This is a genomic window from Pseudomonas zeae, from assembly GCF_014268485.2.
GTDB classification, from domain to species: domain Bacteria; phylum Pseudomonadota; class Gammaproteobacteria; order Pseudomonadales; family Pseudomonadaceae; genus Aquipseudomonas; species Aquipseudomonas neuropathica.
On record NZ_CP077090.1, the window covers coordinates 1,036,242 to 1,093,729 of the forward strand.

The 57,488-nt window shown below is 60.1% G+C and carries 48 protein-coding genes (2 of these 48 cut by a window edge); 23 read left to right on the forward strand and 25 right to left on the reverse strand.

Annotated elements, in window-relative coordinates; translation table 11 throughout:
* Window positions 1-320, reverse strand: partial view of a 50S ribosomal protein L11 methyltransferase gene (gene prmA, locus HU754_RS04490; RefSeq protein ID WP_093430245.1) — the start only. It extends 559 nt beyond the left edge of the window; the window shows 320 of its 879 coding nt (coding positions 1-320); its start codon is at window positions 318-320; the stop codon falls past the left edge of the window.
* A 192-nt stretch (window positions 321-512) separates the two neighbouring features.
* On the opposite strand from prmA, the gene HU754_RS04495 reads away from it, so the two are divergent.
* Complete coding sequence (locus HU754_RS04495) at window positions 513-4,472, forward strand: ferritin family protein (protein ID WP_186620942.1); 3,960 nt, start codon at window positions 513-515, stop codon at window positions 4,470-4,472.
* Between the two features lie 66 nt (window positions 4,473-4,538).
* On the opposite strand, the gene accC is transcribed toward HU754_RS04495, so the two are convergent.
* From accC to gcbA, 5 genes are all read right to left on the reverse strand, one after another.
* Window positions 4,539-5,894: an acetyl-CoA carboxylase biotin carboxylase subunit gene (gene accC, locus HU754_RS04500; RefSeq protein WP_093430247.1), complete on the reverse strand. Its 1,356-nt coding sequence runs from the start codon at window positions 5,892-5,894 to the stop codon at window positions 4,539-4,541.
* Between the two features lie 17 nt (window positions 5,895-5,911).
* Window positions 5,912-6,376 carry an acetyl-CoA carboxylase biotin carboxyl carrier protein gene (gene accB, locus HU754_RS04505; protein WP_093430248.1) on the reverse strand — a complete coding sequence of 155 codons (465 nt, stop codon included), beginning with the start codon at window positions 6,374-6,376 and terminating at the stop codon, window positions 5,912-5,914.
* A gap of 48 nt (window positions 6,377-6,424) precedes the next feature.
* Window positions 6,425-6,877, reverse strand: coding sequence for a type II 3-dehydroquinate dehydratase (aroQ, locus tag HU754_RS04510; protein ID WP_093430249.1), 453 nt, complete (start codon window positions 6,875-6,877; stop codon window positions 6,425-6,427).
* Between the two features lie 241 nt (window positions 6,878-7,118).
* The gene (locus HU754_RS04515; protein ID WP_186620940.1) at window positions 7,119-9,065 is read right to left on the reverse strand and encodes a methyl-accepting chemotaxis protein; all 1,947 of its coding nucleotides are present in this window, start codon (window positions 9,063-9,065) and stop codon (window positions 7,119-7,121) included.
* Window positions 9,066-9,116: 51 nt separating this feature from the next.
* Window positions 9,117-10,787 carry a diguanylate cyclase GcbA gene (gene gcbA / locus HU754_RS04520; RefSeq protein ID WP_093430251.1) on the reverse strand — a complete coding sequence of 557 codons (1,671 nt, stop codon included), beginning with the start codon at window positions 10,785-10,787 and terminating at the stop codon, window positions 9,117-9,119.
* A gap of 425 nt (window positions 10,788-11,212) precedes the next feature.
* Between gcbA and HU754_RS04525 the strand changes: the two genes are divergently transcribed.
* From HU754_RS04525 to HU754_RS04555, 7 genes are all read left to right on the forward strand, one after another.
* Entirely contained in the window at window positions 11,213-12,280 is a 1,068-nt protein-coding gene (locus HU754_RS04525) for a DUF2333 family protein (protein WP_016984927.1), read from the forward strand.
* Between the two features lie 3 nt (window positions 12,281-12,283).
* Window positions 12,284-12,841 (forward strand): NUDIX hydrolase, encoded by a 558-nt coding sequence (locus HU754_RS04530; protein WP_186620938.1) that lies wholly within the window; start codon window positions 12,284-12,286, stop codon window positions 12,839-12,841.
* A gap of 284 nt (window positions 12,842-13,125) precedes the next feature.
* Window positions 13,126-13,497: a translation initiation factor Sui1 gene (locus tag HU754_RS04535; protein ID WP_007914613.1), complete on the forward strand. Its 372-nt coding sequence runs from the start codon at window positions 13,126-13,128 to the stop codon at window positions 13,495-13,497.
* A 219-nt stretch (window positions 13,498-13,716) separates the two neighbouring features.
* Window positions 13,717-15,630: an arginine decarboxylase gene (speA, locus tag HU754_RS04540; RefSeq protein ID WP_093430253.1), complete on the forward strand. Its 1,914-nt coding sequence runs from the start codon at window positions 13,717-13,719 to the stop codon at window positions 15,628-15,630.
* Between the two features lie 233 nt (window positions 15,631-15,863).
* Complete coding sequence (locus tag HU754_RS04545; RefSeq protein ID WP_186620937.1) at window positions 15,864-17,207, forward strand: type VI secretion system Vgr family protein; 1,344 nt, start codon at window positions 15,864-15,866, stop codon at window positions 17,205-17,207.
* Window positions 17,204-17,998 (forward strand): DUF4123 domain-containing protein, encoded by a 795-nt coding sequence (locus tag HU754_RS04550; RefSeq protein WP_093430255.1) that lies wholly within the window; start codon window positions 17,204-17,206, stop codon window positions 17,996-17,998. The genes HU754_RS04545 and HU754_RS04550 overlap by 4 nt, the downstream gene beginning before the upstream one ends.
* 17 nt (window positions 17,999-18,015) lie before the next feature.
* Window positions 18,016-18,879 (forward strand): alpha/beta hydrolase, encoded by an 864-nt coding sequence (locus HU754_RS04555; protein WP_186620935.1) that lies wholly within the window; start codon window positions 18,016-18,018, stop codon window positions 18,877-18,879.
* On the opposite strand, the gene HU754_RS04560 is transcribed toward HU754_RS04555, so the two are convergent.
* Window positions 18,873-20,222, reverse strand: coding sequence for an MATE family efflux transporter (locus HU754_RS04560; protein ID WP_186620933.1), 1,350 nt, complete (start codon window positions 20,220-20,222; stop codon window positions 18,873-18,875). The genes HU754_RS04555 and HU754_RS04560 overlap by 7 nt on opposite strands.
* Before the next feature lie 272 nt (window positions 20,223-20,494).
* Window positions 20,495-20,788 (reverse strand): hypothetical protein, encoded by a 294-nt coding sequence (locus HU754_RS04565; protein ID WP_007914623.1) that lies wholly within the window; start codon window positions 20,786-20,788, stop codon window positions 20,495-20,497.
* A 242-nt stretch (window positions 20,789-21,030) separates the two neighbouring features.
* Here HU754_RS04565 and HU754_RS04570 point away from each other — a divergent pair, with 242 nt between their 5' ends.
* The 5 genes from HU754_RS04570 to HU754_RS04590 all read left to right on the forward strand — a co-directional run bounded on the left by HU754_RS04570 (window position 21,031) and on the right by HU754_RS04590 (window position 25,544).
* Window positions 21,031-21,333: a MazG-like family protein gene (locus tag HU754_RS04570; RefSeq protein WP_007914625.1), complete on the forward strand. Its 303-nt coding sequence runs from the start codon at window positions 21,031-21,033 to the stop codon at window positions 21,331-21,333.
* A complete protein-coding gene (locus tag HU754_RS04575) occupies window positions 21,333-22,082 on the forward strand; it encodes a methyltransferase (RefSeq protein ID WP_099757894.1) in 750 nt (249 codons plus the stop codon). Before HU754_RS04570 ends, HU754_RS04575 begins: the two co-directional genes overlap by 1 nt.
* A gap of 12 nt (window positions 22,083-22,094) precedes the next feature.
* Window positions 22,095-22,709: a DUF4136 domain-containing protein gene (locus tag HU754_RS04580; protein WP_095047366.1), complete on the forward strand. Its 615-nt coding sequence runs from the start codon at window positions 22,095-22,097 to the stop codon at window positions 22,707-22,709.
* A gap of 54 nt (window positions 22,710-22,763) precedes the next feature.
* Window positions 22,764-23,321 (forward strand): DUF4136 domain-containing protein, encoded by a 558-nt coding sequence (locus tag HU754_RS04585; protein WP_093430260.1) that lies wholly within the window; start codon window positions 22,764-22,766, stop codon window positions 23,319-23,321.
* Window positions 23,322-23,555: 234 nt separating this feature from the next.
* Window positions 23,556-25,544, forward strand: coding sequence for a pilus assembly protein TadG-related protein (locus tag HU754_RS04590; RefSeq protein ID WP_186620931.1), 1,989 nt, complete (start codon window positions 23,556-23,558; stop codon window positions 25,542-25,544).
* On the opposite strand, the gene HU754_RS04595 is transcribed toward HU754_RS04590, so the two are convergent.
* A complete protein-coding gene (locus HU754_RS04595) occupies window positions 25,541-28,294 on the reverse strand; it encodes a PAS domain-containing sensor histidine kinase (RefSeq protein ID WP_186620929.1) in 2,754 nt (917 codons plus the stop codon). The two genes, HU754_RS04590 and HU754_RS04595, sit on opposite strands and share 4 nt — an antisense overlap.
* Complete coding sequence (locus HU754_RS04600; protein WP_093430263.1) at window positions 28,291-28,734, reverse strand: TadE/TadG family type IV pilus assembly protein; 444 nt, start codon at window positions 28,732-28,734, stop codon at window positions 28,291-28,293. Before HU754_RS04600 ends, HU754_RS04595 begins: the two co-directional genes overlap by 4 nt.
* Window positions 28,735-28,809: 75 nt before the next feature.
* On the opposite strand from HU754_RS04600, the gene HU754_RS04605 reads away from it, so the two are divergent.
* The 5 genes from HU754_RS04605 to HU754_RS04625 all read left to right on the forward strand — a co-directional run bounded on the left by HU754_RS04605 (window position 28,810) and on the right by HU754_RS04625 (window position 33,517).
* A complete protein-coding gene (locus HU754_RS04605; RefSeq protein WP_186620921.1) occupies window positions 28,810-29,280 on the forward strand; it encodes a prepilin peptidase in 471 nt (156 codons plus the stop codon).
* A gap of 126 nt (window positions 29,281-29,406) precedes the next feature.
* Window positions 29,407-30,195: a response regulator transcription factor gene (locus HU754_RS04610; protein WP_186620919.1), complete on the forward strand. Its 789-nt coding sequence runs from the start codon at window positions 29,407-29,409 to the stop codon at window positions 30,193-30,195.
* Window positions 30,196-31,084: 889 nt separating this feature from the next.
* Entirely contained in the window at window positions 31,085-31,447 is a 363-nt protein-coding gene (locus HU754_RS04615) for a DUF6124 family protein (protein ID WP_137217628.1), read from the forward strand.
* Window positions 31,448-31,973: 526 nt separating this feature from the next.
* Window positions 31,974-32,336: a DUF6124 family protein gene (locus HU754_RS04620; protein WP_186620917.1), complete on the forward strand. Its 363-nt coding sequence runs from the start codon at window positions 31,974-31,976 to the stop codon at window positions 32,334-32,336.
* A gap of 245 nt (window positions 32,337-32,581) precedes the next feature.
* Window positions 32,582-33,517 carry an IS110 family transposase gene (locus HU754_RS04625; protein WP_186620915.1) on the forward strand — a complete coding sequence of 312 codons (936 nt, stop codon included), beginning with the start codon at window positions 32,582-32,584 and terminating at the stop codon, window positions 33,515-33,517.
* Window positions 33,518-33,621: 104 nt separating this feature from the next.
* Here the strand turns inward: HU754_RS04625 and HU754_RS04630 are convergent, their stop codons facing one another.
* Genes HU754_RS04630 through cpaB form a run of 8 tightly spaced genes read right to left on the reverse strand, consistent with a single transcriptional unit; the run spans window position 33,622 to window position 41,070 of the window.
* A complete protein-coding gene (locus tag HU754_RS04630; RefSeq protein WP_093430268.1) occupies window positions 33,622-33,894 on the reverse strand; it encodes a DUF3613 domain-containing protein in 273 nt (90 codons plus the stop codon).
* Window positions 33,895-33,904: 10 nt separating this feature from the next.
* Window positions 33,905-34,627 carry a tetratricopeptide repeat protein gene (locus HU754_RS04635; RefSeq protein WP_093430269.1) on the reverse strand — a complete coding sequence of 241 codons (723 nt, stop codon included), beginning with the start codon at window positions 34,625-34,627 and terminating at the stop codon, window positions 33,905-33,907.
* A gap of 22 nt (window positions 34,628-34,649) precedes the next feature.
* Window positions 34,650-35,534, reverse strand: a complete 885-nt coding sequence (locus HU754_RS04640; protein ID WP_186620913.1) for a type II secretion system F family protein — start codon at window positions 35,532-35,534, stop codon at window positions 34,650-34,652.
* Between the two features lies 1 nt (window position 35,535).
* A complete protein-coding gene (locus HU754_RS04645) occupies window positions 35,536-36,420 on the reverse strand; it encodes a type II secretion system F family protein (RefSeq protein WP_093430271.1) in 885 nt (294 codons plus the stop codon).
* A gap of 18 nt (window positions 36,421-36,438) precedes the next feature.
* Complete coding sequence (locus tag HU754_RS04650; protein WP_093430272.1) at window positions 36,439-37,707, reverse strand: TadA family conjugal transfer-associated ATPase; 1,269 nt, start codon at window positions 37,705-37,707, stop codon at window positions 36,439-36,441.
* Window positions 37,704-38,894, reverse strand: a complete 1,191-nt coding sequence (locus tag HU754_RS04655; RefSeq protein ID WP_186620911.1) for a CpaE/TadZ family protein — start codon at window positions 38,892-38,894, stop codon at window positions 37,704-37,706. The genes HU754_RS04650 and HU754_RS04655 overlap by 4 nt, the downstream gene beginning before the upstream one ends.
* Window positions 38,891-40,108, reverse strand: coding sequence for a type II and III secretion system protein family protein (locus tag HU754_RS04660; protein ID WP_186620909.1), 1,218 nt, complete (start codon window positions 40,106-40,108; stop codon window positions 38,891-38,893). Before HU754_RS04660 ends, HU754_RS04655 begins: the two co-directional genes overlap by 4 nt.
* 20 nt (window positions 40,109-40,128) lie before the next feature.
* Window positions 40,129-41,070, reverse strand: coding sequence for a Flp pilus assembly protein CpaB (cpaB, locus tag HU754_RS04665; protein ID WP_099757905.1), 942 nt, complete (start codon window positions 41,068-41,070; stop codon window positions 40,129-40,131).
* A 331-nt stretch (window positions 41,071-41,401) separates the two neighbouring features.
* On the opposite strand from cpaB, the gene HU754_RS04670 reads away from it, so the two are divergent.
* The 4 genes from HU754_RS04670 (at window position 41,402) to HU754_RS04685 (ending at window position 45,349) form a co-directional block, all read left to right on the forward strand.
* Window positions 41,402-41,611: a Flp family type IVb pilin gene (locus HU754_RS04670; protein WP_175559555.1), complete on the forward strand. Its 210-nt coding sequence runs from the start codon at window positions 41,402-41,404 to the stop codon at window positions 41,609-41,611.
* An 18-nt stretch (window positions 41,612-41,629) separates the two neighbouring features.
* Window positions 41,630-41,842: a Flp family type IVb pilin gene (locus HU754_RS04675; RefSeq protein WP_186620907.1), complete on the forward strand. Its 213-nt coding sequence runs from the start codon at window positions 41,630-41,632 to the stop codon at window positions 41,840-41,842.
* 72 nt (window positions 41,843-41,914) lie between these two features.
* A complete protein-coding gene (locus HU754_RS04680) occupies window positions 41,915-42,322 on the forward strand; it encodes a response regulator (RefSeq protein ID WP_093430277.1) in 408 nt (135 codons plus the stop codon).
* Between the two features lie 618 nt (window positions 42,323-42,940).
* Window positions 42,941-45,349, forward strand: a complete 2,409-nt coding sequence (locus HU754_RS04685) for an autotransporter family protein (protein WP_186620905.1) — start codon at window positions 42,941-42,943, stop codon at window positions 45,347-45,349.
* A 120-nt stretch (window positions 45,350-45,469) separates the two neighbouring features.
* Here the strand turns inward: HU754_RS04685 and HU754_RS04690 are convergent, their stop codons facing one another.
* The 6 genes from HU754_RS04690 to HU754_RS04715 all read right to left on the reverse strand — a co-directional run bounded on the left by HU754_RS04690 (window position 45,470) and on the right by HU754_RS04715 (window position 55,385).
* Entirely contained in the window at window positions 45,470-45,835 is a 366-nt protein-coding gene (locus HU754_RS04690) for a DUF6124 family protein (RefSeq protein ID WP_186620903.1), read from the reverse strand.
* A 482-nt stretch (window positions 45,836-46,317) separates the two neighbouring features.
* Window positions 46,318-49,188, reverse strand: coding sequence for a hypothetical protein (locus HU754_RS04695; protein WP_186620901.1), 2,871 nt, complete (start codon window positions 49,186-49,188; stop codon window positions 46,318-46,320).
* A gap of 309 nt (window positions 49,189-49,497) precedes the next feature.
* Window positions 49,498-51,168, reverse strand: coding sequence for a ShlB/FhaC/HecB family hemolysin secretion/activation protein (locus tag HU754_RS04700; RefSeq protein ID WP_186620899.1), 1,671 nt, complete (start codon window positions 51,166-51,168; stop codon window positions 49,498-49,500).
* A gap of 133 nt (window positions 51,169-51,301) precedes the next feature.
* Window positions 51,302-52,876, reverse strand: coding sequence for a collagen-like triple helix repeat-containing protein (locus HU754_RS04705; RefSeq protein WP_186620897.1), 1,575 nt, complete (start codon window positions 52,874-52,876; stop codon window positions 51,302-51,304).
* A 299-nt stretch (window positions 52,877-53,175) separates the two neighbouring features.
* Window positions 53,176-54,030 carry a MaoC family dehydratase gene (locus HU754_RS04710; RefSeq protein ID WP_186620895.1) on the reverse strand — a complete coding sequence of 285 codons (855 nt, stop codon included), beginning with the start codon at window positions 54,028-54,030 and terminating at the stop codon, window positions 53,176-53,178.
* Window positions 54,031-54,032: 2 nt separating this feature from the next.
* The gene (locus tag HU754_RS04715; RefSeq protein ID WP_093430281.1) at window positions 54,033-55,385 is read right to left on the reverse strand and encodes a 3-oxoacyl-ACP reductase; all 1,353 of its coding nucleotides are present in this window, start codon (window positions 55,383-55,385) and stop codon (window positions 54,033-54,035) included.
* Between the two features lie 283 nt (window positions 55,386-55,668).
* Between HU754_RS04715 and HU754_RS04720 the strand changes: the two genes are divergently transcribed.
* Window positions 55,669-56,946: an acetyl-CoA C-acetyltransferase gene (locus HU754_RS04720; RefSeq protein WP_186620893.1), complete on the forward strand. Its 1,278-nt coding sequence runs from the start codon at window positions 55,669-55,671 to the stop codon at window positions 56,944-56,946.
* Between the two features lie 250 nt (window positions 56,947-57,196).
* Here the strand turns inward: HU754_RS04720 and HU754_RS29755 are convergent, their stop codons facing one another.
* Window positions 57,197-57,488, reverse strand: partial view of a methyl-accepting chemotaxis protein gene (locus HU754_RS29755; RefSeq protein ID WP_371748302.1) — the final stretch only. It continues 476 nt past the right edge of the window; only the last 292 of its 768 coding nucleotides appear in the window; its start codon lies beyond the right edge, outside the window; its stop codon occupies window positions 57,197-57,199.

Genomic DNA, 57,488 nt, shown 5'->3' on the forward strand with positions numbered 1-57,488 from the left:
AAACGCATCGGCTGGAAACCGTCCATCCAGCTGCGTTCCCAGTCCTGATCTTCGATGACTTCGCTGTGGTGTTCGGGCAGCGGGCTGCCGGTCAGCAGTTCCAGATGGGCCAGTACCGGGGCTGGTTCGGTGCCGCCTTCGAACAGCGCCAGCAAGTGGGTGTGCGACCACAATGGGGTGGTGTTGAGTTCCGGTTCGAAGATCGGCTGGTCTTCGGCGTCCATGAAGGTCACCGACACGGCGCCGACTTCGAGGAATGCGTCCTCGTAGGTTTCGGCTTGTTCGGGGGTGATGGCGAGACGGACTTGCAGCCAAGGCATGGCGGGCACCTTTGAAAATCTGTGGGGCAGCCCGAAGCTGCAAAAGCGCGCAGTTTACGCCAGGTCGCCGGCAAAGTGGACACGCCTCTTGGCTGTTACACATTCGCCGGCGCGATATACATATGTATCCCCGGAGCGCGGTTGCCGGCAAATAGAGTGAAAGCTCATTTCTACGCAAGCGGGCTGGACGATATGGCGAGTGAACAAGGGATTGTAGAAGAAAAACCACCGGAAGCCGCTGCGCCCACAGGGACGGCCCAGGAGATTCTGCTGCGGATCACGCGTTGGCAGGTACTCATCGACAAGCGCCTGAGCAGTCAGCTGACCTTATTGGAGGCCATGGAAGCTTTCGCGTTGACCGAGCTGCGCAATCATTACCCGCACGGCAATATCGATCCGGGTTTTGTGCTGGCTTTGCTCGATTCGATTCTGCAGAAAATCATCGACGGCAAGCCGATGATGTACCTGGCGATTCAGGACGCTCCGTACCGCTGGCCGGGTGCTGCTGACCGGGGATTTCCGCTCGGCCATCGTCAAGCGGTCATCCAGACTGTGGAGAGCGTTTCTGAGCATTTCCTTGATCAATACAAAAACTACCTGCGAACACATTGGGAAACCAAAGGGCAGGAGGCTGCGTTCGATCAGTTGGTTTTGCGCAAATTGCAGCGTTATATCGATGACATCGACGCGCTGTTCCAGACTGACCGGCTCGTGCGACTGACGCCGGATCGATTGCGCAGGCAAATCGAAAAGGTTCAGGAGCGAGGCGCTCGCCGCTATCGGTTGACCGCAATGGCAACGGGTGCGGAAAAGAAGAGGCTCGAAGCGCTGTCATACGCGCAATTGCCGCATTGGCTGCGGGTGCTGAACGAACCGGAGCGTGCCAGGCTGCGCCGTTATCAAGAACAGACGTCGCAGGCCCAGGCAGCGCTCGATGATCTGCTGGAAGGCTACGGCTCGTTGCGCGCCTATGCCCGGCAACAGGCGATTGACTATATCCAGCTCAAACTCGACATGGAGGTGGAACCGGACCGGATCGATGTCCGCCTGAGGTGGCTTTCAGCGGTCGGCGAGCCGACGCAGAACCGCAGTTTGAGCCAGTTGCTCGCGGCGGGGCCGATCGGTACGGATTTCGCTGCCGTTCTGGAAGTCACCAGTGGTTCTTCGCGACGCAATCAGCCGCTGGAGCCGGCATTCATCGCCGACATGCTGGCCGGCCAGGATTATCCGGTCGGGTACCTGCGAGCCCTCGCCGGGCAGTATGAGCGCGAGGACGTACAAAAGGCCTTGATCGACTGGTTTGTCGCGCGACTCAAGCAAAGCGCGTTCGTTGCGCGTTGTGCGGGGCATCTGGCGGTGGACGATCATGATCGTCTCGAATCGATGTGGGCAGGGGAAGCCATGGGCGAATCCTTGCGCGTCGCCGCACTGACTTTACCCAACGGCATGCAGTGTGCCGACTTTCTGGTGTTTTACCGGCAAGAGCCTGCACCAGCGGTGAGCGATCTGCTGCTGTACGCGCCAAACAAGCCAGACGGCCAGGAGTGGGTGCGCCTGCCTTCGCTGGCGGCATTGACCGGAGAGGTCTGGGGCTGGACGCAGAGCGAGTCCGGTCGCGAATATCTTTTGCAGCAGCTTTCTCCCACTGCCCATCGGCGAGCGCGGGAGTATCTTGTCGCCGTGGCTGCCGACCCTGGCCGTTGGGGTATGAGCAGTGATATTCGGCGTGCGCCCCTGCCGTTCGCTCAGTGCGTCGAAGCGGCTGTAAAAATGGGCCTGGCCAAAAACCTGCAGCAGGTCGAAGAGGACAACTTACTGCGCTGGAACTCAACGCTGACCCTGGATGCGCGTCGACGCCTCAGTAGTCTGAATCAGGAGCTGGTTGTTCATCAGCAGGTCTTCAATGAGTTGCTGGGCGGTTTCGAAGTCTTTGTCGACTTTGCCAGACGCACGGTGGCCGCAGAGATCGCGCCTTATATGCGTAGCAAACAGGTGCTGGAACCGGTTGATCCGGCCACCGTGTTGATCGATTACAACGCCGGCATCGCCGATCGCAGGAAACAGTCGGTAGCCAGCCTGCTCGATCTGGCGATCTACGGCTATGACGACAACGCTGGTATCGACAATCCGAAAAAGGGCGTGCGCTCATCCGTTGGCCAGGATCTGAGCGAGGTGCGCAGCGCCGATCTGGCGTTGTATCTGCGCGGGGCCTGGCTGGGTGAGAAGTACGCCAGCGAAATCCGAGGCAAATATCTCGACGCTCGCCATGCGGACTACGAGCCGCGCCGGTTTGCCTGGCGCAATGTGCTGCTGTCGACAATGGATCGTGACTTGCGGGTTGCGCGAAGTCAGGCACGGCTAAGCGACACGGTGTATACAGCGCTCGTCCGCCAGGTCTCGCTGTTGAGTCAATTGCCAACGTCAGGGGGCCATTTGCCGGGCGCCAACAGGGTCACGACTGACGGCGTATTCAGATTTACTGTGCGTGGTCATGTCGTACTCGGGGTTTATGTTTTTACTGCTTTCGATCCCGAGCCGTCTTGGTGGTTGTATACCCCGGATGCTCCTGACGGCCTTGCGGTGCGCCCGTACCATTCACTGTTTGGCGACATCGCCGGCGAGCTGCATGACTACTTGATGGCGCGCACGGCGGTTGCTGCACGCAAAACCGTTTCGCTCTCCTTGCATGCGATAGCGGTAAAAAATCAGCGCGTCGATACGCTGTACGAAGCGCAGCGAGTGAGCGACGCGCGGGTTGAGTTCAACGCTTACATCGAGCGCACGGTTACGGATGTGCACGACATCACGACCAGCCGCGCGGAAATGATCGAAAGACAGGTGGTCAAGGGACTGATGTTCGCCGCCGCGCCGTTCTGCATGGTGTTTCCGCCCTTCGCCTTGCTGCTGGACGTGGTGTTCATTGCCGTCAGTGCCGGTGATGCCGTCGCGGCGCATCTGGAGGGCGATGTCGATGGCGCGCTCGGCCATTGGCTTGAGGCGTCGTGGGGCGCGCTGTTTGCCATGGTTGGCGCCGGCAGTACGGTCAAGTTACTCGGGCGCACGGTCAGAAATCTGAAGCACACGACGCGGCCGGTCTCATTGCTCACCGAACGCTTGAGCACGGTGGCTCCGATTCGCAAGGAAGCGCTGCCGGCGGTTCGCAAGGTGCGTTTTCACGCCAGACAGGCCGTCAGCAACAAGCCGGATAATTTGCAGCAGGTCACTGAAGAAGGTGTCTTTTTTGGCACATGGCGCAGTCCGCCCAGTGCTGCGCAGCCCCAACCGACCTATTACATCCGCAACAGAGGCAAGTACTTCCAGGTCAGGGAAAACCCGCATTTCGGCGGGCTCAGCCTGATCGATGCCCGGCGCCCCGAAGCCATTTATCAGCGCCCCGTACGTCTGACCGCGAGTGGCAAATGGACGCATGACCGGGTCGGGCTGCGCGGCGGCAATGATCAGGTACGTAATCTTGGTCGAGTGAACAATCTGCGCAATGCGTTTCCCGGCCGGGTCGAGCCAGTGCTGAACCGTGGTGCGTTGCAGGGCGAGGCTGTGGTGGCGAAGTTTGTCGCCGGGTCTATGGACAATTATCTGTTTTCGCTGAATGCGCAGACCTGCGTGATTGCCTCGATGTACAACCCGGCGACAAAGGTCGGCGCAGTCATTCATTTCGATCACAACATTCGCTCGCTGATCAACCACACCGTCAAGGATGCGATGACGCGTCTGGGAGGCTCGCCCAAAGATGTTCGGGTCACGCTGGTGGGCGGTGACTGGCTGACCGGCACCGACATCGGTGGACCGGTCAGGAGTGTATTGCGTCAACAGGGGCTGAGGCCGACATGGGATTACTGGTCGTATTCTTCCTGTCTGGGTAATACCTATGCTGTTTCGTTGAATCTGAACAACGGTGTTTCGACGGTGTTCAAGACTTCCGCCAGCCAGGTTGAACGCTTGTATTCGCCGGTTTTGCAGCGGGCCAGATATGCCAGCGATCCGGTGTCGAAACGTGCACAGGTATTCATGGAGCGGTTTCGTCGAAAGCCATTGCACCAAGATGCCTCTGGCGCTGTAGTCGACCAGAACGGGCGCCGGGCAACCCCTGAAATGATTCAGGGGCAGGCTTTTACCTTGGTGTCGATGTACTGATGCGCTGGTTGCAGGCATAAAAAAACCCGATCCACAGGGATCGGGTTTTTCCACGCCAGGTCAGTCTTACGACTGCTTGGCCAGCTTGTGCTCGAGGTAGTGAATGTTCACGCCACCTTTGCAGAAGCCTTCGTCACGAACCAGGTCACGGTGCAGCGGGATGTTGGTCTTGATCCCGTCAACCACGATTTCGTCCAGGGCATTGCGCATGCGGGCCATGGCTTCGTCGCGGGTCGCGCCGTAAGTGATCAGCTTGCCGATCAGCGAGTCGTAGTTCGGTGGAACCGCATAACCGCTGTACAGGTGCGAATCGACGCGAACGCCGTTGCCGCCTGGTGCGTGGAAATGCTTGACCGTGCCCGGGCTCGGCATGAAGGTTTTCGGGTCTTCAGCGTTGATCCGGCATTCCAGCGAGTGGCCACGAATAACCACGTCATCCTGAGTGAACGACAGCTTGTTGCCAGCGGCGATGCTGAGCATCTCCTTGACGATGTCGATACCGGTAACCATTTCCGAAACCGGGTGCTCCACCTGAACACGGGTGTTCATTTCGATGAAGTAGAAGCGACCGTTTTCGTAGAGGAACTCGAAGGTGCCGGCGCCACGGTAACCGATGTCGATGCACGCCTTGACGCAACGAGCCAACACTTCTTCGCGAGCCTTCTCGTCGATGCCCGGTGCCGGCGCTTCTTCGAGAACCTTCTGGTGGCGGCGTTGCAGCGAGCAATCGCGGTCGCCCAGATGGATGGCGTGGCCCTGGCCGTCGGACAGAACCTGCACTTCGACGTGACGCGGATTGGTCAGGAATTTTTCCAGATAGACCATCGGGTTGCCGAACGCCGCGCCTGCTTCGGAGCGGGTCAGTTTCGCCGAGGCGATCAGGTCTTCTTCCTTGTGCACCACGCGCATGCCGCGACCACCACCGCCACCAGCGGCTTTGATGATCACCGGGTAGCCGACTTCACGACCGATGCGCAATGCCGTTTCTTCGTCTTCCGGCAGCGGGCCATCGGAACCTGGAACGGTTGGCACGCCTGCTTCGATCATCGCGTGCTTGGCCGAGACCTTGTCACCCATCAGGCGAATGGTGTCGGCTTTCGGGCCGATGAACGCGAAGCCGGAGTTCTCGACCTGCTCGGCAAAATCGGCGTTTTCCGCGAGGAAACCGTAGCCTGGGTGAATGGCGGTAGCGCCAGTCACTTCAGCGGCAGCGATGATGGCCGGGATGTGCAGGTAGGACTGAGCGGCAGAAGCCGGGCCAATGCAGACGGATTCGTCTGCCAGACCCAGGTGCATCAGCTCTTTGTCGGCCTTGGAGTAAACGGCGACGGTCTTGATGCCCATCTCTTTGCAGGCACGCAGAATCCGCAGGGCGATCTCACCGCGGTTAGCGATCAGAACTTTTTCCAACTTCGCAGTCATCAAAGGCTCTCCGCAGTTCAAACGATGGTGAACAGCGGTTGGTCGTACTCAACCGGCTGGCCGTCTTCGACGAGGATGGACTCGATCACACCGCTGGTTTCAGCTTCGATGTGGTTCATCATCTTCATGGCTTCGACGATGCACAGAGTGTCGCCTTTCTTCACGGTCTGGCCGACTTCAACGAAGGACGGCGAGGTTGGCGAAGATTTGCGATAGAAGGTGCCGACCATCGGCGAACGGGCAACAGTGCCGTTCAGCGCTGGTGCAGCAGCGGCAGCCGGGGCTGCGGCAGCAACCGGAGCAGCGGCGGCGGCAGGTGCGGCAGCCGGAGCGTGCATCGGAGCCGGCGCGTAGTACTGCTGAGCCGGGGTCTTGCTGTGACGGCTGATGCGTACGGACTCTTCGCCTTCCTTGATCTCGAGCTCGTCGATGCCGGACTCTTCCAGCAATTCGATCAGTTTCTTAACTTTACGGATATCCATGAATCATCAACTCCCAAGGGTCGGTCAGGGGCGTTTAACGCTTGTAGTTCAAGCCGTTGCCTGTGTTTCAAGCTGTTCTAGCGCAGCCTCCAGGGCCAGTCGGTAACCGCTGGCGCCAAGGCCGCAGATCACTCCCACCGCTACGTCGGAGAAGTAAGAGTGATGGCGGAAAGGTTCGCGTTTGTGCACGTTGGACAAATGCACTTCGATGAATGGGATGCTCACTCCCAGCAACGCGTCACGTAATGCGACACTTGTGTGCGTAAAAGCTGCTGGATTGATCAGAATGAAATCGACCCCTTCGCCACGGGCGGCGTGGATGCGGTCGATCAATTCGTACTCGGCATTACTTTGCAGATACAGCAGATGATGGCCGGCTTCACGGGCGCGGCGCTCCAGATCCTGATTGATCTGCGCCAGGGTCGTTGAACCGTAAGTGCCGGGTTCGCGGGTGCCGAGCAGGTTCAGGTTGGGGCCGTGCAGCACCAGGAGGGTCGCCATCTGCGTAGTCCTTGTTATGAATGAGCAATCGTCAGAACCCGGCGACTATGCCGCAAAGACTTTGTGACTGTCCAGTTCTATGCAATAGCCAGCACGATGGCCGATGTTTGCGCGAAATATGTGACCAAGTGGTTTGATCCGGTCACTTGTAGTGATTGTGCTGACGCCTTCGCGAGCAGGCTCGCTCCCACAGGGGTACATATTCCAATGTGGGAGCGAGCCTGCTCGCGAAGGCGGTTCATCAGACGCGAAAGGCCTGTACGGCCGTATGCAATTGCCCACCCAACACCAGCAGATTCTCACCCTGCTCACGCCCGCGGCCGATACGCACCAGATTATCCCCACCCAGCTGATGAATCCGCTCACTGTGATCGCGAATCTCGCTGACCGCGCCGCTCTGCTGCGCCGTGACGTCGGCAATGCGGATCGCCGTGTCGGAAATGGTCTGGATCGCGCCGACGATTTTATCCAGCGCGCCATCTGCCGCTTGCGCCTGATTGGCCGTGGCTTCGGCGTGTTCGACCTGCGCGCGCATGCCTTCAACCGATTGACGAGCGGCGGTTTGCAGGCCGGCAATCAGGGTTTGAATCTCGGCAGTTGCGCCGGCTGTACGTTGTGCCAGCGAGCGCACTTCTTCAGCCACCACGGCAAATCCTCGACCCATTTCCCCGGCACGCGCCGCTTCGATCGCCGCGTTAAGCGCCAACAGATTGGTTTGATCGGCAATCGAGCGAATCACCGTCAATACGCCACCAATGGTCGCTGACTCCTCGGCCAGATGCTCGATCATTTGCGCGTTGCCCTGAACCTCACCGACCAGCGCGTGCAGGCCGGTGAGGCTTTGGCCAATCACCGTCTGGCCGTGCTCGACCGCCAATCCGGCGTGACGACTGGCATCCGCTGCCTGCTGTGCATCGCCAGCGACCTGCTGAATCGTCGCCTCCAACTCGCCGAGTGAATCGCGGATCAGCGCGGTGTCACCGGCCTGATGTTCGGCGCCGTTGTGCAAGTCGTTGCTTAGTTCCGCGAGTGTGCGACTGCTGCCTGCGACTTGTTCGGCATTGCCGCGAATTGTCCCGACCAAGTCCACCAGGTAGGCACGCAAGCGATTGAGCGAGGCCTCGATGTCGTGCAGTTCACGGTTGGTTTTGCCCAAATGAATATCGCCGCTGAAATCGCCTTCGGCCCAGTTCGACAGCGCCGGAGCGAGATTGGTCAGCGTGCGGGCCAGCCGCCGCTGCAAGGTGTCGATGAGCAACGCAATCAGCAGAATCAAGCCGATCATCACACCTTGCATCAGCCGCACTTCGCCTTGAATTTGCCCGTGCTGCGCGCGCACGACCGGCTCAAGTCCGGAGATGGCCTGCTGCACGGCGGCGATTTTCTGGTGGGTGGCGGTGCTGAGGTCGGTGCGTTTCTGGATCTGATCCCGTGTGCGTGCAAGCTCCGCCGGATAGCGTCCGAGCAAGCTGTTGAGCTCACGTTTGAGCCCGACACCGGCGTCTTCGGCAACGGCTTTTTCGCTGCTCTCGATGCCCATCAGCGCGGCGAAATCGTCGCTGCCCGATTCATTGTTGGCGACGACGCCGAGCAAGGGCAGGGCATCAATCACTTGAGCTTGCGAGCGGATATTGGTGACTTCGCGCTCAACATCGGCGGCCAGTTCACTGCGCCCGCTGCTGACCAGTTTGTCCCGCGCCAGTGACAGCTTGCCCAAGTGCTGCGAAGCGACGAGCAACGGCGTCAGATAAGCCGCATTGCCGTTGGCGTAAGTGCTGAGCTGATCGAGGCTGGCGCTCAGTTCGCGCTCTGCCTGCAACAGCAAGGCCTGCGGGTCGCCCGCCAGTTTGCCGGCAGCGAGCAGGTCGGTCTTGCTGAATTCATCAAGGCCCGACAGGCTCGGGCGCAGGGTGTCGGCCAGCGCTGGCGGCAATTCGCCGAGTTCTTTCTGCAAATTGTCGATGGCCTGACTGGCACTGCTCAGGCGCAAGGCGTCGCCGCTGGCGAGGTAATCCTCGACGTTGCGTGCCACCTCGTTCTGAAATTGTTGCGACAGACCGAGATAGCGCTCCATCAACAGGTACGGGCGCTCAAGGGCTTTTTGCGACCACCACAGCGTCGCGCCGAGTGCGAGGCACACGGCGACCAACAGCAGGGTATTGAGATTGGTGAGCAACTTCAGGCGCATGACGGCTACCAACGGCAGAAATGGTAAGCGCCTGAATTTATTGCGGTTCTGTTACAGGGTTATGACCGAATCAGTGGAATCCGATGAAAAAGTGGCACTTTGCTTTGAGTCGCGCGCGGTTTGCACGCGATTGCGTCCGGCGCCCTTGGCGCGGTACAGCGCTTCGTCGGCCTGACTGGCCATCATCAGACTGTCGCAGTCGTCGTGCATTTCCACCACGCCGGCGCTGAAGGTGCACCACAAATCCTGCGGCTGCGCCGGGTAGTGGATTTCAGCGAAGCGCTGGCGGATCTCGTCGAGCACTTTGTGCGCGGCCTCTATATCGGTGTCGGGCATGACGATGGCGAATTCTTCGCCGCCGTATCGGCCAATGAAATCGGTCTTGCGCAAACGTTGCTTGAGAAACAGCGCGAGGCTCTTGATCACCCGGTCGCCCATCGGGTGGCCGTGGCTGTCGTTGACCCGTTTGAAATGGTCGATGTCGAGCATCGCAAAGCTCAATGGCTTGTTCTCGCGGCGGGCGCGAAACGAGCAGTCTTCGAGCAATTGCAGAATGTGCGTGTGGTTGTACAGACCGGTGAGGCTGTCGCGGACCATCCGTGCTTTGAGGTTGCGTGCGCGGGCGGCGCGGTTGCGCACGGTGGTGATCAGGTGGCGCGGCTTGATCGGTTTGGTCAGGAAGTCATCGCCGCCCTCGCTCATGGCGTCGAGCTGCTTGTCCAGATCGTCCTCGGCCGACAGGTAAATGATCGGCACGCTGACATAGCGATCGTTGTGGCGAATCACTTTGGCCAGTTCGGTGCCAGTGCAGGCTGGCATGTACATGTCGAGGATGATCAGGTCGGGCTGGAAATCGGCCAGTTCCGCCATCGCCTGAATCGGCTCGATCAAGGTCCGCGTGACGATGCCGGCGCTGTTGAGCAGGCGCTCGGTGTGCAAGGCCTGCGCACGCGAGTCGTCGATGATCAGCACTTTATAAGGTTCGTACTGGGCGACGCAGGTGAGGACTTCTATCTTTTCCAGCAGGCTCGACGCTTCGAGGGTGCCGGTGAGGAACTCCTGGCCGCCGGCGCGCACGGCGGCGAGACGGGTTGGCGTGTCGGTTTCGTGCAGGCTGAAGAACAGCAGCGGCAGCGGTTCTTCCAAACCGACCTGGGCCTCGGCGGCGAGTTTCAGGCCGATGCCGGCACCGCTGAAATCGACGTCCATGACGATCGCCGCGGGCAGGCGCTCGACCATCGAGGAGCGAAACGCCGACACACTGTCCAGCGCCTGCGCGCTCAGACCGAAGAATTCCAGTTGTTTGGCCAGGCGTTCGGCGCGGTCGTGATCTTGCAGCATCACATAGATCGGTTTGCGCAGCGGTGGCAGGAAAGTCTGGTCGAGTTGATCGCCATGGCGCAGGCCGGTGCGTGACAAGCGCTGCATCAAGCGATTGAGGTCGGTGATCAAGCCACTGCTCAGGCGACCGCGATTGGCGTCCACCGCTTCCAGCGATTGGCTGATATGGCGCGCAAGCTGCGTGTGTTCGGGCTGTTCGAAGCGCTCGGCAAAACGCAGCAGGCGCAGGTTGGCCTCGCTCAGTTCGGCGAGATCGACATTGGACCACTCAGTGCGTTGCAGGCGCTGCCATATCTCAAGAATCTGACGTGCCTGATGAATTACCCGCTGGGCAAAGTGGTGCTTGAGACGCTCACGGCTGGGGTCTTCTGGCTCGGTCATATCCTGACTACTAGTTAGGCTGCATGCTGAGATCGACTGGTGGCTCTATGCTAGCACCTCTTTTCCCTTACACGAGTGTCGTACGTCAATAATCTGCAGTGCGTCACCATTCAGTTTCTGACCGGACGGTTTTGTTTTAGACCTGGGTGTCTGACAAGTCCCCGTAGGCCGGGCTCTCCCTGACTAAGCGGGGTGATCAGGATGACGGCGCAGTCGTGCTTTTATCCGTGCAGTGAATGACCTTTGCGATGGTTTTCAATCCGATGGGCTGAAGCGTGGGCATCGGGGATTCCCCTATTCATCGTCGAAGCGTCATTCGCCCACACGAATTGCGGCTTATCTTTACGCGCGGGTGCCCGGCCCCGGCACGTTGTTGTATGGTTGTGGTCGAACCGTTGAACCCAAGTGATTGAAAGGATATCGCCATGCTGGACTGGAAAAACCGCGCGGGCAGCGCGCCTGAACGTGCCGCCGAACCCAAGTCGGCCACCCGCAGCTATGTTGGCGGATTGCTGTTCAGCCGTGCATTGGCCACGCTGATCGGTATCTACCTGCTGGTGACCATTGGCCTTGGCTGGTACTGGAGCCAGGAGCCGGCGCTGTTTCCGGTCGCACAAAACGCGCAAGTGGCGGCCGAGAAAGAAGGCAAGCAGATGGTGATCGGCTACACCACCGTCGAAACCCTGAAGACCGTTGCCGGCACCTTGCTCAACAAGCCGGGCGGCTACATTTCCAACGACCGCTTCCCGCCGGGCCTGTGGATGGACAATACGCCAAGCTGGGAATACGGCGTGCTGGTGCAGGTGCGTGACCTGACCCGTGCCCTGCGTAAAGACTTTGCCCGTTCGCAGTCGCAGTCGGCGGAAGATGCCGATCTGGCCAAGGCCGAGCCGCGTTTCAACTTCGACAACAAGAGCTGGATCCTGCCGTCGAGTGAGTCGGAATATCAGGAGGGCATCAACTCGCTGAGTCGTTATCAGGCACGCCTGTCCGATCCGACCCAGAAAAACGCGCTGTTCTATGCTCGCGCCGACAACCTGAACAACTGGCTGGGCGATGTCGGCACCCGTCTCGGTTCGCTGTCGCAACGCCTGTCGGCCAGCGTAGGCCGAGTCAAACTCAATACCGCGCTGAAAACCGAAGTGCCGGCGATCGGCGAAGTGCCGCAGGTTGACGAAGAAGTCGTCGAGACCCCGTGGATGCAGATCGACAACGTGTTCTACGAAGCCCGCGGTCAGGCCTGGGCGCTGTCGCACCTGCTGCGCGCCATTGAAGTCGATTTCGCCGATGTGCTGGCGAAGAAGAACGCCACCGTCAGCGTGCGCCAGATCATCCGTGAACTGGAAGCCTCGCAGGAGCCGGTCTGGAGTCCTATGATTCTTAACGGCAGCGGCTTCGGCGTGCTGGCCAACCACTCGCTGGTCATGGCCAACTATATTTCCCGGGCCAACGCCGCGGTGATCGATTTGCGTCAACTGCTCAATCAGGGCTGATTCATGAGCCAGAACGCCAAAGAGGCGGCCCATCGCGCCGCCTCGGATGCCGAACAGATCGCCTGGGTCGATGAGCAGGACAACCTGCTCGGCGCGCTCGTGCGCGCCGATTTGCGCGAGCGCGGACTGATTGGCCGTGGCACCTACATCATGTTGTTCAATTCCGCCGGTGAGCTGTGCGTGCACCGGCGCACCTTGAGCAAGGCGATTTATCCCGGCTACTGGGACGTCGCGGCGGGCGGCATGGTCCAGGTAGACGAAACCTACGCCGAGTCAGCGGCCCGTGAACTGGAAGAGGAATTGGGCGTCAGCGGCGTCGAGCTGACGGCTCATGACCATTTCTATTTTGAGGACACCGGCAATCGCCTGTGGTGCTCGGCGTTTTCTGCCGTATGGGACGGCCCGTTGAAACTGCAACCGGAGGAGGTGCTGGAAGCGCGCTTTATTCCGGTCGAGCAGGTGCTGCAGGAAATCCAGCAGAAGCCTTATTGCCCGGACTCTCTGGCCGCATTGAAGCGCTATCTGAAGGCGCAGCAAAGCGACGTCGCAAAGAACACATAAATTGGCGCCGATTGGCACTTAGCAATCGGGATTTTTGCCGTTACACTGCGCGACCTTTTCAAGCTGCACCGCGAGTGCTTTTTGTAGGAGCTGCCGCAGGCTGCGATCTTTTGATTTTTTGTTTTGGCGTCGAAATCAAAAGATCGCAGCCTCGTTTCACTCGACAGCTCCTGCATTTGGCGCTTTATCGGTGCAGTAGCGCTGCCCCTGCCTGAGTGGGGCTTCGCGGTCGATGACCTTGCCCAAGGTCGCGATCAGTCTTTGTCCTCCCGAGAGGATTGCCGGTGGCCAAAAAAGCCGCATCCTTCGCCGCCCTGGGCGGCCTGGTATTTTCCACCGACGCAGGTCGTCATTGCCCGGAATGCAGTAAGCCGGTGGACGCCTGTATCTGCAAACAAACCGTGATCCCGGCTGGCGACGGCATTGCCCGCGTGCGACGCGAGAGCAAGGGCCGTGGCGGCAAAACGGTGACTACTATCACCGGCGTGCCACTGGCCGAAGACGCTCTCAAGGAGCTAGCGACAACGTTGAAGAAACGTTGCGGCACTGGCGGCGCGTTGAAAGACGGAATCATCGAAATCCAGGGCGATCATGTCGAGCTACTCTTGGCTGAGCTGATCAAGCACGGTTTCAAAGCGAAGAAGTCCGGCGGCTAGCAGCCTCTGTGAAAACCACCTGCGGCTTGATCCGGCGCTGAAACACTTCAGATCCGGCGTCGTCTCCATGGTTTTCACAGAGCCTGTTCATGACCGGTTTCTAAACTCCACGCAGTCAGTGCGGTCTACCGCCGCGCTGACAAACCGTCATTTTCATTCTTTAGAATGCGCCAGCCTGAGATCAGGCGACGCACTATGACTTCTTTATAGGGGACTTCGATGTCCGTACGACGCACACGCAAAGACGATGGCAGCCAATGGACAGTTGCGGACAGCCGCAGTGTTTACGGGATTCGCCATTGGGGGGCCGGGTATTTCGCGATCAATGACGCCGGTCGCGTCGAAGTTCGTCCGAACGGTCCGAGCAGCTCGCCTATCGACCTGTTCGAACAAGTCGACCAACTGCGCAAAAGCGGTTTGTCCTTGCCGTTGCTGGTTCGCTTCCCCGACATTCTGCAAGACCGTGTTCGCCAGTTGACCGGCGCCTTCGATTCGAACATCGAGCGCCTGGAATACCAGAGCAAATACACCGCGCTGTACCCGATCAAGGTCAACCAGCAAGAAGCGGTGATCGAGAACATCATCGCCACCCAGGACGTCTCCATCGGTCTGGAAGCCGGCTCCAAGCCTGAGCTGCTGGCCGTGCTGGCGCTGGCGCCGAAGGGCGGCACCATCGTCTGCAACGGTTACAAGGACCGCGAGTTCATCCGTCTGGCGCTGATGGGCCAGAAGCTCGGCCACAACGTCTTCATCGTGATCGAGAAAGAATCCGAAGTCGGTCTGGTGATCGAAGAAGCCGCCTCGCTCAAGGTCAAGCCACAGGTCGGCCTGCGCGTGCGTCTGTCGTCGCTGGCGTCGTCGAAGTGGGCGGATACCGGTGGCGAGAAATCCAAATTCGGTCTGTCGGCAGCACAACTGCTGTCGGTGGTCGAGCGTTTCCGCGCGGCTGGCCTGGATCAGGGCATTCGCCTGCTGCACTTCCACATGGGCTCGCAGATCGCCAACCTGGCTGACTACCAGCACGGCTTCAAGGAAGCGATCCGTTACTACGGCGAGCTGCGCAATCTCGGTCTGCCGGTCGATCACATCGACGTCGGCGGCGGTCTGGGTGTCGACTACGACGGCACGCACTCGCGCAACGCCAGCTCGATCAACTACGACATGGACGATTACGCCGGGGTCGTGGTCGGCATGCTCAAGGAATTCTGCGACGCGCAGAGCCTGCCGCATCCGCACATTTTCTCCGAAAGCGGCCGCTCGCTGACCGCGCACCACGCCATGCTGGTGGTGCAGGTCACCGACGTCGAGAAGCACAACGACGAAATCCCGCTGATCGAAAACAAGGAAAACCTGCCGGAAACCGTGCAGTGGCTGGTTGACCTGCTCGGCCCGACCGACATCGAAATGGTCACCGAAACCTACTGGCGCGCCACCCACTACATGAGCGATGTAGCCGCGCAGTACGCCGACGGCAAACTGACCCTGGCGGAAAAAGCCCTGGCCGAGCAGTGCTACTTCGCTGTGTGCCGTCGCCTGCACAACTCGCTGAAAGCCCGTCAGCGTTCGCACCGCCAAGTGCTCGACGAGCTCAACGACAAGCTGGCCGACAAGTACATCTGCAACTTCTCGGTATTCCAGAGCCTGCCGGACACCTGGGCAATCGATCAGGTCCTGCCGATCATCCCGTTGCACCGTCTCGACGAAGAGCCGCTGCGCCGTGCGGTGCTGCAGGATCTGACCTGCGACTCCGACGGCAAGATCAACCAGTACGTCGACGAGCAGAGCATCGAGACCAGCCTGCCGGTACACGGTTTGAATGAAGGCGAAGATTACCTGCTGGGCGTGTTCCTGGTTGGCGCCTATCAGGAAATCCTCGGCGACATGCACAACCTGTTCGGTGACACCGACTCGGTGAACATCTACCAGAACGCCGATGGCAGCGTGTACCACGCCGGTATCGAGACCCACGACACCATCGAAGACATGCTGCGTTACGTGCACTTGTCGCCGGAAGAACTGATGACTCACTACCGCGACAAGTGCGCCAGTGCCCGCATCAGTGCCAGCGAGCGCACGCAATTTCTCGATGCCTTGCGTCTGGGCCTGACCCGCTCCTCCTACCTGTCTTCCTGAGGCCAGGTGGCGATCTTGCCGGGTTGTCTGAATTTTTCCTGAGCGTGGCGGAAAATTCGGATGATCCGGTGGGATATCTCCCAAAATCTTCGCGAAATCCATGGCATTCCCGGCCAGCAAAGTCATCCGGTCTGCTTTTCGCGTAGGTCATTTCCTAAGTTGTACTTCAGCTCTCTACTCGGCCATGGCTCTCGGCGAGAATCCCCGACCGCCCCTCCTGTAGAGATCCGCCCATGTTCGAACCAGTCAACGAGTCGTCCTTTCGTCTCGATGTAGCGGGCCTGTCCGACCCTTTCGAAGTCCTGGCCTTTACCGGTAGCGAAGCCCTCAGCGAATCCTTTGCGTTCGAGATCGATGTGTTGATCGACGATCCGCACCTGGATCTCGCCGGCCTGCTATACCGTTCGGCGTTCCTCTGTTTCGGGCCGTCGGGGGAGGGAGTGCACGGGCAATTGCAGAGCCTTGTCCAGCATGAACACGCAGAGGGTTCGAGATTGAGCCGGATCCGTCTGGGGCCGAAACTCGGTTGCCTCGCGCTGCGCTTCAGCCAGCGCATCTTCAGTGGCCGTTCGGTGCCGCAGATCATCGAACAAGTGCTCAGGGAGCACGGGATTGTTGGTGCCCAGCGCCGCTTCGATCTGTCCGGCGGCTACCCGGCCCGGACGTTCTGCACGCAGTACCGCGAGTCCGATCTGCAACTGCTCCAGCGCTTGTGCGCGCAGGCGCGGATTCACTATTACTTTGAACACGATCGCGACCGGCATTGCCTGGTGTTCGCCGATGATCCGGCGCAGTTACCCGTGGCCGGTACCGCGCAGTATCCGCGCGCGGACGACGGGCAAGATAGGTCACCCGCGTTGCGGCAATGGCAATTGCAAAGTGCAATTGGGAGCAGTTTATCGGGTGTGCAACGGGCTGAAGGCCAGAGTGAACTGCCAGCGTTGCGCAGCGGTCACTGGCTGCGGTTGGCCGGTCATCCCTTCGCTGAATGCAATCGGCCGTGGTTGCTCACACGCATTGAACATCGCGCCGATCCATCCCGTGAACCTCCCTACGTGAACCGCCTGTTCGGCACGGTGCAAGTGCCGTACACATCGGCTACAGCGCCATCGCGCCTGCGCATGCACAGCCTGCAACGGGCCTGGGTGGTGGCGGTCGATGAACCGCAGCCTGACCGGATGCGTCCGGTGGCGGTGCAATTCGACTGGCTCTATCAGGGCGAAGGGGCCGCCCCGAGTCATTGTTGGCTACCGCTTGCGCCGTCCCTGACGCAGGTGTCCATGGCGGCGCTGAGCGAGGGTGTCGAGGTGGTGGTGAGTTTCTTTGAGGGGGATCCGGATCAGCCGATGATCAGCGGCGTGCTGCAGCCGCCATCCGCTGTTGCCGACACCGATGATGACCTGCCGTTGCCTCTGCCCGACAGCCTGGTGAGTGACGGCTTGCAGCAACTGCTGACTTGCGGTGAACCGTTGCTGCTGTTGTGCCTGATCCCCGGCGGCGGCAGTTTCAACCATTGCGCTCAATCGGTGTGCAGTTGTCGATTGGTCACCGCGCTTGAACAGAGCGGCGCAACATGAATGGCGCGGCGCTTGAGCCCATGGCGCAGTGGCTGTTGCTCGATGGCCCGGATGCACCGCAGGCCTTGCTGACCCTGCACCGGGCTTTTGCCGGTGTGCAGTGTTTCAGCCTGTTCGAAGGCACTGAGTTCGAACCGGTCAGCGAGCACGGCCCGGTGTTGATCGAACTGCGTGACTGCCCGGCATTGGCTGCGTTGTGTCACAGCGACCCGAACACCTGGCGCGGGCTGTTGCTGAGCAGTGAGGTTGCGGCGCAACAACTGCTGAGTCACTTGCAGCGCATGCTCACGGTGTCGTTTGGATTGAACCACCGGGCTTTGCTCAGCTATTACAACCGGCAGACCGCGAGCTATTTTTTCGATGCCTGCGATGCCGCTGAGCTGAGCCGCTGGCTCGGGCCGATTCGTCAGCTGCGCTGGTTCGGTGGCACTTGGGCCGACCGGGCCATTGGCAGTCTGGGCTGGCAGCAGTTGCGCAACCCGGGGCTAGCCGTCGAGCCGCTGAGTATCGAAGAAAGCCTGACCCGGCGCCAGCGCGAACGCCTGCAAACCTGCTTGCTGGAGCAGCATATCTGGCGCTGGTGCCAATCGCTGGGAACCGATTACGCGACGATGGCCTCCCATGTGCATCAAGGCCTGACGCTGGGATTCAGTGACCGCACCGTGCTCGATGGCTGGTTATGGCTACGCTTGCTGCATCCGCGAGCCGTGCTGGTGCCACCGCCGGTGGGTCTGACCCAACAGCAGCGGCTTGACCATGTGCGGCGCCAGTGGCGCAGCGATCAGTCCTGAGGCGAGGTTCGGCGCGTATGGCAGGTTTATTCCGGCAAGGGTTGGGGGTCGTGTTGCTGCTGGTGCTGGGCGGTTGTTCGCCGGTGCAGTTGCTCAATGCGTTGACTCCGGACAGCACATACGCCAAAACCGTGGGCATCGCCTATGGCGACGATCCGCGGCAGAAGCTCGACGTGTATGTGCCGCATCAGCCGATGCCCGGCGCGCCGGTGGTGGTGTTTTTCTATGGCGGCAGCTGGAACAGCGGTTCGCGCGTCGACTACCGCTTTGTCGGCGAAGCGCTGGCGTCCCGAGGGATTGTTGCCGTGGTGGCGGATTACCGTTTGTATCCACAGGTGCGCTATCCGCTGTTCCTGCAAGACGGGGCGCGTGCGGTGGCATGGACCAAAGCGCATATCCACGAGTTTTCCGGCAACCCGCAGCGCTTGTATCTGATGGGCCACAGCTCGGGCGGGTACAACGCGGCGATGCTCGCGCTGGACAGCGAATGGCTCGCGGCGGTGGGCATGTCGCCCAGGGATGTACGAGGCTGGATCGGTCTGGCCGGGCCGTATGATTTTCTGCCGATCAAGAATCCCGAGGTGCGTCCGGTGTTCTTCTGGCCGGATTCACCGCCGCAGTCGCAGCCGATCAACCATGTCAGTCGCGGCGCACCGCCTGCGCTGTTGATTGCGGCAAGCCGGGATGATCTGGTCAACCCGACGCGCAACACCGGTGGCCTTGCGAGCAAGCTGCGCGAGGCCGGTGTGCCGGCGCAGGATTTGTATTACTCGCGGCCCAGCCACATAACCTTGGTAGCGACCCTGTCGCGGCCGTTGCGGCGTCTGGCGCCGGTGCTCGATCAGGTGGTCGGGTTTATCGCCCACACGCCGAGTCAGTGAACGCCGCCACTGAACCAGCCATCGTTGCGCTTGAGCCACCAGGCTTGCGCACCGAGGGTCAGGCTGCGCAACACCATGAACAGCAGAAAAGATATCCACAGCCCGTGATTGCCCAGACCTTGCAGCGCCCAGGCGAACGGCAATAACAGCACCACGGTGATCAGCATGCCGTTGCGCATTTCCCGCGCGCGGGTGGCGCCGATGAACAAACCGTCGAGCAGGTAGCTCCAGACTGCAATCAGCGGCAGCACGGCGAGGTAGGGCAGGTAGACGAACGCGGTGTCGCGCACGCTCTGGATGTCAGTCTGCATCTCGATGAACAAGTGCCCGGCCAGCAGGAACAGCATGGCGAAGCCGAGGCTGGCGATCAGTGACCAGCCGCTTGCCACCACCAGTGAGCGACGCAGGGCCAGACGATCACGGGCGCCGATGGCGTGTCCGCACAAGGCTTCGACGGCGTGGGCCAGACCGTCCAGCGCATGCGCCGTCAGCAGCAAGCCATTGAGCAGCAGCGCGTTGGCGGCCACCGTCGAATCACCCAGTCGCGCGCCTTGTACGGTGATCAGGAAAAACACCGATTGCAGCGCCAGGCTGCGGATAAAGATATCGCGGTTGACCGCCAGCAACGGGCGCCAGCTCTGCCAGATTCTCAGCGCTGCCCAAGCGATGTGCCCGGGGTACGCGCGCAGCGCTTTGCGGGTCAGCAGCAGGCCGAGCAGGGCGCCACTCCATTCGGCGATCACCGAGGCCCGCGCTGAACCGACCACGCCCCAATCCAGGCCGATGACGAACCACAGATTGAGGACGATGTTGATCAGGTTGGTGGTCAGCAGAATCGCCAGCGGCGCCCGGGCGTTCTGTGTGCCGAGGAACCAGCCGACCAGCGCATAACTGGCCAGCGCCGCCGGCAGGCCGAACAGGCGTGTATGGAAAAAGTCCCGGGTGAGTTGAGCCAGCTCCGCCGACGGTTGCATGAAGTGCAACGCAACACCACTCAGCGGCACACCCAAAGTGCCAAGCACCAGTGCCAGTCCCATCGCCAGCAGCAAGCCCTGCAACAGAATCTGCCGCAACGCCGCACCGTCGCTGCGCCCGGCGGCTTGCGCGGCAAACCCGGTGGTGCCCATGCGCAGAAAGCCCATGGCCCAGGCGAGAAATGTGTACAGGCTGGCACCGACCGCCACCGCGCCTAATTGATGGGCGTGGGGCAAGTGGCCGATAACGGTGCTGTCGACCAGCGCCACCAACGGTACGGAAATATTGGACAGAATCATGGGCGCGGCGAGTGCCCAGACCTTGCGGTGCGTCGGGCGGTCGCGCCAGTCGGCGATCAGAGTGGACATGCGGGCTCCTTGGGGGAGCGGGGATTGTAACGATTCATGGAGGATTTGCTGTGTCTGACAGAAACAACCCCCTCACCCCAGCCCTCTCCCAGAGGGAGAGGGGGCCGACCGAGGTGTCTGGCGTCATCCATCGACCTGAGAGAATGTGCCGATTATGGATTCGCTGAAGCTCGCTCAAGTCGGTGTAGCTCTTGAATATCCCCCATTCAGTCCCCTCTCCCTCCGGGAGAGGGCTAGGCGGGCGGCGTTCCGATGAGGGGCTCTTCAAGCGGTTAATGAATAATCCAGCTAAGCAGCCACAACCCCAGCAACAACCAGATGATCCCGGCAATGATCGACGCATTCATGAACGCCCGAATCGCCGACCACAACAGCATCAGCCCGACGATCAGGGCGATGATGCTGATGATCGAGGTGTCCATCCCCAGCGTCTTCGCCAGCCCGTCGACAAAGTTGCCGCCGGCATTGCTCAAAATGTTGAACAAGCCACTGAGGCCATCGACAATAAACCGGATGACCGAACCGAGCGCCTGCCCGAGCCATTCGAAAAAGCTTTCTACCTGCATGTGTGCATCCTGATGAAAGAGCTGAGCCTTGGGCCACAACGCGGGTGGCCGAGTTCCCTGCAACTATAGAGTGTTTGCACCGCCCTTGTAGGAGTGAGCCTGCTCGCGATGACGTCGTGTCAGACAAATCAATGTTGAATGACACGACGTCATCGCGAGCAGGCTCACTCCTACAAAGAGCATCGGCGGCCCTTGCCTTCAGGCGATATCCCCCCGAAGCTATACGCCTTCAGGAGAACCCGATGAACCTTGTTGAACTGACCGAACGCCTGCACGCCATTCGCGACCGTAATGACTGGCGGCAATTTCACAGCCCGAAAAACCTCGCCATGGCGGCCAGTGTCGAGATGTCCGAACTGGTGGAAATCTTCCAGTGGCTGACTGAAGACCAGTCGCGCCAGTTACCCGCCGACAAACTCGCCCACGCCGGGCAGGAAGTCGGCGATATCGTGTTGTACCTGTTGCTGCTGTGCAGCGAGTTGGGCCTGGACATGAATGAAGTGGTGCGCGCCAAGCTTGCCGACAGCGAACGGCGGTTCAGCTGATGAGCGACCGGCATTTCGATCAGTTGGCGACGCGGTTCGCCGAAAAAATCTATGGCGGCGCGAAAGGCGCGATTCGCCTCGCGGTGTTGCAGGCCGACCTAATCGAGGCACTGCCGGATCGTCCGTTGCGCGTTCTCGACATCGGTGGTGGTCTTGGCCACATGTCGCTGTGGCTGGCCGAGCGCGGCCATGACGTAACCTTCACCGAGCCCGCCGCACCGATGCTCGAAGGCGCGCGCCAGCGTTTTGCTGAAGCCGGGCAAACCGCAACATTCATCCAGGCGCCGTGGCAGGAACTGCTCGGCCAACTCACTGAACCGTACGATCTGGTGATTTGCCACGCCGTGCTCGAATGGCTCGCCGAGCCTCACGCGATCCTGCCGGTGCTGCACCAACTCACCAAGCCCGGCGGCTGGTTGTCGCTGGCGTTCTACAACCGCGATGCGCTGATCTACCGCAACCTGCTCAAAGGCCATTTCAAGAAAATGCGCAAGAACAGCATGGCCGGGGAAAAGCAGAGCCTGACCCCGCAACAGCCTCTCGATCCACGGGAATTGGCAACGCAACTCGAAGGCCTGTGGCAGGTCGAAACCCAGAGCGGGATCCGGGTTTTCCACGACTACATGCCGGTGGAATTCCAGGCCCGCGCCGAACTCGCGGATTTGCTTGAGATGGAGCTCGCTCACCGCCGTCACCCAAGCTTCGCCGGGCTTGGGCGCTACTTGCACTGGATCTGCCGGCCGATCTGATCGGAGCGCGACATGAAAGCTCAATCCGGGTTATTGCTGATCTGTCTGGGGTTGGCTGCCTGCCAGGGCAGCAACCCGTACGTGGCGCAGTCGCGGCCCTTGCCGCCGGCGCCGGCGCAAGCCGCCACCACCTTCGACCGTAGCGCTTACCCGGCGCCGCCGCGTGACTACGGACGCTATCGCAGTTGGGCCTGGCTCAACGGGCAGTTGCCGCCGGGTACGGCGTGGGCGGACTCGGCGCAAGTGGCCGAAGCGGTGAGCAATGCCCTCGATCAGCGCGGTTTGCGCCCGTTGCACGACAACCGCCCGGCCGACCTGTTGGTCAGCGCCGATCTGCGGCTGGAAACCCGTTTGCGGCAGGTCCAGGACGACTACGGCTACTACGGCGGCGGATACGGCGGCTACGATCGATATGGTCGCGGTTATGGCATGTACAACACGGTGCCGATCGTGCGCACGTATTCGGAGCAGGTCGTGGTGGTGCAGGTCAATCTGTTCGACGCCGGCAGCGGGCAACCGGTCTGGAGTGCCAGTGCTGAAACCGCGAACAAGGGCAGCGAAATCGATCGCACCGATTCGATCCGCGAAGCTGTGGAAAAGGCCATGTCGGCGTATCCTCCGAGTTAGCTTTCTGCCAACGGGAAGCTGCCGCAGGTTCATGTCTTCAATCGGAGAAAAACCATGTTCCGCCGTCTCGCTCTACTGGCCATGGCCACGCTGCTCAGCGCCTGCGCCGCCAACCAGGTCAACCACGACTTCGATGCCAGCCGCGACTTTGCCGCCTATCGCAGCTGGAGCTGGAAAGACCCCGCCCTGCAATATCGCCCCGATGATCCACGAATCAAAAGCGACCTGACCGAACAGCGCATCCGCCAGGCCGTCGCCGATCAGCTCGACCAGCGCGGTTTGCGTCCTGCGGCGGCGGGGGGCAAGGGTGACCTGAATGTACAGACCTACCTGATCGTCGAGGATCGTCAGCAGCAAGTGACGACCAATTACGGTGGCGGTTGGGGTGGCCCGTGGAACGGCTACTGGGGCGCGCCGATGTACAACGAAACGCGCAACATCACCTACAAGGTCGCGACCATCCAGATCGACCTGCTCGACGGCAAGGACGGCAAACTGGTGTGGCGCGGCAGCGATGAACAGATGCTCGCCAGCAGGCCGAATCCCGAAGATCGCAGCAATGCCATTCGCGAGACTGTCGGGCGGATTCTGGCCAACTATCCACCGCGCTGAATCCGTTAAAAAGTGGGAGCTGTTGAGCTCCCATTTTTTGTTCCACCCTAAATTCTGATGTGGGAGCGAGCCTGCTCGCGAAAGCCGGGTGTCATTCAACTGTTATTTATCCGACACGACGCCTTCGCGAACAGGCTCGCTCCCACAGGGATGTTTCTGTTCGAAATGGTGCGTTGCCATTAGGCGCGTCTACACTCAGTTGCACCAATGGAGCTTGCGGCAAAGGAGTGCGCCATGTCGCCTCGTTCGCGATTCACCAGCCCGGCCCGGCAGCGCGGGGCGATTGGCTTGATGGCGGCGGCCACCCTCAGTCTGGCGGTGGTGATGCTGCTGTTGGTGGTCGACACCGGCCGCTTGTACATGGAGCAACGCAAATTGCAGCGGGTGGTGGACAACGCCGCCCTCGAAGCCGTCAGTCGTGGCGGCAATTGCCTGCCGGGGCTGAGCGCTGCCAGTTACGCCGGACAAAGCGCCGTGCGCAACGGCTACGTTGTCGACGCCAGCAACACCCTCGCCACCACGTGCGGCACCCTGGTGACTGCCGCCAGCGGTTTACGCACGTTCGCCGTGGATGCCACGCAAATGGCTGCGGTCAAAGTCGTCGCCAGTCGCACGGTGATCACCAGTTTTGCCGGCGGCGTACAAGCCTTGTTCAGCGGTACACCGGTCAGTCTCAATACCACGCTGAATGCTTCGGCGGTGGCCGCCAAACCGCAGCCAACGGTCGCCCAGCTGAATATTCGCAGCACGCTGGCGAGCATCGATACAGCCCAGTCGAGCATCCTCAATCCGCTGTTTTCCGGGCTGCTCGGCGGTAACGTCAATCTCACGGCACTGGGCTGGGACGGCCTGCTGAACACTGATATCAACTTGCTGAAATACCTTGATCAGCTGGCGATCAATCTCAACGTCGCGGCGGGCAATTACACGCAATTACTCAACACTCAGGCCACGCTGACGCAACTGATTCAGGCGGCGGCGACGGTGGTGCAACTCAATGGTGCGACCGCCCAGGTGATCACCGCGCTCGGCCAATTGCAGGTGGCGGCGGTCAACGCGGCGCCGGTCAAACTGGGTGACATTCTGCAATTGCAGACCGGTACCACTTCGGCGGGGCTGGACGCCAATCTGCAACTGCTGCAGCTGATTCAGGGCGTGGTGCAACTGGCCAACAGCAAGAGTGCGGTGGCGGCGACGTTGCCGATCAGCGTGCTCGGGCTGGCGAATGTCACGGTGCGGGTGAAAGTGATCGAGCCGCCGCAGTTTTCCGCCATTGGCGATCCGGCGCGGGCCAAGGTCAATCCGACCGGGCCGGACCGGATTTATGTGCGCACGGCGCAGGTGCGCACGATGTTGTCGGTGAGCCTGCCGGTGCTGTCCGGGGTAACGGGGCTGACCAATGCGGTGTTGGGATTGGTCGCGGGACTGACGCCGACGCTCAATGCAGTCCTGAGTCTGAATCTGGTAGCAGTCCTGAGTTCGGTCGCCTGCGCCGGTTGCCAGCAACTTGACCCACTCCTTTTGCCATCCCCCGAAATTGACATCAGCCTGGATGCTGGTGGCGCGAAAAGCTATGTCACCGATTACAGCTGCCCAACCGGGACAACAGGCACGAAAAGCCTGACTGCCCACACCATCACATCCATTGCCGACCTCAAACTCGGCAAGATCGACCCTGCCAACGCCTTTTCCTCGGCCGCCGAACCGACTGTCACGCCATTACCGTTGGTTGATCTGGGAATCGTCACGTGCCACAAAATTCTGGGCATCGGGACTTGCGACCCCTCCACCCATATTCAATACGGCGCTGGCGGCATTGCGATCATGCTCGACACCAGCGTCGCGCAAAACACCCAGGATCTGGTGTTCTCCAGCGCTACGCCGTTCGCCACCCCGGCCAACCTCAAACTGCCGCCGAGCATCTTGCCGGCAGCGCCAACCAGTAACATCGTCGGCAACCTGTCGAACACCCTCGCGGGCATCAACCTGATCGTCTACAAACCCCAGGGCAGCAATCCATTGGGTGCCGTTGTTACCGGCGTTGCCTCGTTGATCAGTGATGTCACCAGCAAACTACTGCCGGTGGTGACCAACCTGGTCAGTCCGTTGCTCGACCCGCTGCTGAACAACCTGCTCAAAGGCCTGGGCATTAACCTGATGGATGTCGACGTCGGTGCCAACATGACCTGCGGCCAGACCGGCAAGGCCTATCTGGTGATCTAGGCGTCCACGGCAACCGGCAACTCGATGCAGAACCGTGCACCCTCCACCGAGTTGCGCACGCTCAACTCGCCGCCCATGTTGTCGATGATGCCGTAGCTCACCGACAGCCCCAGCCCGGTGCCGACGCCGATGGGTTTGGTGGTGAAAAACGGCTCGAAAATCCGCTCCAGCAAACGCGGATCGATGCCGCCCCCGTTGTCCTCGACCCACAGTCGCACATGCTGCTCATCACGTTCAGCGTAGATTGAGATCCACGGTTTGAAGCTTGAGTCCTTCTCGCGTTTGCTCAGTAACGCATCCCGCGCGTTGACCATCAGATTGATCAACACCTGTTCAAGCTGATCGACGTAGCCGCGCACTTGCACCTCGAACCCGGTCTCGCTGATGCGCAAATCCACGCCTTTGCCGCGCATGCCCTCGGCCAGCAGCGACAGCGTGCCTTCAATGGCCGAGGCCGGGTTGAACAGTTGCTGCTCGATCTCCGAACGTCGGCCGAATACGCGCATGTGATCGACGACTTTCGCTGCACGCTGCACCTGCGCATCGATGCGATTGAGCTTGTCGGTCAGGTAATCGACCTGCACATCGCCGTTGCCCAGGCGCTTGAGCACGTTGACGATGGCCATGCGCATCACGTTCAGCGGCTGATTGATTTCATGGGCGAGGCCGGTGGCCATTTCGCCAAGGGTGGCCATTTTCGCGCTTTGTGTGAGTTGCTGCTGCGAGCGGCGCACCTCGGTGTTGTCGCGGCCTACCGCTTGCACTTCGATCAACTGGCCGTGCTCATCGAACACGCCGCGATCGGACCACACCCACCAGGCATGTTCGCGGCCGGGCAGTTGCAGGCTGATTTCCGCGGTGCTCACCGGTTGCTCCACGGTCAGTGCAGCCAGACGCTGGACGAACGCAGTACGTTGTTCCTCGGACATCCAGCTGCCTAGATCGACCCCTGGCAGTTCCTCCGCCGTGCATTCCAGATACTTCGCCAGCGGCCGGTTGCCAAAGGTCAGAATCAGATCCGGGCGATAGCGACAGATCATTGCCGGCGAGTCTTCGACCAGAATCCGATAGCGCTCTTCACTCTTTTTCACCTGTTCGGCTGCCAGGGTCGCCTCGGTGACGTCCAGCCACAAACCGACCGCTTCCACCGGCAGGCCGAGGTCATTGCGCAGCAGACGGGCTTCATCGAGCAACCAGTGATACTCGCCGCGACGGTCGCGCAGTCGATAACGGCTGCGCACCGAACCTTCGCGCAGCAACTGGCGGCTGCGAGCGAAATACACCTCGCGATCCTCGGGATGGATCATCTCGACCAGAGCGCCGTCGCTGCAGTCCTCAAGGTTCCAGCCCAGCAAGGGTTGCAGGCTGGCACTGAAGAACGCCGGGATCAGCGCACCTTCGTGGTAGTGCTGGACGTAAATCACCGCGGGCGAACTGGCGATCAGGTTGTCCAGCCGCGCATGCGCGGCGGCGGCCCGTTGTTGCTGGTTCTGGATGTCGCTGATGTCGAGCATGAAACCGACCAGCCGGCGGTGCTCGCCGCTGCCAATCAGTTGACCCTGTACGCGATACCACGTGGGCGCTTGCGCGGGATTGCCGCCGTGCAGACGCACCGACAGCGTCAGGGCTTCACCGTGTTGTTGCAAAGCGTGCAGACGGCTGCGCAACTCGTCGCGGTCGGCGGGATGGATTTGCGTCAGCCAGTCTTCCAGCGGCAATCCGCCAGGGTTGACATTCAGGGCCGCCGCCAGCGTGGGCGCCAGTTGAATGTTGGCGTCTCCTGCAAGGATCTCCCACCAGCCGGTGCCGAGCAGGGTTTGCAGCGATTCGATGCGTTCCAGTTGCAGGTGATGCTGCTGTTCGCGCAGGCGCCCCAGCAACGGCCCGGCCAGCGCGCCGGCCAGCGTCATCCAGTCGCGCTCGCTCAGGTATGGCGCGACGCTGTCCACGGGATAAAAACCGCAGAGCAGCCAGGCCACCACACCGCGCTCATCGCTGTACGGCACCGCGAAACCTTCGGCACTGCCGAACAGAACCTGCACTCGCGAATGTTCATCCAGGCCCTGATGCGCGCCGACACGTTGCGGCGCGGCACCGTTCAGGCTGTCCAGCGGCGTGCCCAGACGTTGCTGGTCGTGCCACAGGTTCGGCGCATCGTGGGCGCGATGCTGACGATAGATCTGCCAGCCCTGCTGCTCATCATCGAGCAAGGCCAGCGCCAGACAAGGGATGTGCCAGCGCTGGGCGATCATTTGCAATTGTTCGCTGACGATCGCCGGCAACCGCGCCTGGCTGCATGCGCGCAACTGGTCGCTGATCTGCCCGGCGAGCAATTGGCAGGCATCACGCTGGCGCGATTGTTGGCGTTCGAGCAACAAGTCGGCGATATCGATCAACTGCATCAGCCAGCCCTCGCCCAGCGGTTGAACCCAGCCACGCACGTGCACGGTCTGCTCGCCCAGACCGAAGAAGTCGAGATCAAGCAAAAGCCCCTGCCACTCCCTTGGCCGACCTTCGATGGTCAGTGTGCTGTGCGGCAGTAGATAGGCGCTCAGCGGTAAGGGCCGATCGTGAGTCTTGAACTGCGCCAACAGATGCCGCAGCGGCCCGGCCATTTGCAGCACGTCACCGTCGTCGTTCAGGTACAGGTGCAAGCCTGTTGCGGGTGAACCGAGTGGGTCGGGCAACTCATGGGCGGCGGGCGGTGTGCGTTTGAGCAAACGCCCGAAAAGTTTGTCTCCCGACGTCAAAATTGCAGACTCGACTTGGCGGTCAGGTAGGTGGGCAGACTGGGTACCGTGCCGATGCCCGGCAGAACCAGAAACGGCATGACCTGATTGAGCTTGCTGACCGGGTAATTCACTTGCACTGTCAGTAGGCCCGTCGCGCTGTATTCGACACTGGTGTCAACGCCGACCACCAGGTTGAAGATCGGACGGATCCAGGACAATTGCTGGGTCAGCGTGGCATTCGCGGTGTTGATCACCACGGTTGAGTAGTTGGGCGTGTTGGGATCGACCGCGACACTGCGGCGCACGGCTTCGGACGTGGCCTGATTGAACGATTGCATCATCACCAAGGGCAGGCTGTAACTGACCAGGCCGTAAAACACGGCGAAAAAGATGATGAACACCAAGGCGAACTCAATCGCCACCGCACCTTTTTGCGACTTGCGAAAGCCGGTTTTCATGAGTGCGTCTACCCTGACTGTCACTGCGTAGTCTCAGCATAGAATCATTCCGCAAAAATGGACGGTTTTTACCGGATGTACAGTTTTCTCCTCCTGATCTGGCTGGGCCTGTGCGCGGCGCAAGATGCCCGCCAGCGACGCATTGCCAATGGGCTGACGCTCGGTGCGGCGGCGCTGGCGCTGATCTATCTGTTGTGGACCGGCAGCACTTGGCTGGGCGCTGAGGCGGGGCAGGGCGGTTGGGCCTGCCTGATCGCGCTGGCGCTGACCCTGCCGGGTTTCTTCATGGGGCGCATGGGCGCCGGCGATGTGAAATTAATGACAGCCCTCGGCCTTGCGACGGACGGTCTGTTTATTCTTGGCGTATTTATAGGGGCGGGCGTCGCCAGCCTGATCTGGATGCTGCTGGCGCCAAGAGTCTGGCTCCATATGAGTCAAGGGCTTAGAGAACGTCTGCGATATCTGGCCCCCGGCATGTCAAAAAAGCTGCCATTTGCACCGTTCGTGCTGGTCGGTGCAGTGCTCGTTATGCTTTGGATCCACTAGTCGCCAAGCGCCACTAGTTCTATGTACATAGTCGGAAAGTACGTCTACTTTCAAATGAACTGGTTATACAGCCAAAGGCTGGCAGTACAGGAATGGTCAGCTTTGGCCTGGGACATGGAGTAGCACGTGAACAAGCTTACGTCTGCGGTAAAAGTCCTCGTGGTCGACGATCAGCCGTTGATCGTGGAGGAGCTGTGCGAGTTTCTTGAAAGCAACGGTTATCGCTGTGTGCCATGCGAGTCCAGTCTGCAGGCTATCGAGCGTTTCAGTGAGGACGCGGAAATCGGTCTGGTGCTGAGTGATCTGCACATGCCGAACATGGATGGCATTCAACTGATTCAGGCGTTGCAGCGTTTGGCGGGCAAGCGTCGGGTGTTTGAGGCGATCATGCTCACTGGGCGTGCCGACAAGCAGGATGTGATCAAGGCATTGCGTGCCGGGATTGCCGATTATTATCAGAAGCCGATTGATCTGGATGAGTTGCTCGACGGGGTGCGGCGTCAAGAGGCGGCGCTGCAGGAGCGGCAGAAGAATCTGCAATTGGGGCATTTGAATCAGAAGTTGCAGTATCTGTCTGAGTCGATTGATGACCTTTATCAGGATCTGGACAAGGTGCGTCGTAGTCCTTCGGCGGTGGTTCGTGATGTGTTGGGCGGTGAGCCTGTCGAGGCGGAGGCTCAGGAGATGCCGGAGATTTTCAATCAGTTGTCGCCGCGGCAATTGGATGTGGCGCGGTTGGTGGGCAAGGGGCAGACCAATTATCAGATTGCCTGTGAGTTGGGGATTACCGAGAACACGGTGAAGCTTTATGTTTCGCAGGTGTTGCGGTTGACGCATATGCATAATCGGACGCAGTTGGCTTTGGCTCTTTCGCCGAGTGCTTCTGCTGCGCGGCAGCGGGTTACGGCGCATTGACTTGGCGGCCTTTGGGCCGACCAGGTTCTTGGGGTTTTGGGTGAATATCCGTTGCTGCGGGTGTTGCCGCTGACGGTTCCGCTCTTACAGCGGGTCACTTTTGGCAAACGCCCCAAAAGTAACCAAAAGGTCTGCGCCCTGACGTTCGGCCCGCTCGCTGGGGCTCGGGGTTTCTTCGCTCCGGGATCGATCCGGGGGCATCGCTTCCGGTTTGCTTCGCTGCACCTCCTTTCGATGTGTTCGACTTCGTCGAACGGCGCTGCGCGCCTACCCCCGGATCAATCCCTCCACTCAGCCTGCCGACGGGCTCCAAGATCAAAAGCAGGCGAGCTGACACTCGGCCTATTGAGTGGTGAAGAGCGGGTGTTCGGCTTTAGTTTTGTGGTGGATTTGCCCCTCATCGGAACACCGCCCGCCCAGCCCTCTCCCGAGGGTGAGGGAGCTGATCTGGTGATTTTCAGTATCTGAATTCGACTCGGTCTTTCACGTCGGCGTAGCTCCCCCAGCCAACTCGGTCAGTCCCCTCTCCCTCCGGGAGAGGGCTAGGGTGAGGGTTGGCTTTTGGCTGTTTAAATTTGTGGGAGATAACCGGAACCTTCCCACGCGGTTTTCAGGTTGTCCGTCGGACGTGCGCTCTCTAGTCTCTGTCTGTCGCTGAACACTCAGCGATCGGGTGTGAGAACCCGGCAATTTATGGTCATCAAGTCTTTGTGCACGCATAATCGCCGCCAGCTTGTCTGCTGTCTGCAATGTGTCATGGCGGCTGTGTGCGGGCAGACTTCGGTCTGGCCGGGTGTCCATAACCGGTATTCTCACCCCGCATACAGCTGCCACCTTTTGCCCCGTGAGAATGGCAGTGGGTGACGGCAAAGACTTTGGAGTTGTTTCAATGGACAAACTGATCCCCGACCCACCCCACGAACCCATCACCCCACTCGAAGAAGCCATCCGCGCCGACGACCTCGTCAAAAACCGCGAGGCCATCAAACGCGCCCTCGATTTCTACCTCTGCCCCGAACCGGCGAAACCCCACCAACCCACCACGATGTTCCTCATCCACCCGAAAATCGACACCGAAAGCCTGCTCGCCCATGCCTGCGAATCCCTGGCTTCGGCCAATACGCTGGCGGGTAACTTTGCCGATCAGTTGGGTCGGCCGGAGCGCAATACCGCGCTGGCGATTCAGCAGATCATCATGCTGGCCGAGCTGGCGGTAAACCGGGCACTGGATCGGGTGGACCCACAGACCTGACCCGGCAGGCACACCGCGTCATCGTTCTTCGCGAGCAGGCTCGCTCCCACATTTTGAAATGCATTTCAGCTGTGGGAGAGCACAGGGGGGCGGCTTCTGATTTGCGTTGGATTCGCCCCTCATCGGAAACGCCGCCCGCCCAGCCCTCTCCCTATGGGCGGTCCGACGTTTCGGGAGGGCTAGGGTGAGGGTTGGCTTTTGGCTGTTTAAATGTGTGGCAGATAACCGGAACCTTCCCACGCTGTTTTCAGGTTGTCCGTCGGACGTGCGCTCTCTAGTCTCTGGCTGTCGCTGCCAATTCAGCGACCGGGTGTGGAAACCTGAATTTCAAGTAGATGCGTTGCATCGCTACCGCAATCATTGTCGGCGTCTTCTTTCGTCTGCAAACTGTGTCGCGGCGGCTGTGCGCGGGCAGGCTTCGGTCTGGCCGGTTGCCTACTTATCGGTTTTCCACCCTGCGTACAGCTGCCACCTTTTGTCGTGTGGAAACGACAAAGGTTGGCTCCTCAGCCAAGTAGGAGTTGTTATGGACAAACTGATCCCCGACCCACCCACCGAACCCACGACCCCGCTCGAAGAAGCTATCCGCGCCGACGACCTCGTCAAAAACCGCGAGGCCATCAAACGCGCCCTCGATTTCTACCTCTGCCCCGAACCCGCGAAACCCCACCAACCGAGCACGATGTTTCTCATCCATCCGAAAATCGATACCGAAAGCCTGCTCGCCCATGCCTGCGAATCCCTGGCTTCGGCCAATACGCTGGCGGGTAACTTTGCCGATCAGTTGGGTCGGCCGGAGCGCAATACCGCGCTGGCGATTCAGCAGATCATCATGCTGGCCGAGCTGGCGGTAAACCGGGCACTGGATCGGGTGGACCCACAGACCTGACCCGCCAGGCACACCGCGTCATCGTTCTTCGCGAGCAGGCTCGCTTGTATGTTTAGACTTGAAGGGGTGGGCGGGACTACAGACTCGATTCTGACTCTGACCAGTACAGACCGTGGGAGACTTCTCGTCCCGCCCCTTCTACCCAAAGCGCCGATAAGGAATTCATCGGTAAACCGACGATAGAGACAAGCCAGCGCAACGGTAGCCCCCAACAAGCTCTTAAACCCTAGCTCCGAGGATTCGTCATGACAATCCTTACATCGCAGACGGTTGTTGGTATCGATATCGCCAAGGCCGAGGTCGTTGTCTATCGTGCTGACCTGGAAACAATTGAGTCGGTCAAAAATGATCGAGCCTCCCTCAAACGTTGGCTCAAAACTTTGCCCGCGCGAAGCGCTATCGCTGTCGAAGCCACCAACATCTACCACTTGGAGACTGTTGATCTGGCTCATACGATGGGGCATCAGGTCTATGTCGTAGATGCTTATCGAGTTAGCCATTATCGTCGCGGGGTCGGTCAACGGGCCAAAAATGATCCCTGCGATGCACGCGTGCTCGCGCGTTATTTGACGAATGAGCAAAGCAAATTGCGGCTTTGGAACCCGCCACCCAAGGCCTATACCGTACTGAAAAGCTTGCTGCACAGGCGCGCGACGTTAATTCAGAACCATACGGGGCTAATGTTGAGCTGGGCGGATGAACCCTTGCTGAAAAAAGAACGTACCGCCCAGCAAAAGGCCTTCGAGCGATCCGATCAGGTCATTCAGAAACTACTGCGCAAGGTCAGCAAAGAGGCGGGTATCGAAGATAATATTGACCGCTGCAAAGCGATCGAAGGCGTCGGAGAGCTGACTGCAACCGGGTTGGCAACGACCTACATGCGCGGTGACTTTGCCAATAGCGATGCCTTCATCGCGTTTCTGGGTATGGATCTGACGGTAGACGATTCGGGTAAAAAGAATGGCCCGAGATTCCTGACCAAAAAAGGAGATCCGGAGATCCGTCGGTTGACGTACAACGCCGCGATGGCGGCGAGTCGCTCAGCCAAGTGGAAACCATTTTACGAGTCTTACTTGGCCAGAGGCTTCTCGAAAACACAGGCGTTGGTGGCCCTTGCTCGCAAGCTCTGTCGAGTGGCATTCGCCCTGATGAAAAGTCAGGGCGAATACCGATTAGCCTGAGATTTTAGGGTTGCTGGGCAACATAGAATCTCCCACAGGTGGAGTGCATTTCAAAAGGTGGGAGCGAGCCTGCTCGCGAAAGCGCTCGCAAGGTCACCCCATCACTAATTCTTGCTCTCGATCTTCCCTCCCGCATCCGGATCATAAAAATCCGGAATCTCATATTTGTACTTCTTCAGCCAGCGCTGCATTGCCAAATCCCGTTCGGTCGCAGTCGCCGTTTGGGGTTTGGGGGAGGCGGCTTTGTTGCGGCTTTGCAGGACCAGCCAGCCTTCGGTTTCCTGTTGTTGCGCCGAGGCGGGGCCGGCGTCGATGGCGGCGGCGCTGAGGGGCAGGCTGAGCAGGGTCAGGTAGCACAGGCCTTTGAAGGGGTTCATGGCTGTCTCCTTATTTGAGCGATGACGGCAACGGGTCAGCGACGGCGGCCACTTGATTGCTCGTGGCCGGTTTGGCCTTGACCGGGGCTTTGAGTTTTTCTGCGCGTTCCTGGGCTTCGGTGAATTGTTGCGGGGTCAGTTTGGCGCGGCTGACGATTTCGGCGGCCTGTGGCCAATCGTTCTGGTACAGCAGCAGGGTGACCATATTCAGGGTTGCCAGTTGGTTGTTCTGCTTGAGTTCGATGGCGGTGAGGAACTCGAAACGGGCGTCGTTGAGGCGCAGTTGGTTGAGGTAGACCACGCCCAGGTCGTTGCGGATTTTTTCGTCGGTGGGGGCCAGGCGCGCGGCGCGTTGCAGGTGGGCCTGGGCTTGGCCGTTGTCGCCGCGAGCAGCGTAGAGCTGACCGAGGCCGTGTTCGGCTTCGGCGGTCAGGCAGCCGCCGAGCAGGCCGCGGTACAGCGGCTCGGCTTCGCTACGGCCGAGCAGACGATAGACCTTGGCTTTGCGCAGGCGCACTTCGCTGATGTTGTCCGGCAGGCTTTGCAGGTTAGCCAGGCTGGCGTGCAGTTTGCCGTCGTTGGCCAGATCGTCCGCGAGGTTCAGGGCCAGCTCTTGCTCCTGGGTCATCTTGCTGCAATTGCTCGGTGCCAGCAGCGCTGTCCAGGGTGCCTGGCCGTCGGTGGCGCAACCGCCGAGCAGCAACAGACTTGCCATGACTATCAGTACTTTCATCAAACGCTCTCCATGAGCAAGGTCAGTTTGCGAACGCCCGGGCTATCGCGGTGAAACCGGGGCCAGCGAGGACGATCAGCAGTGCCGGAAACAGAAACAGCATCATCACTACAGACATCTTCGCCGACATTTTCGAGATGTACTCCTGCAAGCGCGTCAGGCGCCGGTCATCCAGCAGTTGCTTGAGCGCCAGCAGCGATTTCATCGCGCCGCCGCCCTGTTGAATCAGTTGCTGGAGGATTACGCAGGTGTCGCTGAATTCGTCCACGGCAAGCATCACCGCCGCTTTGTTCAACTCCTGGCCGAGTTCCAGGCCAGAGTCGACACGGGTCAGGATCAGACGCAGTTCGCTGGTCAGTTCCGGCAGCAGTTTTTGCGCTTCGATGCTGAGTACACGCAGGGCTTGTTCCACTGCCATGCCGGATTCGAAGAGGATGCGCAGCAGCGGAATAAACGTCGAAACCTCCACTGAGATGGTTTTCTGCCGCCGTGCTGCGGCGTAGGCCAGCAGGCGTTTGGGCAGCAGGTAACCGCCACCGGTGGCGAGCATTGGCACCAGCCAGCGGTTGTCGGCCTGGGGGAAGAACACTTCTTGCAGAAAGATCGCCAGGCCCAGCGTCAATAACGGCGTACCCACCTGGCATGCCGCATACAGCGCCCGTTCGTTGGCGCGGCGCCAGCCGATGCGGTTGAGCAGGGTCTGGGTTTCGCTGTCGATGCTCACCGAGCGCTGACCGAACTTGCTGCTGCCGAGCGCGCGCAACCAGCTGCCGAAGCGGTTCTCGCGTACCAGTTGTCCTTGCAGGCGCTGATTGATCTGACGCACCCGGCGCCGCTCCATCAGCAGGTGATTGATCACCAGCATCAAGGCGCCGAGCAGCAACATCAGTGCCGCGAGCCAGACCATGTCAGACGCTCCTCAACATGCGCCACAGCGCCAGGCTGCCGACCACTTGCAGCACGGCGGCGCTGATCAACATGTGCTGACCACTGGCGTCGTTCCACATCCCCAGCATGTAGCCGGGGTTGGTCAGCATGAAGTAACTCACCAGCAGCAGCGGCAATGAGCCGAGCACCCACGCGGTCATGCGCGTTTCGCCGGTGAGGGCGCGCAGTTGGCGGGCGCCCTGGTCGCGTTCGCGGATCAGTTTGATCAGATTCTCCAGCAGCTCGCTGGCGTTGCCGCCGTAGCGATGATTGACCTTCAGGCCGAGGGCGAACATGCGCAGTTCATCCTGTTCATACAGCTCGGCAAAATCACTGACCGCATCGGGCAGGTTCACCCCCAATTGCACGTTGCGCTGGACCCGGCCCATGGCTGTTTTCAACGGATCTTCGCTGGCCTCAATGCCGCCCATGACCGCGTCACTCAGGGTGCGCCCGGACTTCAGGCTACGCACGGTGTGATCAAGCAACTGCGGCAGTTGCTCGATCATGCGTTTGATCCGGCGTTGGTAAAGAATGGCGATGTATAGCCGCAACAGCAGTGGCGGTATGACGATCATCAGTAGCAGGCCGATCCAGTCGGCAAGAAAATACCCCAGCGCTATCGCCAGCGCCCACAGACTCAGCCACAGGCCGAAACGCTCGGTCGGGCGGCCCAGTCCGGCACGCAGAAACATCCGCTCCAGTCCGACCCACACAGGTTTTTCCGGCGCCAGTTGCGGTTGTCCGGCGGCGAGACGGTTGAGCACTTTTTCCGTGGCGGTCTTGCGCAGACCCTGCAAAAACAGGCGAATCGACAGCCCCAGCAGCGTCAGGCAGATAACAATGAGAATGATCGCTCCCAGCATGCTCGATGCTCCTTGCCGTCAGCCCAGATGTGTCTCGTGGCGCAGCTTGTCGCCGGCCGGATTGACGGCTTCGCGCAGGAAACCGAAACCGCTGCGGCGGTCGAGGCGGAACAGAGTATTGGTGACGTAAACGTCTTCGCGAATGCCGACCACTTCCACGACCTCGCTGACACAGCGGCGCCCGTCGGGCATGCGCGTCAACTGGATAATCACGTCGAGGGCCGCGCAGATCATCTGGCGCAGGGTGCGTTCGGCGATGGAACGGCCGGTCAGGCCGACCAGTGTTTCCAGGCGTAGCAGGGCATCCTGGGCGTTGTTGGCGTGCACGGTGCTCATCGAACCGTCGTGGCCGGTGTTCATCGCCGTGAGTACGTCGACCACTTCGACACCGCGGATCTCGCCGAGGATGATCCGGTCGGGGCGCATCCGCAGGGCATTGCGGATCAGGTCGCTGGCCTTCACTTCACCGTGGCCTTCGGCATTCGGCGGACGGGTTTCCAGGCGCACCACGTGGGGGTGGCCGAGCTGCAATTCGGCGACGTCTTCGATGGTCACCAGACGTTCGTGCGGGTTGATCAACTGGCTGAGAATATTCAGCAGCGTGGTCTTGCCGGTGCCGGTGCCGCCGCTGATCAGGATGTTGCAGCGCTTGCCGACGGCATCCTGGAAAAACTCGAAGATCGACAGGTCGACGGTTTGCATGGCGATCAGGTCGCTGCTTTTAAGCATGTCCTTGCGGAATTTGCGGATCGACAGGCAGGGGCCGTCGAGGGCAATCGGCGGAATGATCGCATTGACCCGGCTGCCATCGGGCAGGCGTGCGTCGACCATCGGTGAGGACTCGTCGAGGCGCCGTCCGAGCGGTGCAAGGATGCGCTGCATCACGCGTTCGACGTGATGCGCATCGATAAACCGCAGGTCACTCTGGTGCAGCACACCGTCGCGTTCGATGAATACCCGATGCGGGCCGTTGACCAGAATCTCGGTCACCGAATGATCGCGCAGCAACACCTCCAGCGGACCGAAACCGGTGAGTTCGTCGACGATCTCTTCGGCCAGCCGCTCCATCTCGTAGCGGGAAATCGCCAGATGCAAACGGGCGATGTACTCGGCGACCTTGTCGGTGACGAACTGTGCGAGTTGCTGACGAGAACCTTCCAGCAGGTTTTTGCCCGACTCTTCGAGGGCGTCGATGATGTACCGATGCAGGACCAGTTTCAGGCCTTCGTGATCGCTGTTGCCGCCGCTGCTGCGGGGCGCAGCGCCGAAGAGTTTTTCTGCGCTCATGAGGTGCCTCGCAAGCGGTCGAACCAGGTGACTTTGGGCTTGGCCAGACCCTCGGAACGTTTGGCCAGGCGCTCACCGAGGGTGCGCAGGCTCTGGGTAAGCTTTTCGCGCGGGGCCAGTTCGAACAGGCTGACGCCCTGGTTTTTTGCGTTCAGGCGCACTTCTGGAGTGAGGGCCAGCGTGGCGATCACTTCCAGATTGAAGGTCTTGCCGAGGGTTTCCGAATTGGGCGCAACGTTGCTCAGGTAGCGGTCGATCAGCAGCCGCCCGTGGTCGAGCTTCATGCCTTTTTCCCGCCACAGATTGAGCACGGCGAGGTTGCGCCGGCAGTTGAGCACGTTCTGGTCGGTGTACCAGAGCAACTTGTCGCAGTGGCTGACAAAGGTGCGCAAGGCTTCACTGTCGGTCTGCCCGGTGAGGTTCACGACGATGTGCTGGAAGTGCTGGCGCAAGGCGCTGAGCAACATGTACAGCTCGGCGGCGCTGGTGTTTTCCAGCGGCTCGTCGTTGCTGGCGTAGGCGAGAATGCGCAGGCCGGCTTCGGCGCTGGTGAAGGCGCTGTCGATCAGCGTGGCGTCGAGCCGGCGCAAGTGACGCAGGGCATCGCCAAAGTGAAACGAACTTTCCAGCCCGAGCAGGGCGAGGCTGTCACCGCGCGGCAGACCGAGATCGAGCAGCAAGGTTTGCTGACCGCTCTTTTGCACCACCAGGGCCATATGGTTGGCCAACAGCGCGCCATCGGAACTGCTCTGCACGCCATACATGACCGTAAGGCCGCCCAGTTGCGTATTCGGTGCCACGGGCGGCAGGCGTTTACTCAAGCGCCGCACCAGCCCGGCGACTTCACTGGAGCGCGAACCGTAGGCGACAAAATCCCTGGCCCCGGCACGCATCGCATTGAGCACCAGCTGATTGTCCATGCCGTCGCCGAGGGCCACGATTGCCAGCATCGGTTTGGCTTCCAGCGCGCCTTCGATCAACGCGCTCTGGGCGACCACGTGTTCGCGATCCAGGCCGACGAACACCAGGCTGGCAAAGGTGACGTCGACCAGCGCCAGCAGCTCATCCAGGCTGCCGCCACCGGCGCTGACCACTTGGCCGAGCGGCGCGAGTGCGCCCTGCAGCCACTCCAGATCGGTGCTGTTGCGGGTGATGGCGAGAAAGGTCTGGCTCAGGTTCTGGCTCATTGCGATAACCCGCTGCGCTTGTCGAAATTGCCGTTTTCCAAGAAGAACATGCGGTAGAAATTCGGGTCGTAATTGCGCAGTTTTTCCCCGGGTAACGACGGCAACTGGGCATCGGCGGCCAATGGCTGCACCAGATGCGGGGTGACGATCATCAGCAGTTCGCGCTCTTCGCGCTTGATCTGCGAGCCTTTGAAAAATGCGCCGAGCACCGGGATGTCACCGAGGCCGGGAAACTTGTTCACTTGCGAGCTATTGGTGGTGCTGATCAAGCCGCTGATGACGAAACTCTCGCCATCGCCCAGCGACACGCTGGTGTCGGTGCGGCGGATGGTCAAGGCGGGCACGGTGGTGCCAGCGATCTGCACCGCGTTACTGAAGTCCAGTTCGCTGACTTCCGGGGCGACCTTCAACGCGATGCGGTCGCGACCGATGATGGTCGGCGTCAGGGTCAGGCGGATGCCGAATTCCTTGTACTCGATCGACACGCTGTCGCTGCCGGAACTGGGCACCGGAATCGGAATTTCACCGCCGGCCAGAAAGCTTGCACTCTGCCCGTTCAACGCCACCAGACTTGGCCGCGCGAGGGTGTAGGCGAAGCCGCTGGTTTCCAGGGCATTGATGATTGCCATGGTCTTGCCACCGATCCACGAGAAGTTGAACAGCGAGTTGTCCACCGGCAGGCGGGGCTGCGGCACCCCGTCAATCGGCGGCAGGGTGCCGGGCGAACCGAAGAGGAAATTGCCGCGCGTACCGATCAGTGAGGCGGTGGCTTCCTTGAGTTTGGTGCGGCTGACTTCGACGAAACGAATGTCGGTCTGCACTTGCGACGGCAGGTTCGGATCATCCGACGGCAGACTGCTGTTCAGCGCGGCAGTGGCGGCGCCCTGAACAAAGACCATGCTCTGGCGCGGCTCGCTCGAACACGACGTCCAGACCATCAGGCTGGTGGCGCCGGGTGCAACGCCGGTGAGCAGAAAGGACGAACTGCCGTTGGCGTGGACGTCGGCAATTTTCGGGTCGCCGATGGCCAGACGCGTGATCGCCACGGGGGACTGCACGTCCTGCTGAAACCCTTCGCCGATTTCGATCACTGGCGGCATGCGCCCCAGTGCCGAACAATTGCCGACTGCCGCGAACGCAGCGTCCATCGACAGGCCCATCAGTAACAGGGCGCGCAGCATGGGTTTGAATGTCGGCCTGAAACGACTCTGCATGCCCTTGGATCCTTGCGCAGTCATGGGTTTTGTTGGGTGATCTGGTTGCCGCGAATGATTTCCACGGCAGGCCGTGCGGCGCCACCGGAACCACCACTGGACGGTGCTTTCGGTGCGGTGCCCATGGCCAGTTGGTTGAACTGGAAGAGTTGTCGGTTGGCGGTGTCGAGATGGGCCGTGGACTGGTTTTCGCCGGCCCAGTATTTGGCCAGGCGCTGCTCTTCACTGCTGCGTACGGCCAGGCGCAAGGTGCCGGCCTGGGTGGCGAGCATCAGGCGACTGAGCAGTTGCTCCGGCACCGCCAGCACCACGGTGCGCGCGGCGACGCGGCGTTGATCCTGTTTGAGTTTTTCGTCTGCACTCAGGGCCGGCGAGGCCGGTTGACCGTCGTTGGTCAGGCCGTACTGGTCACCCACCCCAAGCACGCGCATGGCCGGCAAAACGATCTGCGCCGACTGTTCGAGGTTGCTGGAATCCTGGCGCAAGTAGAGCAAGACATCGACGTAATCGCCGGGAATCAGTTGCCCGGCGGCACCGATCACTTCGTCAACAGCCACGGTGAGCGCGCGTTCGTCACTGTGAATCATGCGTGCCAGTGAACCGCCGGCGGTGAAGCTTTCATCGTTCAGCCAGGTGCCGGCGCTGAGGTGCCGCCAAGGTGTGCGGCCAATGGCCTGATCGACAGTGCTCAAGCTGCCCGCCGGTGCACTGCGCAGTTTTTCCACCGCTACATCGGCGGCGGTCAGCGCAGTGAAGGGTGGCACATCGTGCAGCAGCACCACCACGGGTTGGCGGGTCTGGTCTTCGGCGATCGCGACAGTTTTTTCAACAGTGACAGTTGGGGCGACGGGGGCGACGGCGACGGGCGCTGGTTGACGACTGAGTACCAGTCCCCAGTAACCGACAAAAATGGCTCCCAATAACAGGATGGCTGCAAGGCCCATGGTGACGCGACTGTTCATGACGGCTCTCCCTTTCCTGCTGCACTACCCACTGCTATTGCTAACGAGAGAAGTTCCCAATCCGGCAGCTATGAACATGCAACTATTTCGCTATTTCCACGCTAGCTGATCCAAGCCAAAACGCCATTACTGACAGGAAAATAACTCACGAAAGTATGAGTCTTGGCCAATTAACAGCAGCCGATGGCAAAAACACGATTGGATTAATACTTTCCGGTTAATCCGTTCTTACAGTTGTTGGGTGGGGGTTTGTTGACAATGCTCAAATGGCACGGTGGAACCTTGCCGCTGTAGTGCGACATCGGCGCCAGAGGCGCGAAGGAGTGGACGTATGTTCCAGATGATTGTTGATTACTTGATGGCCAGAGTGCGTCTGTTGTTCAGAAACGAGGAGGCGGCATCGGCTATCGAGTACGCGATCGTGGTGGCGATGGTGGCCGTTGTGGTTGTGGCATTTGTGACCCCCCTCGGTAATCGGGTGTTGTTCTACTTCAACAGCATCTTGACCGGACTTGGCGGCCAAACCGTGACCCGACCCTGATGACGGAGGAGAACTGCGATGCTTTTTGAATATCTGATGATTCGTGCCCGCAGTTTCCTGGCCGATGATGACGCTGCATCGGCCATCGAGTATGCGATTGTGGTGGCGATGGTCGCTGTGGTGGTCATTGTGTTCGTTACGCCTGTGGGTGGCCGAGTGTTAATCATGTTCGATAATCTGTTGGTCGCGTTGGGCGGATCGACGGTGCAGGCGCCACCCGCGACACCCTGAGTTGAACGAAGCTCAATGCCCGGCTGATGTCGGGCTACACTCGGGTTCACTTTCAGTTTTCAGGGATTGCCCATGACTGCTTCCTCGCTGCCGCGCCAACAGTTGCTTTTGGTTGACGATGAAGAGGACGCGCTGCTGGAACTGGCGGAGTTGCTCGAGGGGGAGGGGTTTGTCTGTCATACGGCGACGTCGGTGAAGCTGGCGTTGCATCATCTGACTCGCCATCCGGATATCGCGTTGGTGATCACTGATTTGCGCATGCCGGAGGAGTCCGGCATGTCGTTGATCAAGCGCTTGCGTGAGCATACTTCTCGGCAGCATTTGCCGGTGATTGTGATGTCGGGGCATGCGGATATGGAAGATGTCAGTGACCTGTTGCGATTGCAGGTGGTGGATCTGTTTCGCAAGCCGATTTATTACGTCAGGTTGTTGGAGACTCTGGATAATTTGTTTCCCAAGCCTAAGGTTCAGGTTGGCTGAGGTTGAGCTCGGCGGCCTCTGGGCCGACCGTGCTTTGGGTGTTTTGGGTGAATATCCGTTTTTTTGGGTGTTGCAGCTGGCGGTTTCGCCCTTACGGCGAGGCACTTTTTCCAGACGCCGAAAAAGTACCCAAAAAGGCTTGCCGCAACGTTCGGCCCACTCGCTGAGGCTCGGGGTTCCTTCGCTCCGGGATCGATCCGGGGGCAGCGCCTACGGTTTGCTTCGCTGCACCTCCTCTCGCTGTGTTTGGCTTCGCCAAACGGTCGCTACGCTCCCACCCCCGGATCAATCCCTCCACTCAGCCTGCCGACGCGGCCGGTGAGTCAAGATCAAAAGCTGCAGCCGAGCTAACGCTCATCCTGTTGAGTGGTGAAGGTCAGAGGTGATGCGGGGTTTGGTGCATTGCTTTTGTTCTTCTGTAGGAGTGAGCCTGCTCGACTGCTGGTCGGGTTCTTGAGAGTTTGGCGCCATCTCTTTGACTTTTTGGTGGTATCAAAATGATGGCTCCTGTAGATTCCCCGCGCCCGAGCCAGGACACATGGCGGGCCGGTAGGGATGCCTGTATGAATACGTGAACCCTGCTGAAACTGTTTTTCATGTTTTCGAAGGGACTCTCGTTTGAATACTTTTTGTCTGCGCCGCTCTTTGCTGGCGCTTTCTGTTGCGGCTTCCGCTGTCAACGCTCCGGTTACCGGGGCTGTCACCCTCAATTACGATCTGGGTAGCGGACCTCTGGTCAGCGTCAATCAGACCTATGACTTCCTGAACCTCGTCGGTGTAGCAAACGTCGTCGAGAGCTCGCCATCGGCCATGACCAGCGCCGCGCAGTTCTCCGGTTCGAGGGTCAATGCTGAAATCATCAACAAGGCCGCGATCACTATTGATGGTGCCACCCACGGTGTCGGCATCGACATCAAGTCGGCGGGGGTGTCTTGGGTAGAGCTGGACTCGAACTTCACCAACCAGGGCTCGGTGGCGGTTAACGGTCTGGCCAGCAATGGGGATTCGACGGGTATCGCCATTAAGGACATGCCGATTACCGGCAACTTCATCAACAACGGCGCTATCAACGTCTCCGGCAATAACGCCACAGGGGTTTCGCTGATCGGCACGACCATGGGTTACGGCGTGACCAACGATGCCGGTGGCTCCATCATCGTCAGCGGTAACAACGCCCGTGGCATTTACATGGAGAACACCTCGCAGTCCATGCCGATCTTCAACACCTCGACGATCAAGGCCACTGGCAGTGGCGCGGAAGGTTTGACGTTAAACGGGGCGGCGTTTGTACCCCAGCCTGGCAATAACACCGAGAGCCTTTTCAACAGGGGCACCATTTCCGGCGAGAGCATTGGCATCCATGTGAGCAATCAACCGGCGGCGCAAGGCTCATTCAATATCACCTTGGCGGGAGGCTTGGTCGAAGGCTCGACGGCGGCCATTCAAGTGGACGATGGGACGAGTTATTTGTATTGGTGGGGCGGTGACGTCAAAGGCGATTTGCTTGGGCTGTCGGGGATGTCGGTCGATGGAGAGGTCGACTTCTATGGCTCGGTGATCAAGTCCGGTTATGTGGCCATTCAAGAGGCCACGTTGACCTTGATGCAGCCTCACACCACGATCATCGGCAATCTGGACATGGAGGAAGCGGACTCGAATATCGCGATGTCGGTCGGCAATGACACCGACATCAATCGGGCGATTCTGACGGTCACCGGCACCACCGAGATCGCGCCGGGCGGACACCTGCAATTGCAGGCACGCTCCAGCGATTTTCGCACCGCCGCTGGCGGCAACCGTTACACGTTGATCCGTTCTGGCAATCTGATCGGCGGCGAAAACCTTACGGTCGAGTCGACCTCGGCATTGCTCGAAGTCAAAAGCTATGGCGTTGAGGGCAACGACGTTAAGGCGCTGGTCAGCACCAAGTCGCAAGATGTGTTAACACAAAATACCTTCGATGCCGGTGGCAGCCAAAACGCTGCTTCTGCTCTGGTCGGACTGTCGGCCTCGCTGATGTCACGTCTTGGTGAACAGGATCCGGTGTTCCAGGCGTTTGCCAACGCCAGCACCAACACGCAACTGGCGCGGCTGGCCGAGACACTCAGTCCGGACGTCAGCCGTGGCGTGCTGCACGCCGCCACCAACAGTCAGACGCTGGTTTCTGACGTGATCAACGGCCGCGCCAATCGTGCACGCACCGCCACCGGCAGCCTGGAAAAAGGCGTTTGGCTGCAAGCCCTCAGCAGTAATGCCGACCAGGATGCCCGTCGCGGTGTCGCCGGTTATGACGCCGATAGCCACGGGATTGCCGTTGGTGCCGACGGTCAGTTGACCGCCGACACATCGATCGGTCTGGCTTACAGCTACCTCGGCACCGATGTGAAATCCGATCTCGGCAGCAAAACCAAAGTGACCGGCCATGCGCTGACGGTTTACAGCAACTGGACGCGTGACAACTGGTTTGTCGACACTTCGCTGATGTACGGCTGGAACCAAAACGAATCCAAACGCTACATCGCCGGCACCCGCGCCAAAGGCGATTACGACAGCGATGTATTCGGCGTTAGCGCCTTGGCCGGTTATACCCTGCGCCTGACCCCGGGTGTGGTGCTGGAGCCGCAGGTCGGTGCGCGTTACGCCAACGTCGGCATGGATTCTTATCGCGAGAAGGGCAGTTCGGCAGCGCTGAATGTCGGCAGCCAGCGTTACGAAGTCGGTGAGGTGGGCTTCGGTGCGCGCCTGGCCGCCGATTTTGCGCTCGGCACCGGCAGTCTGGAGCCTGAGGCGAAAGTCATGGCCTGGCATGACGTGATTGGCGACAAGGTTGCGACCTCCTCATCGTTCGTACTCGGCGGCGATTCATTCACCAGCCGTGGCACCACACCTGTGCGCGACAGCTATGAACTGGGCCTGGGCGCCAACTACCGGATGGGCGCGTGGAGTGTCGGCGGTTCGTACAACTACGTAACGGCCAGCGGTTTCAATGCCGACGGCTTTACCGCGAAGGTGCGTTACGCGTTCTGATCCGCATCACGTAAAACCTGTGGGAGCGAGCCTGCTCGCGAAGACGGTGTGTCAGTCGACAAGTTTGTTGGCTGATCCAGCGCTTTCGCGAGCAGGCTCGCTCCCACATTTTTTTGTGTTTCAGGCAGGCGGGACGAGGTTGTCCAGGACTCGGTTGACTGCCAGTTCGCCGAGCATGATCACTTGCTGAATCCCCAGCAGTGAGTTGCGCTGCGGGCCATCGATGAATCCGGCCAGATCGCTGGCCATGATGCTCGCCGAGGCGAGAGATTCGCAGGCGTGCACCAGCAGGGTTTCGTTATCCACCGAGGGGGCGACGAGGAAAATGGTGCTGGGTTTGCGTGACGCAGTGGGGACTTGTTTCAGCCCGGGGCAGAGGTAGAAGTCGAGGGCTTTGTCGACCGCTTCCTTAAGCTTTTGCGCTTCGAGGGCGGGGTCTTGATGAAGGGGATCGGGTTTGGGTGGATCGGGGGTAATCTTTTTCATTGGCTCTAACCTCGCTAAGGAGTGAGGCTGCAACCATTACGCTGCTAAACGAAAGGGTGGCAGCTGTACGCAGGTTAGCAGACCGATGAGCCAAGCAATCGGCGCACCCGAAGGTGCCCTGCGCACAGCCACCATCAAGTACAGGTTGAAAAAAACCTGATTGACAGAGACTTGTACGGCTCAGCTCGACGGGCTGCTAAACCCGATCACTGATCAGCAGTGATGGGCTCAAGTTACCCTCCGAGACCAAGGTGTACAAGCCGGCGGATTCTGGCGTAGCCGTAGGCAATGGCGCAAGGGTTTGTAGCCTTTCAGGTGTAACTCGACATAGAGTTAAACAAATATGTTTAATGCATCAGGAGATTAATAAAAAATCACGGCACTACAGCTTGCAGGCAACTGCCCACAATTTCTAGATTTAAGACAATGAAACCATTTTTCGGTCCCGAATTGATGGTCCGTCGGCCTATTAACGTCCAAGTTTAGATGGATTGTCTGATTCGAATGTTGTCCATTTTAGGTGAGGAATTTGATAGATAAATTTCTACAGTTGTGCTGGTTGGAGTGAATTCGTATTCAAACTTGTAACTTGTCCATGTGTATAAGTTGGAAAGTGTGGTAACGGCTCTTTGTCCGAAACATAATATGGATAGTTGGGCTGTAGTCGTAAGGTAATAGTCAAAGGTTAGCTCAAATTTTCTATGGGAACTAAAATTTTTATAGTTCTTTATGATTTCGATGTTTGTGTTGCCCTCAATGAAGGTGTTTCCGTTCGCTTGAAGTATTTTAATATAGCTTCCAGGTATTGTACTCCATCCATTCAAATCACCACCCTCAAAAGTCGTCAAGTCATCTAAAAGCCTCTCTGCTGTATATTCTCTCACCGGGAAAAGAACTGCATCAGTCGCTGTAGATGCCCGGAACAATCCAGTCTTAAGTTCAATGGTTGCAGTCGACCCTTCACGGCACTCACGCAACCACTGCACCGGTGCAACTAAGGCCAGTCCATCGCTCTGGTTATGCGGCTCTCCTACCAATAGATTAATTGGTCGTGAACCTCCAGTTTCAAAATGTTCGGTCAAGCTCAACCAAACAGGCCCACCATTCAATTGAAAAGGCCACTTGCTGCATTGCAATTGCGTGTTGTCTTTAATGTTGTTGAGATTAAGCACGTCTCCGTCAAATCCTTCCAATACCGGCGTCGGCAAGTTCCTCTCAAACAACTCACCAACCTGCAAAGTCAACGTCTCCGAAGGCTGCGGCCCCGTGCCTCTTACCACTTCATAACCAATACCCACTTCACGTCCGATATTGGCGCCGGTGATCAGCGCGTCAATCGTAAAGTCGATCTGTGCCTGACCCGAAACATACCGCCGCTCCGGTCGGGTCGAGCCTTCGCCGGGACGGCCGTCGACGATCAGGTCGATGCCGTCACCGTCCGCCATGCCGGTGGTATCGACCTGTACGGTGAAACCGTTTTGATGGGTGTTGGGATCAAGTTGCCCGTCAGGGGCCTGGAGCACTTTCGGGGCGTTCCATTTTGGCTTCGCGACGCCGATGCTCAGTGTTCGCACCAAGGACCCGCGTGTCGGTACTTGCGTGCGTATGAGGTAATAGCTGACGTCCACCGTGCCATTGCGGTTGGCGCTGATGTAGGACGGTTTCACATTGAAAGGCACGGGGTGGCCGGCGGTGTGCGTGTTCAGCGGAATTTCATACGTTGGGTGCGCGCCGCTGATCGAACCGATCCAGCGCAGGCCGACGATGTCCTTGTCTAGGGTTTCGGTAAACGGCGCGATGATGTCGGCGCCGGTCGGCGCGTTTTCCGGCAGCAGCACATCGTTGTCGTCGGCCTGGGTGACGTCGGGCTTGGGCAGGTCGGCCTGAGCCTGGCCGACGCTGAGGTCAAGCGGCAACGATTCGCGCACGCTGTTGAGCACGACATCATCGTTGGCCACCGTGTAGTAGACCTTCAGCGTGCCACCGTCCAGCGGTGATATTTCACTGGCCGGCACGCTGCGTTCGATCGCAACGCCTTCCGGCTCATCCGAGACAATGATGCGGATCGGGTAATAGGTTGAACCGCCTTCGGCGCGCTTGCCTTCGCAATGAACGCTAATCAGGTCGCCGGTGTTGCGCCCGACGTAATAAGGCACGGATACGGTGGCCGGCTTCGAGTCGACGGGCAGATGACCGCCAGCGGCTTCGAGGATGTTCGGTGGCAGCAGGCGGCTGATGTCGCCCTCGACTCTTACGCTGGCATTCAATGACTGTTTTTTATCCGTGGCGGGGTTCAGCACGTACGACACCAGCGCCCGGCCCTTGGCAATGGCTTTGACCTTGGCATTGGGTATATCAAACGTAATGGCGATGCCGACTCGCACCACCGGCAACTCGATCGGCCCATGGATCACTTGAGGCCCTTCGGCCGGGGTGCCGGTCCAGGTCAGGGCGATGATGTCGTTGGCGTTGAAGTCGCCAGTGTTGACCAGCACCGTTACATCGTTTTCGCCCAGATCCTCCAGATCAATGACATCGCTGACGGGGTCGGCTTCGATGACGATAGGCGCTTTGAGGCGCTGCTGTTTCAAATCCACTGTCAGGTACGTGGTGGCTGACCACGGCGAGCGTTCGTCCGGATAATTACCGACCTCGTCGACGACCTGATAATAAAACGGGATCTTGTTGCCATCGCCGACCAACACGATGGTCTCTTCGTCGATAGTTATAATCAGCGGATGGTCGTCCGGCTTTTCGGCTTGATCGGGGCTGACTTTGATGGACTTGCGTATGTGTCCCCATACATAGATGACTTGGTCGTGACGGCGCATGAACGGATACGCGGGAATGGTGATGGGCACCCCTGCTTTTGCTTCTCCGGGGCCGACACCGTTGTCGATGATGGTTTGCGGAATCGAGTAACGCAGATGCGAGTGGCCCTCTTCTGCATAGTCGTCATCGAAGCCGCCGGGGCGATCGAGTTTGACCAGAAGTCTCTGCCGTGGTGTCGATTCTTCCGGGGTCTGCTGATTGACGCGTTTGACCGTGTAAAACAGGGGTGCCAGATCACCGCGCAGGATGTAGCCGGGTTCTATGACTCCGCGCACGGGTTGATTTTTTTCGTCAGGCTTGATCGTTTTACTCCATACCGGCGCGGTGTCGTTGCCGGCAAACACCTTTAGTTCATCGTCTGGGTTCATGGTCAGCCAAGGATTGATCACGAAGTTCAAACCGCCCAGGACCGCTGACACGCCGAGGCCTCCGTCATAGTCAACGACCGGTGTTTTCCAGCCAGGCAAGATGGGCGGCCTGAGAACCGATTGCGGGTCTTCGGGAAGGCTTTGGCTATCCATGGGAATGCTCCTGAGCGCTGAAACGTGGGGTGTAAGGCGACAGGGCAATCAAACGTGAAATCGTTGCGGGCGTCACCTGTCAGATCTGACAGGTGCCGACGAATGGTCATTGAGGACGTCGATCAAACACAGCTTTTTACCGCACAAATTGTGGGAGGCGCAGATTTAAGTCTGTCCACAAAACAACTGTGGGAGCGAGCCTGCTCGCGAAGACGGTGGTCAGTCGACAGATTTGTTGGCTGACCCAGCGCATTCGCGAGCAGGCTCGCTCCCACTTTGGTTTTGACTCAAGGCTGGATCTTCCCGGCCCTACAACTGATAACTGAAACTAATGCTGTACCGCGTCCGGCGATTGAACGTGTCCAGTGCTTCATCCGACATCGCCTTCGCCGCTTCCAGCGCAATGTTGTAGTACTTGGCATCGCCAAACCGTAGCCCGATCGCCGCCGATGACAGGTTGTTGGCCTTTACCGGCAATTCGTTGAACCAGCTGCGCGAGCGATCGAGCACGACATACGGTTGCAGGATGCGCACCCAGTTGCCGTCGCGGTTGAAGCTGTAGTTGACCTCGTACGCCACGCCCCAGCCCTTGTCGCCGGACGCTTGATCGTCGGGATAACCACGACCGAAGTTCTGCCCGCCGAACACCGCGCGTTCGCTGTCGGGCAGGGTGTCGTCGCTCCAGTACAACGCGGCCGACAGCACCCCTTGCCAGTTGTCGAGGAACTTGTCGCTCTGTACGCCAGACAGGCGCAGGCGAAAGAAGTCGAGGTCGATGGCGTTGTTGTTGGTTTTCGCGCCCATGCTGTCGAGGCCCTGGTACACGCCGCCGCTGAGGATCCGCAACTGGCGGGCATCGGCCTTGCGCCAGTCGCTCTCGAAGGCGAGGGCGCGGATGTCGGTGCGTTCTTCGACACTCAGCGGGAAGCCGATCACCTTGTAGCGGGTCTTGTCGTTGACCGCGTAAAGCCTTGAACCGGCCGTCAGCAGTTCGTTGGAAGCGGCAATCAGCGGCAGGGTGAAACCGATCGAGTAGCGGTCGTTTTCGCGGTGCGGTTTGAGTTGCAGGCCATTGTCGAGCAGGACATTGGTGCCGGGGTCAGCACGGTAGCGTGAAGCCGACAGCGCCAGTTGTGCGCCCTCGTCATTGAGGAACTGGTTGTAGTCGAGCCGGTAGTAATGTTCGTGATCGTCACCCGGTGGAAACAGGCCGCTGAGGGTCAGTTGCTCGCCCATCGCGGTTTGCGAATTGCTGCTGACACCGAGCAGGGCCTGGGTGCCGTTGCGGTTGTCTTCGGTGGTGCTCAGCGTGCTGGTGAAGGGTTTGCGACTGGCTTGGGCCACCAGCGTTGTGGCGCCGTCGGTGGTGCCGGGCGGTGGCACCTGGGCCTGGATCGTCACCCCGGGAATGCGCGTCATTAGCGTGGTGTAGCGCTCGAACGTCTTGCGGGTCAGCGGCCGCTCGGCCTGAATCTTCGCCGCCAGTTTGTCGAGCAGCGCTTTGACCCGGCCGACATCGCCCTGGATCTGGATATCGCGGACGTAGCCTTCCACCAGCACCACGCGCGCTACGCCGTCATTGAAATTTTGCTGCGGCAAGAACGCGTAGGACAGCAGGTAACCGTCCTGCTGATAGCGTCGGGTGATGTTGCGCGTGGCTTCGATCAGCTCGGCGAGCGTGGCTTGCCGGCCGATCAGGGGCTTATAGATTTCGGCGAGTTCGTTGAGCGGGTAGAGGGTGCCGCCTTCGATCTGCACGGTTTGCAGTTTGATCTTGGTGTCCATCAACAGCGGTTGCGCAGCGGCGGCACCAGCGTCCGGCACCTGCACGGGCGTGGCGCTTGGGCGATAGGCGTCGGCCGGCAGGTTCGGCACCGGCAGATTGCGGATGGTTTCGTTGCTGTTGAGAAAGCTGGGCAGGGTGTCGGCGAGGGCGGCGGAACTGAGACTGAGGAACAGCAGGGATGCCATTACGCGCATAGGACACTCCATGGTCAGATCACAGCACTGGGCTGAATTCTCCTAAGAAAAAAGCGGAAGACTCGTGGGAATCTTCCGCCCTCAACCAAGCGTAGGCGCTGTAGGTGAGGCCGTCGAATCGGCCAGGTGCAATTTAGCGTTTGTTGCCTCCCAGGGTGCCAGTCAGACCACCGAGTACACCGCCCAGACCGCCACTGGTGGTCCCCCCGCTGGTACCGCCGTTAACCAGGCCACCGACGGCGGCGACGGTGCCGCCGACGTTGCTGACCAGACCACCGACTGCGGTGGTGACCGGGTTGTTGGTCGCAGCAATACTGCCGCCGATACTGCTGACCGCGCCGCCCACCTGGCCGGTGAGACCTGCAACAGGTGAGCCGATACCGGTAGCGGCGCCGAGTTGCTGAGTCACGTTGGTAACGCCACTGGTGACCGGGTTCAGGCCTGCGCCCAATGTGGCGCCAACCGTGGCCAGCGGTGAAGTCGTAGCAGTGATCGGAGTGCCCGAACCGCCAAGCACGGTGTTGAGCGAAGCGACGGTATTACCGAGACCGACAGCGGTAACGCCGCCTGCGCTGACCACGCCATTGGTATTGCCGGCATTCAGGCCCGCGCCGACGTTGACCACGGCGCCGCCAACGGTTTGCAGCAAACCGGTGCCGCCGAGGCCACCGCCCAAACCGCCACCCACTCCACCGGTACCCGAACCAGTGCCGTTAGACACCAGACCACCGGCCTTGCCGACTGCGGTGCCGGTATTGCTCAAGGCGCCACCGAGCGTATTGGTCAAGGCGTTGCCGTTACCCGCATCGGTAACATTGCCGCCCAGTGTGTTCACCGCACCACCGACTTGCGCAACCACGCCTTTGAGTGGATCGCCAAGACCTGTGGTCGCGCCGAGTTTGTCCGTGGTGCTTTCAACCATCGCAATCACTGGCACCAGACTACCGCCGAGTTTGTTCGTCAATTGGCTGGTCGGGCCGCTGGTCAGCGTGGTGTCGAGGGTATTGCCGAGCATGGTGACTTTCTCGCCGACACCATCAAGCAGCGGCGCGACTTTGGTCACCACACCGCCCACCACCGGTACGCTGCCCGTCGCAGTGGACAGCTTGGCGCTGAGGTCGGAGACGCCGTTGCCAACATCCGTCACTACACCGCCAACCGAGGCAACGGTGGTGGTCAGGCCATTAGGGTCGGTGGCCAGTTTGCCTACGCCATTGGCGACGCCATCACCCAAGGTGCTGACAACATTGCCTGCGGTGTTGGCCGCACTCTGCACCACACCACCGACCACCGGTACGGTGCTCAGCGAGTCGCCGATCTGGCCAACGCCATCGCCGACACCCGCGACGGTCTTACCGACATCCTGCACCAGGGTGGTGGTTACCAGCGGTGTGGTGGTCGGATTGGTCGGGTTGGTCGGATCCGTTGGGTCTGTCGGGTTGGTTGGATTGGTCGGATCGGTGCCACCGGTTCCGCCAGTACCACCTGTGTTCCCGGTCCCGCCGGTTCCGCCTGTGCCTGCAGTATCACCGCTGCCGCCCGTACCGCCAGTACCCGAGGTGCCGCCAGTGCCAGCGGTGCCGTCCGCCGCAGAACTGCCGGAGCTGCTGTGATGGCCGCCACCGCCGCTGCTGCAGCCGGCGAGGCCGAGGGAGAGAATCAATGCCAGAGCGATTGCCGATTTGCACCACACATCTTGAGTTTTCATGATTGAGATTCCTTGCACCTGTCACAACGTTCGTTGTCTTCGATGGCTCGCCGATCTGTTGTCGGTGATGCCTTCGCCCGTTGTGCTCAATCTCAGTCCAGGGGCAGGTTTCAGGCCATTCTCAAGTTGGTATTAACGCCTTTATATATAAGGTGAAGTTCAGCGCCTAAGGACTAATACCCAGGATATAGCCGGACAAAAAAAGGCCTTGATAATCAAGGCCATGGTTTTTTCAGCGGAAGGGGGAATGACGGCGAAAACTTAAGTTATATATACACAATTAACGGTGTCCCGAGGGCTCAGGCAATGGGTTGCCACTGCCCGACCATGTGTTCCAGGTCTTGCGCACCGATCAGCCGCAACTCGCCACTGGAGCCCGCCGCGCTCGCCAGCAGGGTCACCTCACTGGGCAGGCGCACCGGTTTGCGAAAGTGCACGGCGATCTCAAGGTTGGCCTTGGGCAAATGATCGTTCAGCGCCGCGAGGGTCCGCGCCTTGTTCCACAAACCATGGGCGATCGCTGTTGGAAAGCCAAACAACCTGGCACTGGCCGCACTCAGGTGAATCGGGTTGTAGTCGCCGGAAACTTTGGCGTATTGCCGACCGATATCGGCCGGGGCTTTCCAGCGCGCCACCTCCACCAGCGATTGCGACGGCTCCCAGGTCTGCTCGACCGGCTCGCCCTCAAGCTTGACGCCGCGACAGAGCATCTGGCTTTCCGCTTCCCACAGCGGCCCGAGCTGATCATCCAGGGTGGTCAGCAGATCGAACGTCGCACCTTTGGGATGCGCTTGCAGATTCGTCACGCGCACGCTGACCTGCGCCCGACCGATCCCGCCCATCGGGCGCAACACGCGAATGCGGTTGCTCAGATGAATCAGCCCCAGCAGCGGGAACGGAAAGGCTTTGGCGGTGAGCAATTGCATCTGCAATGCAAAGGCGAGGATGTGCGGATAGGTCGGCGGCAACAGACCGTCATCGACGAATCCGCAGACCTTGCGATAGCCCGCCAGGCGTTGGCCATCGACATCGACCCAACAGCGCAAGCCGCTGTCGGGTAATTGGGTGCCGGTGATTTTCCGTCGCGTCGCCGCCCGTGCGTAGAGCCCGGGCAGACTCGGTTCGCGATTCAGCGTATGCCATTCGATGCTCATGCCTAAGCCCCCAGAACGCTTTGTCCACAGACGCGCAGTGCCTGCCCGGTGAATGCGCCGGTGCCCGGTTGCGCCAGCCACGCGACGGCTTCGGCGACGTCTTGCGGTAAACCGCCCTGACCGAGCGAACTCATGCGCCGGCCCGCCTCACGCAGGCCAAACGGAATGTGTGCAGTCATTTGCGTCTCGATAAAACCGGGCGCAACGGCATTGATGCTGATCCCACGTTCCAGCAGCGTAGGTGCCCAGGCCTGCGCAAGACCAATCAGCCCGGCCTTGCTCGCGGCGTAGTTGGTTTGCCCGCGATTACCGGCAATGCCGCTGATCGAGGCCAGCAGAATCACCCGCGCGTTGTCGCGCAGCGTCCCGCTGTCGAGCAGGGCCTGGGTCAGCACTTGCGGCGCGTTGAGGTTGACCGCCAGCACCGCGTCCCAGAATTCCGGGGTCATATTGGCCAGGGTTTTGTCGCGGGTGATGCCGGCGTTGTGCACCAGAATATCGAGGCCGTCAGGCAGTTGTTCGATCAATTGCGTGGCGGCGTCGGCGGCGCAGATATCCAGGGTAATCGCGCGGCCGCCGAGGCGGGCGGCAAGGGCTTCCAGATCGGTCTTCGCCGGCGGCACGTCGAGCAGGATCACCTCGGCGCCGTCGCGCGCCAGGGTTTCGGCAATCGATGCGCCGATACCGCGAGCCGCACCAGTGACCAGCGCCTTGCGTCCGGCCAGCGGCCGGGTCCAGTCAGTCACTGGCGTCGCACAAGCTGTCAGGCGAATCACCTGCCCGGACACGAACGCACTTTTCGGCGAGAGGAAAAACCGCAGCGGGCCTTCCAGTTGATCTTCGGCGCCCTCACCGACGTAGATCAATTGCAGCGTGCCGCCGCTGCGCAATTCCTTGGCCAGCGAACGGGAAAACCCTTCCAGCGCTCGTTGCGCACTGGCAGCAAACGGATCTCTGAGGGTTTCCGGGGCACGGCCAAGGATCACCAGATGGGCGCTGTGCTCAAGATTCTTCATCAACGGCTGGAAGAATTCGCGCAGTTGCTTGAGCTGGTCGGTATGCAGCAACTCGCTGGCGTCGAACACCACGGCTTTGAGTTTCGGGCCGTGGCCGGGAATCCATTCGGTAGCGGTTGCCGGTTGTTCGCCGTAACGGTAGATGCCGTCGGTCAAACGGTTGGCGAAGGCACTGACGCGCTCCGCCAGTGGCCCGCCGCCGATCAGCAGCGCCCCTTCCACCGGCCGCAGGCGCCCGGCCTGCCAGCGTTCCAGCCGCACCGGCGACGGCAGGCCCAGCGCCCCGACCAGGCGATGGCCGATGGACGAGTTGGCGAAGTCGATATAGCGGTCAGACATGGAACGCTCTCCAGAAGTTGGGGTTCAAAGTGTGGACTACCGATGGCAATCAATCGTTCGATCCACGCAATAAGGCCTACGCTAGAACAGCAGAGTAGTTTGCCCCCGGCGTTTGTGTTGCCGAACCCACAGTCAGAAACACAGCTGACCCCTGTAGGAGTGAGCCTGCTCGCGATAGCGGTGTATCAGTCAAGAAATGTTTATCTGACCCACCGCTATCGCGAGCAGGCTCACTCCTACAGGGGATCGGCGTGAATTCAAACCTTCGGAAAAGGAGTTATTCATGAGTCAGCTGCGCCGCGTCGCGATCATCGGCGGTAACCGCATTCCCTTCGCCCGTTCCAACGGGCCGTACGCCACGGCGAGTAATCAGGCGATGCTCACCGCCGCCCTCGAAGGCCTGATCGAACGCTACAACCTGCACGGCCAGCGCATTGGCGAAGTGGTGGCGGGCGCAGTGCTGAAATTGTCACGAGATATGAATCTGACCCGTGAATGTGTGCTCGGCTCGCGTCTGTCCCCGGCGACGCCCGCCTACGACATTCAGCAAGCCTGCGGCACCGGCCTGGAAGCGGCGATTCTGGTGGCGAACAAGATCGCCCTCGGCCAGATCGAGAGCGGCATCGCCGGTGGCGTCGACACCACCTCGGACGCGCCGATCAGTGTCAGCGAAGGCCTGCGCAGAATCCTCTTGCAAGCCAACCGCGCCAAGACCACCGGCGACAAGCTGAAAACCTTTCTGCAGTTGCGGCCGCAACACCTGATCCCGGAATTTCCGCGTAACGGTGAACCGCGCACGGGCCTGTCGATGGGGCAGCACTGCGAACTGATGGCGCAGACCTGGAACATCCCGCGTGAAGATCAGGATCAACTGGCCCTCGAAAGCCACCACAAACTCGCTGCGTCCTATAGCGAGGGCTGGCACAACGACCTGATGACACCGTTCCTTGGTCTGACCCGCGACAACAATCTGCGCCCGGACCTGACCCTGGAAAAACTCGCAACGCTGAAACCTGCATTTGAAAAAAGCGCGAAAGGCACGTTGACCGCAGGCAACTCCACGCCGCTGACCGATGGCGCGTCTCTGGTGCTGCTCGGCAGTGAAGAGTGGGCGAAGGAACGCGGTTTGCCGATCCTCGCGTACCTGCGCGACGGCGAAGCGGCGGCAGTGGATTTCGTCAACGGCGCCGAAGGGCTGCTGATGGCGCCGGTGTATGCCGTGCCACGGTTGCTGGCACGCAACGGGCTGACCTTGCAGGATTTTGACTACTACGAAATTCATGAAGCGTTCGCGGCGCAAGTGCTGTGCACGTTGAAGGCCTGGGAAGATCCCGAATACTGCAAAACCCGGCTGGGCCTTGATGCGCCGTTGGGTTCGATTGATCGTAGCCGGCTGAATGTGAAGGGCAGTTCGCTGGCGGCCGGGCATCCGTTTGCGGCGACCGGTGGGCGCATCGTCGCGAACCTGGCGAAGTTGCTGGACGCGGCGGGGAAGGGCAGGGGGTTGATCTCGATTTGCGCGGCGGGCGGGCAGGGCGTCACCGCCATCATCGAACGCTGACGCTGAAAGAGCCCCTCACCCTAACTCTCCCGAAACGTCGGACCGCCCAGAGGGAGAGGGGACCGATTGGGGGATGCTTCAGAGGTGCGCCGACCTGAGAGAGTTGTGCTGAATCCAGAATCGAACCGATTTGGAGAATTCTGCCAGTCCATAATCGACGCGGTATTTCAGGTCGATGTATAACGCCAGACACCTCGGTCAGCCCCCTCTCCCTCGGGGAGAGGGCTGGGGTGAGGGTGGCTGTTGAGGTTCAGGTACGAAACCGTCTGACCAACCCATCCAGCTCATTCGACAACCCCGCCAGACTCTGCGAATCCAGACGCGCCGAGTTGGCCAGTTCTGCCACCAACTGCGCATCCCCGTGAATCTGGCTGATATGCCGATTGATGTCCTCAGCCACTTGATGCTGTTCTTCAGCGGCGGTAGCGATTTGCGTGTTCATGTCACGGATCACGTCCACCGATTCGCGGATCTGCCCGAAGCTTTCGCGCGCCTCGCCGATACGCGTCACCGACTGCTGCGAGACCTGCAGGCTGGCGTGC

What these genes read in the sequence shown, in the direction of transcription:
- HU754_RS04640 (WP_186620913.1), bottom strand. Translation starts at nt 35,534, where the DNA reads ATGGTCTGGCTCGCGGCACTGATGTTGCTGCTCGGCGCCTTGATGCTG.
- HU754_RS04630 (WP_093430268.1), bottom strand. Translation starts at nt 33,894, where the DNA reads ATGAACCCCTTCAAAGGCCTGTGCTACCTGACCCTGCTCAGCCTGCCC.
- HU754_RS04580 (WP_095047366.1), top strand. Translation starts at nt 22,095, where the DNA reads ATGAAAGCTCAATCCGGGTTATTGCTGATCTGTCTGGGGTTGGCTGCC.
- speA (WP_093430253.1), top strand. Translation starts at nt 13,717, where the DNA reads ATGTCCGTACGACGCACACGCAAAGACGATGGCAGCCAATGGACAGTT.
- HU754_RS04585 (WP_093430260.1), top strand. Translation starts at nt 22,764, where the DNA reads ATGTTCCGCCGTCTCGCTCTACTGGCCATGGCCACGCTGCTCAGCGCC.
- HU754_RS04660 (WP_186620909.1), bottom strand. Translation starts at nt 40,108, where the DNA reads ATGCAGAGTCGTTTCAGGCCGACATTCAAACCCATGCTGCGCGCCCTG.
- HU754_RS04570 (WP_007914625.1), top strand. Translation starts at nt 21,031, where the DNA reads ATGAACCTTGTTGAACTGACCGAACGCCTGCACGCCATTCGCGACCGT.
- HU754_RS04590 (WP_186620931.1), top strand. Translation starts at nt 23,556, where the DNA reads ATGTCGCCTCGTTCGCGATTCACCAGCCCGGCCCGGCAGCGCGGGGCG.
- HU754_RS04600 (WP_093430263.1), bottom strand. Translation starts at nt 28,734, where the DNA reads ATGAAAACCGGCTTTCGCAAGTCGCAAAAAGGTGCGGTGGCGATTGAG.
- HU754_RS04690 (WP_186620903.1), bottom strand. Translation starts at nt 45,835, where the DNA reads ATGAAAAAGATTACCCCCGATCCACCCAAACCCGATCCCCTTCATCAA.
- HU754_RS04620 (WP_186620917.1), top strand. Translation starts at nt 31,974, where the DNA reads ATGGACAAACTGATCCCCGACCCACCCACCGAACCCACGACCCCGCTC.
- aroQ (WP_093430249.1), bottom strand. Translation starts at nt 6,877, where the DNA reads ATGGCGACCCTCCTGGTGCTGCACGGCCCCAACCTGAACCTGCTCGGC.
- HU754_RS04675 (WP_186620907.1), top strand. Translation starts at nt 41,630, where the DNA reads ATGCTTTTTGAATATCTGATGATTCGTGCCCGCAGTTTCCTGGCCGAT.
- HU754_RS04495 (WP_186620942.1), top strand. Translation starts at nt 513, where the DNA reads ATGGCGAGTGAACAAGGGATTGTAGAAGAAAAACCACCGGAAGCCGCT.
- HU754_RS04700 (WP_186620899.1), bottom strand. Translation starts at nt 51,168, where the DNA reads ATGCGCGTAATGGCATCCCTGCTGTTCCTCAGTCTCAGTTCCGCCGCC.
- HU754_RS04565 (WP_007914623.1), bottom strand. Translation starts at nt 20,788, where the DNA reads ATGCAGGTAGAAAGCTTTTTCGAATGGCTCGGGCAGGCGCTCGGTTCG.
- HU754_RS04705 (WP_186620897.1), bottom strand. Translation starts at nt 52,876, where the DNA reads ATGAAAACTCAAGATGTGTGGTGCAAATCGGCAATCGCTCTGGCATTG.
- HU754_RS04545 (WP_186620937.1), top strand. Translation starts at nt 15,864, where the DNA reads ATGTTCGAACCAGTCAACGAGTCGTCCTTTCGTCTCGATGTAGCGGGC.
- HU754_RS04615 (WP_137217628.1), top strand. Translation starts at nt 31,085, where the DNA reads ATGGACAAACTGATCCCCGACCCACCCCACGAACCCATCACCCCACTC.
- accC (WP_093430247.1), bottom strand. Translation starts at nt 5,894, where the DNA reads ATGACTGCGAAGTTGGAAAAAGTTCTGATCGCTAACCGCGGTGAGATC.
- HU754_RS04650 (WP_093430272.1), bottom strand. Translation starts at nt 37,707, where the DNA reads ATGAGCGCAGAAAAACTCTTCGGCGCTGCGCCCCGCAGCAGCGGCGGC.
- HU754_RS04695 (WP_186620901.1), bottom strand. Translation starts at nt 49,188, where the DNA reads ATGGATAGCCAAAGCCTTCCCGAAGACCCGCAATCGGTTCTCAGGCCG.
- HU754_RS04655 (WP_186620911.1), bottom strand. Translation starts at nt 38,894, where the DNA reads ATGAGCCAGAACCTGAGCCAGACCTTTCTCGCCATCACCCGCAACAGC.
- HU754_RS04550 (WP_093430255.1), top strand. Translation starts at nt 17,204, where the DNA reads ATGAATGGCGCGGCGCTTGAGCCCATGGCGCAGTGGCTGTTGCTCGAT.
- HU754_RS04625 (WP_186620915.1), top strand. Translation starts at nt 32,582, where the DNA reads ATGACAATCCTTACATCGCAGACGGTTGTTGGTATCGATATCGCCAAG.
- HU754_RS04530 (WP_186620938.1), top strand. Translation starts at nt 12,284, where the DNA reads ATGAGCCAGAACGCCAAAGAGGCGGCCCATCGCGCCGCCTCGGATGCC.
- HU754_RS04680 (WP_093430277.1), top strand. Translation starts at nt 41,915, where the DNA reads ATGACTGCTTCCTCGCTGCCGCGCCAACAGTTGCTTTTGGTTGACGAT.
- gcbA (WP_093430251.1), bottom strand. Translation starts at nt 10,787, where the DNA reads ATGACCGAGCCAGAAGACCCCAGCCGTGAGCGTCTCAAGCACCACTTT.
- accB (WP_093430248.1), bottom strand. Translation starts at nt 6,376, where the DNA reads ATGGATATCCGTAAAGTTAAGAAACTGATCGAATTGCTGGAAGAGTCC.
- HU754_RS04605 (WP_186620921.1), top strand. Translation starts at nt 28,810, where the DNA reads ATGTACAGTTTTCTCCTCCTGATCTGGCTGGGCCTGTGCGCGGCGCAA.
- HU754_RS04555 (WP_186620935.1), top strand. Translation starts at nt 18,016, where the DNA reads ATGGCAGGTTTATTCCGGCAAGGGTTGGGGGTCGTGTTGCTGCTGGTG.
- HU754_RS04560 (WP_186620933.1), bottom strand. Translation starts at nt 20,222, where the DNA reads ATGTCCACTCTGATCGCCGACTGGCGCGACCGCCCGACGCACCGCAAG.
- HU754_RS04575 (WP_099757894.1), top strand. Translation starts at nt 21,333, where the DNA reads ATGAGCGACCGGCATTTCGATCAGTTGGCGACGCGGTTCGCCGAAAAA.
- HU754_RS04710 (WP_186620895.1), bottom strand. Translation starts at nt 54,030, where the DNA reads ATGAGCATCGAATGGCATACGCTGAATCGCGAACCGAGTCTGCCCGGG.
- HU754_RS04645 (WP_093430271.1), bottom strand. Translation starts at nt 36,420, where the DNA reads ATGCTGGGAGCGATCATTCTCATTGTTATCTGCCTGACGCTGCTGGGG.
- cpaB (WP_099757905.1), bottom strand. Translation starts at nt 41,070, where the DNA reads ATGAACAGTCGCGTCACCATGGGCCTTGCAGCCATCCTGTTATTGGGA.
- HU754_RS04715 (WP_093430281.1), bottom strand. Translation starts at nt 55,385, where the DNA reads ATGTCTGACCGCTATATCGACTTCGCCAACTCGTCCATCGGCCATCGC.
- HU754_RS04515 (WP_186620940.1), bottom strand. Translation starts at nt 9,065, where the DNA reads ATGCGCCTGAAGTTGCTCACCAATCTCAATACCCTGCTGTTGGTCGCC.
- HU754_RS04635 (WP_093430269.1), bottom strand. Translation starts at nt 34,627, where the DNA reads ATGAAAGTACTGATAGTCATGGCAAGTCTGTTGCTGCTCGGCGGTTGC.
- HU754_RS04720 (WP_186620893.1), top strand. Translation starts at nt 55,669, where the DNA reads ATGAGTCAGCTGCGCCGCGTCGCGATCATCGGCGGTAACCGCATTCCC.
- HU754_RS04670 (WP_175559555.1), top strand. Translation starts at nt 41,402, where the DNA reads ATGTTCCAGATGATTGTTGATTACTTGATGGCCAGAGTGCGTCTGTTG.
- HU754_RS04525 (WP_016984927.1), top strand. Translation starts at nt 11,213, where the DNA reads ATGCTGGACTGGAAAAACCGCGCGGGCAGCGCGCCTGAACGTGCCGCC.